General features: G+C 64.1%; 52 protein-coding genes and 3 pseudogenes (2 of these 55 running past the window's edge). 24 read left to right on the top strand and 31 right to left on the bottom strand.

The genetic code is table 11. The features are described from left to right. Positions 1-187: the start of a sensor histidine kinase KdpD gene (locus tag THIX_RS01000; RefSeq protein ID WP_112484477.1), read on the bottom strand. The gene continues 389 nt to the left of window position 1, outside the view; the window shows 187 of its 576 coding nt (coding positions 1-187); its start codon is at positions 185-187; its stop codon lies off the left edge, out of view. Positions 188-343: 156 nt separating this feature from the next. On the opposite strand from THIX_RS01000, the gene THIX_RS00995 reads away from it, so the two are divergent. The 15 genes from THIX_RS00995 to THIX_RS00925 all read left to right on the top strand — a co-directional run bounded on the left by THIX_RS00995 (position 344) and on the right by THIX_RS00925 (position 15107). Continuing rightward, on the top strand, positions 344-1864 hold the full coding sequence (locus tag THIX_RS00995) for an amidase (protein ID WP_112488035.1): 1521 nt from the start codon (positions 344-346) through the stop codon (positions 1862-1864). Between the two features lie 252 nt (positions 1865-2116). Further along, positions 2117-2971 carry a DMT family transporter gene (locus tag THIX_RS00990; RefSeq protein ID WP_112484476.1) on the top strand — a complete coding sequence of 285 codons (855 nt, stop codon included), beginning with the start codon at positions 2117-2119 and terminating at the stop codon, positions 2969-2971. Between the two features lie 403 nt (positions 2972-3374). Further along, positions 3375-3701: a flagellar biosynthetic protein FliO gene (gene fliO, locus THIX_RS00985; RefSeq protein ID WP_233224331.1), complete on the top strand. Its 327-nt coding sequence runs from the start codon at positions 3375-3377 to the stop codon at positions 3699-3701. Beyond that, positions 3698-4450, top strand: a complete 753-nt coding sequence (gene fliP / locus THIX_RS00980) for a flagellar type III secretion system pore protein FliP (RefSeq protein ID WP_112484474.1) — start codon at positions 3698-3700, stop codon at positions 4448-4450. The genes fliO and fliP overlap by 4 nt, the downstream gene beginning before the upstream one ends. A 10-nt stretch (positions 4451-4460) precedes the next feature. Further along, positions 4461-4733, top strand: coding sequence for a flagellar biosynthesis protein FliQ (fliQ, locus tag THIX_RS00975; protein ID WP_112484473.1), 273 nt, complete (start codon positions 4461-4463; stop codon positions 4731-4733). Further along, positions 4730-5527: a flagellar biosynthetic protein FliR gene (fliR, locus tag THIX_RS00970; protein WP_112484472.1), complete on the top strand. Its 798-nt coding sequence runs from the start codon at positions 4730-4732 to the stop codon at positions 5525-5527. Before fliQ ends, fliR begins: the two co-directional genes overlap by 4 nt. A gap of 3 nt (positions 5528-5530) precedes the next feature. Further along, positions 5531-6673: a flagellar biosynthesis protein FlhB gene (flhB, locus tag THIX_RS00965; RefSeq protein ID WP_112484471.1), complete on the top strand. Its 1143-nt coding sequence runs from the start codon at positions 5531-5533 to the stop codon at positions 6671-6673. A gap of 2 nt (positions 6674-6675) precedes the next feature. After that, a complete protein-coding gene (gene flhA / locus THIX_RS00960) occupies positions 6676-8775 on the top strand; it encodes a flagellar biosynthesis protein FlhA (RefSeq protein ID WP_112484470.1) in 2100 nt (699 codons plus the stop codon). A 3-nt stretch (positions 8776-8778) separates the two neighbouring features. After that, positions 8779-10185 (top strand): flagellar biosynthesis protein FlhF, encoded by a 1407-nt coding sequence (gene flhF, locus THIX_RS00955; protein WP_112484469.1) that lies wholly within the window; start codon positions 8779-8781, stop codon positions 10183-10185. A gap of 10 nt (positions 10186-10195) precedes the next feature. Then, the gene (locus THIX_RS00950; protein ID WP_112488034.1) at positions 10196-11053 is read left to right on the top strand and encodes a MinD/ParA family protein; all 858 of its coding nucleotides are present in this window, start codon (positions 10196-10198) and stop codon (positions 11051-11053) included. Positions 11054-11086: 33 nt separating this feature from the next. After that, entirely contained in the window at positions 11087-11818 is a 732-nt protein-coding gene (gene fliA / locus THIX_RS00945) for an RNA polymerase sigma factor FliA (protein ID WP_112484468.1), read from the top strand. A 45-nt stretch (positions 11819-11863) separates the two neighbouring features. Further along, positions 11864-12607, top strand: a complete 744-nt coding sequence (locus THIX_RS00940; RefSeq protein ID WP_112484467.1) for a flagellar motor protein — start codon at positions 11864-11866, stop codon at positions 12605-12607. Positions 12608-12943: 336 nt separating this feature from the next. After that, positions 12944-13462 (top strand): DUF2802 domain-containing protein, encoded by a 519-nt coding sequence (locus tag THIX_RS00935; RefSeq protein ID WP_112484466.1) that lies wholly within the window; start codon positions 12944-12946, stop codon positions 13460-13462. Then, on the top strand, positions 13459-14703 hold the full coding sequence (locus tag THIX_RS00930) for a flagellar hook-length control protein FliK (protein WP_112484465.1): 1245 nt from the start codon (positions 13459-13461) through the stop codon (positions 14701-14703). Before THIX_RS00935 ends, THIX_RS00930 begins: the two co-directional genes overlap by 4 nt. 92 nt (positions 14704-14795) lie before the next feature. Continuing rightward, on the top strand, positions 14796-15107 hold the full coding sequence (locus THIX_RS00925) for an EscU/YscU/HrcU family type III secretion system export apparatus switch protein (protein WP_112488033.1): 312 nt from the start codon (positions 14796-14798) through the stop codon (positions 15105-15107). Positions 15108-15406: 299 nt separating this feature from the next. Here THIX_RS00925 and THIX_RS00920 read toward each other — a convergent pair. Then, a pseudogene (locus THIX_RS00920) lies at positions 15407-16440 on the bottom strand (IS110 family transposase). A gap of 250 nt (positions 16441-16690) precedes the next feature. Between THIX_RS00920 and THIX_RS23900 the strand changes: the two are divergent. From THIX_RS23900 to THIX_RS00910, 3 genes are all read left to right on the top strand, one after another. After that, on the top strand, positions 16691-16903 hold the full coding sequence (locus THIX_RS23900; protein WP_233224330.1) for a hypothetical protein: 213 nt from the start codon (positions 16691-16693) through the stop codon (positions 16901-16903). A gap of 148 nt (positions 16904-17051) precedes the next feature. Continuing rightward, positions 17052-17399, top strand: a complete 348-nt coding sequence (locus THIX_RS23285; protein ID WP_158540765.1) for a GGDEF domain-containing protein — start codon at positions 17052-17054, stop codon at positions 17397-17399. Between the two features lie 73 nt (positions 17400-17472). After that, positions 17473-19374: a diguanylate cyclase gene (locus THIX_RS00910; RefSeq protein ID WP_112484463.1), complete on the top strand. Its 1902-nt coding sequence runs from the start codon at positions 17473-17475 to the stop codon at positions 19372-19374. A 7-nt stretch (positions 19375-19381) separates the two neighbouring features. Here the strand turns inward: THIX_RS00910 and THIX_RS00905 are convergent, their stop codons facing one another. The 25 genes and pseudogenes from THIX_RS00905 to THIX_RS00790 form a co-directional block, all read right to left on the bottom strand. Then, entirely contained in the window at positions 19382-19651 is a 270-nt protein-coding gene (locus THIX_RS00905; RefSeq protein ID WP_158540764.1) for a hypothetical protein, read from the bottom strand. Further along, positions 19648-20052 carry a hypothetical protein gene (locus THIX_RS00900; protein WP_112484461.1) on the bottom strand — a complete coding sequence of 135 codons (405 nt, stop codon included), beginning with the start codon at positions 20050-20052 and terminating at the stop codon, positions 19648-19650. The genes THIX_RS00905 and THIX_RS00900 overlap by 4 nt, the downstream gene beginning before the upstream one ends. Then, positions 20049-24563, bottom strand: coding sequence for an EAL domain-containing protein (locus tag THIX_RS00895; protein WP_112484460.1), 4515 nt, complete (start codon positions 24561-24563; stop codon positions 20049-20051). The genes THIX_RS00900 and THIX_RS00895 overlap by 4 nt, the downstream gene beginning before the upstream one ends. A 146-nt stretch (positions 24564-24709) precedes the next feature. Continuing rightward, positions 24710-25483, bottom strand: a complete 774-nt coding sequence (locus tag THIX_RS00890; RefSeq protein WP_112484459.1) for a hypothetical protein — start codon at positions 25481-25483, stop codon at positions 24710-24712. 17 nt (positions 25484-25500) lie between these two features. Then, entirely contained in the window at positions 25501-26994 is a 1494-nt protein-coding gene (locus THIX_RS00885) for a methyl-accepting chemotaxis protein (protein ID WP_158540763.1), read from the bottom strand. A gap of 28 nt (positions 26995-27022) precedes the next feature. Continuing rightward, positions 27023-28543: a methyl-accepting chemotaxis protein gene (locus tag THIX_RS00880; RefSeq protein WP_112484457.1), complete on the bottom strand. Its 1521-nt coding sequence runs from the start codon at positions 28541-28543 to the stop codon at positions 27023-27025. 84 nt (positions 28544-28627) lie between these two features. After that, positions 28628-29701, bottom strand: coding sequence for a chemotaxis response regulator protein-glutamate methylesterase (locus THIX_RS00875; protein ID WP_112484456.1), 1074 nt, complete (start codon positions 29699-29701; stop codon positions 28628-28630). Between the two features lie 19 nt (positions 29702-29720). Further along, on the bottom strand, positions 29721-30269 hold the full coding sequence (locus THIX_RS00870; protein WP_233224329.1) for a chemotaxis protein CheD: 549 nt from the start codon (positions 30267-30269) through the stop codon (positions 29721-29723). A 73-nt stretch (positions 30270-30342) separates the two neighbouring features. Beyond that, positions 30343-31155, bottom strand: coding sequence for a protein-glutamate O-methyltransferase CheR (locus THIX_RS00865; RefSeq protein ID WP_112484454.1), 813 nt, complete (start codon positions 31153-31155; stop codon positions 30343-30345). 319 nt (positions 31156-31474) lie between these two features. Beyond that, entirely contained in the window at positions 31475-32062 is a 588-nt protein-coding gene (locus THIX_RS00860) for a chemotaxis protein CheW (protein WP_112484453.1), read from the bottom strand. A gap of 27 nt (positions 32063-32089) precedes the next feature. Continuing rightward, the gene (locus THIX_RS00855; RefSeq protein WP_112484452.1) at positions 32090-33703 is read right to left on the bottom strand and encodes a methyl-accepting chemotaxis protein; all 1614 of its coding nucleotides are present in this window, start codon (positions 33701-33703) and stop codon (positions 32090-32092) included. Positions 33704-33731: 28 nt separating this feature from the next. Further along, complete coding sequence (locus tag THIX_RS00850) at positions 33732-35951, bottom strand: chemotaxis protein CheA (RefSeq protein ID WP_112484451.1); 2220 nt, start codon at positions 35949-35951, stop codon at positions 33732-33734. Continuing rightward, positions 35948-36289: a lipid asymmetry maintenance protein MlaB gene (locus THIX_RS00845; protein ID WP_112484450.1), complete on the bottom strand. Its 342-nt coding sequence runs from the start codon at positions 36287-36289 to the stop codon at positions 35948-35950. Before THIX_RS00845 ends, THIX_RS00850 begins: the two co-directional genes overlap by 4 nt. A gap of 10 nt (positions 36290-36299) precedes the next feature. Further along, positions 36300-36668, bottom strand: a complete 369-nt coding sequence (locus tag THIX_RS00840) for a response regulator (RefSeq protein ID WP_112484449.1) — start codon at positions 36666-36668, stop codon at positions 36300-36302. Positions 36669-36705: 37 nt separating this feature from the next. Next, on the bottom strand, positions 36706-37686 hold the full coding sequence (locus tag THIX_RS00835; RefSeq protein ID WP_233224328.1) for a methyl-accepting chemotaxis protein: 981 nt from the start codon (positions 37684-37686) through the stop codon (positions 36706-36708). Between the two features lie 53 nt (positions 37687-37739). Then, on the bottom strand, positions 37740-38705 hold the full coding sequence (locus tag THIX_RS00830) for a chemotaxis protein (RefSeq protein ID WP_112484447.1): 966 nt from the start codon (positions 38703-38705) through the stop codon (positions 37740-37742). Positions 38706-38752: 47 nt separating this feature from the next. Further along, positions 38753-39067, bottom strand: a complete 315-nt coding sequence (locus THIX_RS24730) for a CZB domain-containing protein (RefSeq protein WP_371412986.1) — start codon at positions 39065-39067, stop codon at positions 38753-38755. Between the two features lie 228 nt (positions 39068-39295). Next, positions 39296-39766, bottom strand: a pseudogene (locus THIX_RS24725) (methyl-accepting chemotaxis protein); the annotation flags it as partial. Positions 39767-40184: 418 nt separating this feature from the next. After that, positions 40185-40367 carry a hypothetical protein gene (locus THIX_RS00820; protein WP_112484445.1) on the bottom strand — a complete coding sequence of 61 codons (183 nt, stop codon included), beginning with the start codon at positions 40365-40367 and terminating at the stop codon, positions 40185-40187. Between the two features lie 34 nt (positions 40368-40401). Further along, positions 40402-41424 (bottom strand): annotated as a pseudogene (locus THIX_RS00815) (methyl-accepting chemotaxis protein); the annotation flags it as partial. Between the two features lie 524 nt (positions 41425-41948). After that, entirely contained in the window at positions 41949-42701 is a 753-nt protein-coding gene (locus THIX_RS00810; protein WP_112484443.1) for an MBL fold metallo-hydrolase, read from the bottom strand. Beyond that, positions 42698-43312 (bottom strand): chemotaxis protein, encoded by a 615-nt coding sequence (locus tag THIX_RS00805; RefSeq protein WP_112484442.1) that lies wholly within the window; start codon positions 43310-43312, stop codon positions 42698-42700. Before THIX_RS00805 ends, THIX_RS00810 begins: the two co-directional genes overlap by 4 nt. 11 nt (positions 43313-43323) lie before the next feature. Further along, positions 43324-45204 (bottom strand): chemotaxis protein CheA, encoded by a 1881-nt coding sequence (locus THIX_RS00800; protein ID WP_112488032.1) that lies wholly within the window; start codon positions 45202-45204, stop codon positions 43324-43326. A 14-nt stretch (positions 45205-45218) separates the two neighbouring features. Continuing rightward, positions 45219-45713, bottom strand: coding sequence for a chemotaxis protein CheZ (locus tag THIX_RS00795; RefSeq protein WP_112484441.1), 495 nt, complete (start codon positions 45711-45713; stop codon positions 45219-45221). Next, positions 45710-46138 (bottom strand): response regulator, encoded by a 429-nt coding sequence (locus THIX_RS00790; protein ID WP_199195211.1) that lies wholly within the window; start codon positions 46136-46138, stop codon positions 45710-45712. The genes THIX_RS00795 and THIX_RS00790 overlap by 4 nt, the downstream gene beginning before the upstream one ends. A 270-nt stretch (positions 46139-46408) precedes the next feature. Between THIX_RS00790 and motA the strand changes: the two genes are divergently transcribed. The 6 genes from motA to fliW all read left to right on the top strand — a co-directional run bounded on the left by motA (position 46409) and on the right by fliW (position 50065). Continuing rightward, positions 46409-47269: a flagellar motor stator protein MotA gene (motA, locus tag THIX_RS00785; RefSeq protein WP_112484440.1), complete on the top strand. Its 861-nt coding sequence runs from the start codon at positions 46409-46411 to the stop codon at positions 47267-47269. Between the two features lie 3 nt (positions 47270-47272). Next, on the top strand, positions 47273-48256 hold the full coding sequence (gene motB / locus THIX_RS00780; RefSeq protein ID WP_112484439.1) for a flagellar motor protein MotB: 984 nt from the start codon (positions 47273-47275) through the stop codon (positions 48254-48256). 136 nt (positions 48257-48392) lie between these two features. Further along, complete coding sequence (gene flgM, locus THIX_RS23280) at positions 48393-48719, top strand: flagellar biosynthesis anti-sigma factor FlgM (RefSeq protein WP_158540761.1); 327 nt, start codon at positions 48393-48395, stop codon at positions 48717-48719. 67 nt (positions 48720-48786) lie between these two features. Continuing rightward, the gene (locus THIX_RS00770; protein WP_112484437.1) at positions 48787-49251 is read left to right on the top strand and encodes a flagella synthesis protein FlgN; all 465 of its coding nucleotides are present in this window, start codon (positions 48787-48789) and stop codon (positions 49249-49251) included. A gap of 15 nt (positions 49252-49266) precedes the next feature. Beyond that, positions 49267-49500, top strand: a complete 234-nt coding sequence (csrA, locus tag THIX_RS00765; protein WP_112484436.1) for a carbon storage regulator CsrA — start codon at positions 49267-49269, stop codon at positions 49498-49500. Between the two features lie 34 nt (positions 49501-49534). Further along, positions 49535-50065, top strand: coding sequence for a flagellar assembly protein FliW (fliW, locus tag THIX_RS00760; protein ID WP_158540760.1), 531 nt, complete (start codon positions 49535-49537; stop codon positions 50063-50065). On the opposite strand, the gene THIX_RS00755 is transcribed toward fliW, so the two are convergent. The 4 genes from THIX_RS00755 to flgL all read right to left on the bottom strand — a co-directional run. Then, positions 50045-50785: a flagellar brake protein gene (locus THIX_RS00755; protein WP_112484434.1), complete on the bottom strand. Its 741-nt coding sequence runs from the start codon at positions 50783-50785 to the stop codon at positions 50045-50047. The genes fliW and THIX_RS00755 overlap by 21 nt on opposite strands. Positions 50786-50938: 153 nt before the next feature. Next, positions 50939-52243 (bottom strand): EAL and HDOD domain-containing protein, encoded by a 1305-nt coding sequence (locus THIX_RS00750; protein ID WP_112484433.1) that lies wholly within the window; start codon positions 52241-52243, stop codon positions 50939-50941. Between the two features lie 110 nt (positions 52244-52353). Next, the gene (locus tag THIX_RS00745) at positions 52354-56670 is read right to left on the bottom strand and encodes a rhamnan synthesis F family protein (protein ID WP_112484432.1); all 4317 of its coding nucleotides are present in this window, start codon (positions 56668-56670) and stop codon (positions 52354-52356) included. A gap of 3 nt (positions 56671-56673) precedes the next feature. Beyond that, positions 56674-56951, bottom strand: partial view of a flagellar hook-associated protein FlgL gene (gene flgL, locus THIX_RS00740; protein WP_112484431.1) — the end only. The gene runs 988 nt beyond the window's last position; only the last 278 of its 1266 coding nucleotides appear in the window; the start codon falls outside the window, past its right edge; it ends in the stop codon at positions 56674-56676.

Here is a 56951-nt window from a genome sequence, read left to right as displayed (position 1 = left end):
TTGTCCGCGCTGCGCGGCACGCCTGCTGCAGCCGATGCGCCGTCAGGCATGCGGCCTGGGCATCGCTGGCCTCGACCGCGGCACCACCCTCGGCCATGCGGCGCAGACCGTGGCGCAGTCGCAATTTGCCGGCGTGATGCGGCGCCACGGCGTCGTAGCAACTCACCGCCGCAGGCGCGTAAGCCACTAGGCTTGGGTTGGGCTGCGCAGCAATAGCGTGAACAGGCCCCAGGAACGCAGCCGCGTTCGGCGCGAGCAATGTCAGCAGCTTTTTACCGCCCGCCAACGGCGGTCAACGAGGGCATGCGGACAAGGCCCTGCCACTGGCTCTATGCTTGACGCCATGCCCGACATCGACCCCACCCTCGACGCCACCGCCCTGGCCGCGCTCATCGCACGCGGCGAGGTGAGCGCGACCGAAGTGCTCGATGCCGCACTGGCGCGGCTGGATGCGCTCAACCCGCGCATCAACGCCGTGGTGATGGACTGGCGTGAGCAGGCCCGCGCGCAACTTGGCACGCAACTCGCCCAGGGCCAGCACGGCCCCTTTGCCGGCGTGCCCTTCCTGCTCAAGGACCTGGGACAAGACGTCGCGGGCATGCCGTCCACCTGGGCTTCGCGCGCCCGCCGCGAGGTCCTGGCCAGCGCCACCAGCAGCGTGGCGCAGCGCTGGCAGGACGCCGGCTTGGTGGTGCTGGGCAAGACCAACTTGCCCGAGTTCGCGCTCAAGGCCGTGACCGAGCCGCTGCTGTTCGGCCCCTGCCGCAACCCCTGGAACCTGGATCACACGCCCGGCGGTTCGTCCGGCGGCGCGGCGGCGGCCGTGGCCGCGGGCATCGTGCCGGTGGCAGGTGCGTCCGATGGCGGCGGCTCCATCCGCATTCCCGCCGCCTATTGCGGCCTGTTCGGGCTCAAGCCCTCGCGCGGCCGGGTGAGCCATGCCCCGGCGGCCGACGAGGTTTGGGAAGGCGCCAGTTGCACCCATGTGCTCACCCGCAGCGTGCGCGACAGCGCCGCGCTGCTCGACGTGGTTGCCGGCGCCGAGCCGGGCGACCCTTACGCCGTGGCCGCGCCGCAACGGCTCTATGCGCTCGAAGTGGGCGCCGCACCGGGGCGTTTGCGCATCGGCTTCAGCGTGGCTTCGCCGCTGGGCGGCGCGGTGCACCCCGAGTGTGTCGCCGCGGTGGAACGCACCGCACATCTGCTGGAGTCGCTCGGCCACCGGGTCGAGCCCGCCGCACCGGCGATTGACGGCCTGGCGCTGGCGCAAAGCTATCTCGGCATCTACTTCGGCCATGTCGCCGCCGAGGTGCGGCGCTGCATCCGCGCGCATGGCGCGCGGCCGGCGGATTTCGAGCTCGACACCCGCGCCATCGCCGCCATCGGCGCCAGCCTGCCGGCCGCCGAATACGTCGCCCTGCACGCGCGCTGGAACGGTTTCGCCCGCGCCCTGGCCGCGTTCCATGCCAGCTACGACATGCTGCTCACCCCCACCACGGCGCAGCCGCCCGCGCGCATCGGCGAACTCGACACTCCCGCCAGCCAGCAGGCCGCGCTGCGCCTGGTGCTGGCCCTGGGCCTGGGCGGGCTGCTGCGCAAGACCGGCATCGTCGACGATCTGGCGCGGCAAAGCCTGGCGCGCACCCCCTTCACGCAACTGGCCAACCTCACCGGCGCACCGGCCATGTCGCTGCCGCTGCAGGTCGATGCGCAGGGCATGCCGGTCGGTGTGCAGTTCATCGCCCCCTGGGGGCGCGAAGACCTGCTGTTGCGCCTCGCCGCCCAGCTCGAAGCCGCCCAGCCCTGGGCGCAGCGCCGGCCTGATCTGACGGCTGTCCACACCGCCCCAGCCTCCCCGCCCTGATGGACGCCGCCTCCGCCAGATCAGCCAGATCGGCCGGGTCGGCCGGGTCGGCCTGAGCCGCATGGATGAGCAGGCGCTGCCACCGCCACCGCCACCGCCGACTCGGCTGCGCAGCCACTGCCTGCCGGAGGAGTAAGCCCCGCTCCGCAGAGTGAGCCCCGCGCTGCAGTGGTTGTGCCTGTCGCGCAGCACCAAGCCGGTGTTGGGCAACAATCCCTGGCCGCGCGCGCCACTTACACTCACAGTGTGCCCATGCATTCCACCCACGCTCGCGCCAACCTCTACGCCATCGGCGCCATCACCCTCTGGGCCCTGCTGGCCACGCTCGGCGTGCAACTCGCGCGTGTGCCGCCCTTCCTGCTCACCGGGCTGGCGCTCATCGTGGGCAGCGTGCCGGCCTGGCCTTTTTTCCGTCAATGGCGCCGGGTGCGGCCAGTGGCTCTGGCGCTCGGCGTCTACGGCCTGTTCGGCTTTCACTTCCTGCTGTTCATCGCGTTGCGGCATGCGCCCCCGGTGCAGGCCAATCTGGTGAATTACCTCTGGCCCCTGCTCATCGTCGTGTTGGCGCCGCTGCTGCTTCCGGGAACGAGGCTGCGGCCGGTGCACATCGGCGCGGCGGTCGTGGGTTTTGCCGGGGCTGCCGTTGCCATCGTCGGCGGGCGCGGGCTGCATGGCGGTTTCGCCTGGGGCTATGTGCCGGCCCTGGGCTCGGCCTGCATCTGGGCGACGTTTTCCCTGGGTAGCCGACGCCTGGCGCAGCAAGGGCGCGGTTTTCCCACGGCCGCCATCGGCCTGTTCGCGCTGCTGTCGGGTCTGCTGGCGCTGGCCTGCCACGCGGCGCTGGAGCCGGCCGTGAACCTCACGGTGCCGGAGCTGATGCGTATCGCCGTGCTCGGCCTGGGGCCGCTCGGCGCCGCGTTCTACCTGTGGGACCGCGCCCTCAAACTGGGTGACCCGCGCACCCTCGGCGTGCTCGGTTACCTCACCCCGCTGGCGTCCACCACGCTGCTGGTGTGGACCACCGGCCGACCGTTCACCTGGCCGCTCGGCCTGGCGGCGCTGCTCATCGTTGGCTCGGCCCTGGTGGCGGTGCGGGCGAAGACCTGAGAGTTCCCCCAGGCCGCTGCCTTGCAGCGACCGCGCCCGAAGGGGGCCAAACTTCGGGCTGCCGCGCGTTGTTTCAGGCCTGCCGCAATGGCAGGCGATGCCTGGGCTCGCGGGTATCGCGATGGCTTCATCCAGTTTTTAAATTCCACTTCACACGACTTGCTGGCTGCACGCGCTCATTGCACAAGCTCGAGCCTGATGCGATGCCGCCACGAATTGAACGCTCCGCGAACCAGGGGCGTCCATGGGGTGACGCTTCAAATTCGAGCCCGCCCAAGATTCGTACGGTCTATTCTCGCTCCCGTTGCTGCGTCAAGCTGTTGACAAGGCGCCACTGCATTTGTCAAAAATCCGTCTTTGATCAGGAGAATCGAATTTGTCTGATCCCATATCTTGGACAGCTTTGCTGCGTATCCTGGGCGGGCTGGCGCTTGTGCTGGTCTTTTTTTTCCTTGTTTTGCGAGGACTTAGGCGAGTGCAACCGGGATTTTCCGGAGCGAATGCCGAATTTCGCGTGATCGCGACCCTGGCACTTTCGCCGCGGGAACGACTTTTGCTGATACAGGTCGGCGAACAGCAATTGTTGGTGGGTTCGAGTCCACAGGGCCTGCGCTGTCTGCATGTGTTGCCGCAAGCGCTCAATGTACGAAAAACCGACGCCACCGTGGTTTTTTCGGACTGGTTGCGCAAAGCCACGGCAAGAGGCGAGCCCCAAGATCGAAGTCCATGAACCTGTCCATCCGCAAACTTTGCAACACCATCGTTCTGTTCGCCCTGTTGCTCCCGGCGTGGGCGCAGGCGCAGGGTTTGCCCGCGTTCACCAGCACACCCGCGGCGGGCGGTGGTACCGAGTACACCTTGAGCCTGCAGACCTTGTTGTTCATGACAGCGCTGGTGTTCCTGCCCGCCATGCTGCTGATGATGACCGCTTTCACCCGTATCGTCATCGTCATGTCGTTGCTCAAGCAGGCGCTTGGAACGACGACGGTTCCTCCCAGCCAGGTCATAGTCGGTTTGTCCTTGTTCCTCACCTTCTTCGTGATGAGCCCAGTGCTCAACAAGGTCAACGACGTGGCGATCAAGCCGCTGATGGACAACCAGATTTCCATGACCCAGGCGCTCGATGCCGGTTCGGCCCCGCTCAAGACTTTCATGCTGGGACAGACTCGCCAGGAGGATTTGGCCCTGTTCGTCAAGCTTTCCGGCCATAAGCCGCTGGCTTCTGCGGCCGAAACACCGATGGCGCTGTTGATTCCGGCCTTTGTCACCTCAGAGCTGAAAACGGCATTCCAGATCGGCTTCATCGTCTTCATTCCCTTTCTCATCATCGACATGGTGGTGGCGGCCGTGTTGATGTCGATGGGGATGATGATGCTGTCGCCCGTAACCGTGTCGTTTCCGCTCAAGCTCATGCTGTTCGTGCTGGTCAATGGCTGGGAGCTTGTGATCGGTTCACTGGTGCAGAGCTTCGTGCATTGAAGGAGCCAACATGACGCCGGAAGCCATCACCACCCTCGGTCAGCAGGCGCTTTGGATCATGTTTCTCATCTCTCTGCCCCTGCTCGGCGCAGCGTTGGTGGTGGGCCTGCTGGTGAGCCTGCTCCAAGCGGCGACCCAGCTCAACGAGATGACCCTGAGTTTCGTGCCGAAGATTTTGGCCATCGGGCTCGCCGCGGTGTTCGCTGGGCCGTGGATGTTGCATGTGCTGATGGACTTCACCATTCGCCTGTTCCAGAGTATTCCGCGCCTTCTGGGCTCATGATCGACTTCACCTCCATTCAGATCGAGACCTGGATCGGCGCCTTCTTCTGGCCCTTCCTGCGCGTGCTCGCCATGCTGTCGGTTGCCCCGGTATTCGGTGCCACGCAAATCCCCATTCAGGTCCGGGTCGGCCTCGCGGTGTTGATCGCCGTGGCGCTCGCCCCGGCGTTGCCAGCCATGCCGCCAGTGCAACTGGGAAGTGGTCTGGCTTGGATGCTGGTGGTCCAGCAATTGCTGGTGGGGGCAGTCATTGGCCTGGCCATGACTCTGATCCTCAGCGCCGTGCAACTGGCTGGCAGCATCATCGGGCTCCAGATGGGACTCGGTTTTTCGACGCTGTTCGATCCGGTCCAGGGTGTGCAGGTCACAACCCTGGCGAGTTTTCTCAATCTGCTGGCGATGTTGCTGTTCGTCTCGCTCAACGGCCATCTGCTGTTGCTGGCCGTGCTGGCGCGCAGCTTCGTCCTCATTCCAGTCGGGCCTGCGCTCGGCCTGGGGGCGGCCACCTGGCACGCGCTGGCGCTGGAGGGTTCTGCCCTGTTCAGTCTCGGCCTGGCGCTGGCGGCGCCAGTGCTGGGGGTGCTCATCATCGCCAACCTGGGGCTGGCCACCCTGAGCAAGCTGGCTCCGCAGCTCAATCTGTTCGCCATTGGTTTTCCGCTGTTCTTCGCACTGGGTTTCCTCGCTCTCTATCTGCTCATGCCGGTCATGCAAACGGTGGTTCGCCATCTGGTCGAAGTGGGCCTCGATCTGTCCACCCGCCTGCTGCTGCAGGCGGCTGCTCATCCTGTTTGAGCCATGGCTGACGAAAGCGCCCAAGACAAGGAATTACCTGCCTCACTCAAGCGCAAGCAACAGGCGCGGGACAAGGGGCAGGTGGCGCGCTCGCGCGACCTGACGTCGAGTCTCTTGTTGCTGGGCATCGCCGCAAGCGTGTTCTATGGTGGGAACTGGGTCTACCAGCAAGGCAGCACCATGCTGCAGACGGGGTTGACCATCCCCACCGTCGCCACCCGCGATCCTGCGCAGATGCTTCATTTTGTCGGCCATGTCGGCCTATCCGGGCTGGCGATACTCCTACCCATCGTGCTTCTGACCATGATGGCCAGTCTCGCAGGCAGCCTAGCTCTCGGGGGCTGGGTGTTCAGCGCGCAGGCCCTGGCGCCTGACTGGACGCGCCTTGACCCGGTGGCCGGCTTGCAACGCATGTTCTCAATCACTGGCCTGGGCGAATTGGGCAAGGCCGTGCTCAAGGTTCTGGTCATCGGCGTGCTGGCCAGCGTCGTGCTTTGGACCCAGCGAGGCCCGTTGTTGCAATTACTGCAGATAGAGCCGAGCCTGGCCCCGATGCAACTGGCGATTTTGTGTGGGCAAGCTTTCGTGTGGCTGGCGGCGGCCACGCTCGTCATCGCCGCGGTGGATGTTCCGTGGCAAATCCTGCAACTCAACCGCAAGCTCAAGATGTCACGTCAGGACATGCAGGATGAAATGCGAGAAAGTGAAGGCAACCCCCAGATCAAGCAGCGCATCCGCACCCTGCAGCGCGAGCGCGCCCGCAAACGCATGATGGCTGCAGTACCCAAAGCTGATGTGGTGGTGACCAACCCGAGCCACTATGCCGTCGCACTGGGCTACACCCAGGGGCGCAACCGGGCACCAGTGGTGCTGGCGCTGGGGGCTGGCCAGGTGGCCGCGCGCATCCGCGCACTGGCCGAAGAGCACGGCATTCCCGTCGTCGAGGCGCCCCCTCTGGCGCGTGCGCTGTATCGCTATGCGGATCTGGAACAGGAAATTCCGGTTGCGCTCTACAACGCCGTCGCGCTGCTGCTGGCCTACGTGTATCAATTGCGAGCGCTGCCGCAGCAGGCTGAACTGCCGCGCGATTGGGCCATTCCATCCGAACTCGATACCACCGCGGACACGGCCATGCCGGTGCATTGACCATGGCGACATCTTCCTCGTCTTCCTCGATGGCATCCTCGGCACTGCGCGCCCTGCGCCGGGCGGACTGGCGCGTGCTGGCCGCGCCGCTGTTGGTGGTGTTGATCCTGATGATGTTGGTGGTGCCGCTGCCCACCTTCCTGCTCGACCTGCTCTTCACCTTCAACATTGCGCTGTCGCTGGTGATCCTTCTGGTCACCCTGTACCTCACTCGGCCGCTGGACTTCGCCGCATTCCCGACAGCCATCTTGCTCACCACTTTGCTGCGCTTGTCGCTGAACGTGGCCGCGGCGCGGGTGATCCTGCTCCATGGACAAAACGGCACCGCAGCAGCGGGAGAGGTGATCGAGTCGTTCGGCCAGTTTGTCGTCGGCGGCAACTATGCGGTGGGCATCATCATCTTCGCCATCCTGGTGGTGATCAACTTCGTTGTGATCACCAAAGGTGCCGGACGCATCGCCGAGGTCAGCGCACGCTTCACCCTGGACGCCATGCCAGGCAAGCAGATGGCGATCGACGCTGATCTCAACGCCGGCCTGATCGACCAGGAAGAAGCGCGCAGGCGCCGCAGCGATGTCGCTCAGGAAGCCGATTTTTTCGGTGCGATGGACGGCGCCAGCAAATTCGTCCGCGGTGACGCGGTCGCCGCCATCCTCATTCTGTTCATCGATCTCATCGGCGGCCTGGTCATCGGCGTATTCATGCACAGTCTGAGCCTGAGCCAGGCGGCGCAGAACTACACCCTGCTGTCCATTGGCGACGCGTTGGTGGCGCAGATTCCCTCGCTGATCATCTCCATCGCCGCGGGCATCGTCATCAGCAATGTGTCGACCGGACAGGACGTTGGGCGCCAGCTCATTGCTCAACTGTTCAACCACCAGCATGTGCTGGCCATCGCCGCCGGCATGCTCGGCTTCATCGGCCTCGTTCCCGGCATGCCGCATCTGTCCTTTCTGCTCGCTTCCGCAGTGCTCGGCGGCATCTTGTGGCTGCGCGGGAAGCGGGAACGCCAGGCGGCCGCCACTGCCGCTGCGGCGCCGCCGCCGGCCGCTGCAGCCGAACCCGAGGACGTGAGCTGGGCACAGATCGAGCCTGTGGACTTGCTCGCGCTGGATGTGGGCTATCGCCTCATCGCCCTGGTCGACCGTAACCAGGGCGGTGAATTGCTCGGCCGCATACGTGGCGTGCGCAAAAAATTCGCACAGGAACTCGGCTTTCTCGTTTCGCCCGTGCACATCCGCGACAACCTCGAGCTGCGTCCCGGCGGCTACCGCATTGCGCTGAAAGGCGTTGAAGTAGGGGCGGGCGAAGTGTTTCCCGACATGCTCATGGCGATCAATCCGGGCCAGGCCATGGGTACGCTGCAGGGACAGGCCGCGACCGACCCGGCCTTCGGCCTGCCCGCGGTGTGGATTGCCGCCGGCCAGCGTGACCAGGCCCAATCGCTGGGCTACACGGTGGTCGATCCGAGCACCGTGATCGCCACGCATCTGAATCACCTGCTGCAGACGCACGCGGCCGAACTGCTTGGGCGCGAAGAGGTGGAAGGGCTGCTGGCGCATTTGTCAACGCGCTCCCCCAAGCTGGTGGAAGATCTGGTGCCCAAGCTCATCTCCCCGGATCGCCTGCGCAAGGTGTTGCAGAACCTCCTGACCGAGGGTGTTCCCATTCGCGACATGCGCACCATCGCCGAAGTGCTGGCCGAGAACGCCGCACAGGTGCAGGATGCCGACGAACTCACCGCCCGTGTGCGCCAGGCGCTCGGCTCCTTCATTGTTCAAACCCTATCGGCGTCGCAAGCAGAGCTGTCGGCAGCCGTGCTCGATGGCCAGCTCGAGCAGATTCTGTTGTCCAGCCTGCGCGCCGACCCGGCCCAAGCCGCCATCGAACCCGGCCTGGCGCAGCGGCTGATGGAGCGGGCGCGCGAGTTGATGCAGCGCATGGAAGCCCAGGGCGCGAGCCCCGTGCTGCTGACGGTCGCCCCCCTGCGCCAGTTCCTCGCCCGTTTGCTGGCACGCACCGCACCGCGCCTGCGGGTGTTGTCGTATGCCGAAGTGCCGGACCGGAAACAGGTCAAGATCATCTCCACCCTCGGAGCCTAAGCCGTGAAAATCAAGCGATTCACCGGAACCAACACTCGCGAAGTGCTCGCACGGATCCGCAATGATCTCGGGCCTGACGCGGTCATCCTGTCGAACCGCGAGATCGTCGGCGGCGTGGAACTCATGGCAGCGGTGGATTTCGACGCCAACCAGATTCAGGCCGAGGCCGCCAGCGCCGACCCGGCCGCACCTGAGACCACGACCGCAGCGACGTCGCGCGGGCTACAGCCCGGCTCCGGGTCGCCCGCAGCAGCGCTGCGGCAAACGCAAGCCGGCTCGCCGCTCGCCAGCCCCCAGGCGGCTGCGGCACGTTCTGCAAACGCTGCGCCACCGCTGCAGCGCGCAGCAGCGCCAGTTCACCATCAAGTACCCACGGCCGCGGTTGCGCCACGCGTGACAACCGTGCCGCCGCCCATGTCGAAGGCCGCGCCCCAGGCGGCGACCCATCCGGCACCTCAGGCTTCAGCGACTTCTCCAGGATCGGCGTCAGATGCGCGAAGTGCTGCGCAGCCCGCCTGGTCGGGCGAGATTCGTGAATTGCGAGACGAAGTCCAGGAGCTGCGCCAATGGGTGCTGTCTTCCGTCGCCAAGGGTGGGCCGCAAGCCGGCGAACCTGCCATTTCGCCGCTGGTCGCGCGTTTGCAGGGGCTGGGTTTTTCGCTCTCCAGCGCGCGCGCCATGGCGGGTGGCGGCGCCGACCTTCCGGCCGCTCTCACGACTTACCTGCAAGGGCTGGACATGCCCTCTGAGCCGCTCGCTGAAGACGGCATCTACGCTCTTGTGGGCGCAACCGGCGTGGGCAAGACCACCACCATCGCCAAGCTGGCGGCGCGTCTGGTGCTGCGTCACGGTACGGCTGCGGTGGCGCTCATCACCACCGACACCTACCGCATTGGCGGCGTCGAGCAGCTCAAGATCTACGGCCGCATCCTCGGCGTGCCAGTCGCAGTGGCGCGCGATGCCGCCGAACTCGAGCAACATCTGCAGGAGTTCGCCGACCGGCGTTTCGTGCTCATCGACACCATCGGCCTGAGTCCGCGTGACGCACGCCTGGCCGAGCAGATGCAGTGGTTGCAGGCCTGCGGTGAACGCATCACCCGCTTGCTTCTGATCAACGCCGGCATGAGCCAGGGTTTTTATGCCGAACTCTGGAAGCTCTACCAGCACCTGCCCGTGGCGGCTTGCATCTTGACCAAGCTGGACGAAACGCCTGCGTTTGGCGCCGCGCTGCAATGGTTGGTTGAGCAGGGCCTGCCGCTCTGGTTCTACACCGACGGCCAGCGAGTGCCGGAAGATCTGCACGCACCCGCGCTCGCTAAGATTGCCGCTTTGCTGCAAAGCGATAGAGCCGAGCATCACACCCTGGCGCCAGCCGGCCAAGAGCCCGCACGCGCCGCTTCCAGCCGTTGAGGACATGACCATGGACCAAGCCGAAGGACTGCGCCGCCTGCACCGCCCGGCCACCAAGGTCATCACCGTGGCCAGTGGCAAGGGCGGCGTGGGAAAGACCAATGTCGTGGCCAATCTGGCCATCAGCCTGGCCAAGGCCGGCAGCCGCGTGATGGTGTTTGACGCCGACCTCGGTCTCGGCAATATCGACATCTTGCTGGGCCTGACGCCGCGCCACAACATTTCGCACGTGCTATCGGGGGAAAAAACACTGGAGCAGGTGCTGGTGCGCGGGCCGCACGACATTTGGGTGTTGCCGGCATCCAGCGGCGTCAGCAGCATGGCCGCCTTGGATGCACAAAGCCAGTCGCGCCTGATTGACGCCGTCAGCAGCCTGGAGCTGCCGCTGGACTATCTGTTGGTGGACTGCGCCGCCGGCATCTCGGGCGACGTGCTCACGTTCAGCCGCGCCGCGCAGGACCTCATCGTCGTGCTGTCCAACGAGCCAGCCTCCGTGGCCGATGCCTATGCCCTCATCAAGGTGCTGTCCAAGCAGTATGGGCAGCGTCGTTTCCACCTGCTGCCGAATATGGTGCGCGACGCGCGCGAAGGCCAGTCGCTGTTCGCCAAGATCGTCGGCGTGACCGACCGTTATCTCGACGTCTCGCTTGACCTGGTCGGCAGTATCCCGCTCGACCCTGCCTTGCGTGCCGCGGTGCGCGCGCAGCGCGCCGTGGTCGAGTCAGCGCCGCAGAGTCCCGCCGCCGCCGCCTTTGCCCTGCTGGCATCGCGGGTGCGCACATGGCCCGTGCCCAAGGGGTCGAGCGGGCAGCTTGAATTCTTCATGGCGCAGTGGCTGCAGGCCGAGCAACCCGCCGCGCCCGCCTGACGCCAGTCCATCTGCATCGCGCCCGCCCAGTCGATGACCCCCGTCTCGTATACCCCGGCCGAACCTCGCGAGGAGCGCCTCGCGCGCCATCTGCCGATGGTGCGGCGCATCGCCGGACAAATGGCGGCGCAACTGCCAGCCTCGGTGGACATCGCCGACCTGGAGCAGGCTGGCATGATCGGTCTGTGGGACGCGTTGGAAAGGGGGGACGAGCAATCGCCGGCCCAGTTCGGCGCCTACGCCGCCATCCGCATCCGCGGCGCCATTTACGACGAGTTGCGGCGCCAGGATTGGCTGCCGCGCCGCAGCCGCACGCAGGAGCGCTCCATCCAGAAAACCATTCAGGCGCTCACCCAGCGCCTGCGACGCCCCCCGGAGGACGTCGAAATCGCCGCCCACCTGGGTTGGACGCTGGCGGACTACCACGCTGTGCTGGCGCAGAGCAGCCTGCAACTCGTCTACCTTGAAGACATGGCGTCCGGCGAAGGCCTGGATTTCACGGAACGCCATGCCGACACTTCCATTGCCCAGCCCGATGTAGCCTTGCAGGACGAGCAGCTCGAACGCGATCTGCAGGGCGCCATCCAGGAACTGCCCGAGCGCGAGCGCCTCATCCTCTCGCTGTACTACCAGGAAGATTTGCAGCTCAAGGAAATCGGCCAGGTGCTGGAGGTGAGTGAGTCTCGCGTGAGCCAGCTCATGAAACAGGCCGTCATGCGCCTGCGCGCCAGTTTGCAAGCGCACGGCGCCGCCCCGGCGCGCTGATCGCTCAAACCCCATACGCACAGCAGGCCCAGCTTCTCACTGCCCATGGACATCCTGAGTCTCGTCGGTCTCGTCGTCGCGCTGGGTTCCATCTTGCTGGGGCAGTTGCTCGAAGGCGGCCATATCGCGTCCATCATTCAGCCCACGGCCTTTCTCATCGTCATTGGCGGGACCACGGGTGCGGTCATGCTGCAGTATCCGCTGGTCGTGTTCATGCGTTCGCTCAAAATGCTGCCTTGGGTCATCAAACCGCCCGCGCTCGATCCGCAAGCCGCCATCCGCATGATGCTGCAATGGAGCGACACGGCGCGCAAGAACGGCCTGCTCTCGCTCGAAGCCTTGGTCGACGATGTGCCTGATCCTTTCACGCGCAAAGGACTGCAGATGCTGGTGGACGGCACCGATCCGGTCAAGATCCGCACCACCCTGGAGCAGGAGATCGGCGCGGTGGAGCATCACGACAGCCAGGCCGCCAAGGTGCTCGAATCCGCCGGCGGCTACGCCCCCACCGTGGGCATTCTCGGGGCAGTCCTCGGGCTCATCCACGTGATGGAAAACCTGGCCGACCCCAGCAAGCTGGGCGAGGGCATCGCCGTGGCTTTCGTTGCCACCATCTATGGCGTGGGCTCGGCCAATTTGTTTTTTTTGCCGGTTGCCAACAAGATGAAAGGCATCGTGCATGCGCGCGCTAAATTGCAAGAGTTGATCGTCGACGGTCTGGTGTCGATCGCCGAGGGTGAGAATCCACGCATCATCGAGGGCCGCCTGCAAAGCTATTTCGCACACTGAAGGCGGCGAGCCGAAGCCGGCCGGTCAGGGAGATGAACCATGAGCCAGAGCGATGACGATTCCAATCCGATCGGGCCGGTCGAGCCTTACGCGCCGATCAAACCCGTGAGTGACCAGCCCGGAGGTCAACCCCGAAGCCAACCCGGTAGCCAGCGCCGACAGCCCAAGCCAAGCAAATCGCCAAGCGGCACCGACAAGCCCCCGGAGCCGGCGCCACCAACCAGCCCTGGCGGTTCGCGGGGAGGACAGATCGACGAATTGGCCTGACCCTGGTTAAGCTTCGATGGACCTCGATTGATCTGACCGACTCCCCCACGATCCCCGCCGACACGCATCATGGTCAATCTCCTGCTAGTGCTCGCCGCGCTCATCATCTTGCTGCAAATCGGCCTCATGTCCATGGTGCGCAAGCTCATCCAGCAACTCGACCACGAGCGCAGACGCATCACGATGCTGGAGGATCAAGTGGCCTCGGGCCCGGGAGGAGCAGAAGCTCCACGGGCTGATGCACAAGGAAACTCGAATTCATGGTTGCGCAATCCATCCGGCAGCTTCCAGCTTGTGCCCGAAGTTCCCCAGCCGGTCGCGTCGTCCACAGCGCCGGCACCCATGCGGCAAGCTGATCTCGCCCCACCACCCGAGGATTTCCTCGACACCGTGGGCGAAGCCCGGATTCCGGCAGCTCAGCCCCAAGCTCGAGCAGCACCAACCCAGGCTGAATTGCGTACGCAAATGCTCGATCTGATGCAGCAACTCGTGGGACAAGGCATGTCGGTGCGGGAGATCGCTGCGCGCTGCGGGCTCAGCGAGGCCGAGGCTGAGTTGATGCTCAGCCTGCAGGGAACCCAGCGGTGAGCAGCGCCTCGGTTCCGCCCGCCGGTCTGCCGCTTGCACAGGCGGACGGTACGGCTTTCAGTGCCCGCGCCGCGTCGCAGCCTGGCAGCCAGGCAGTGCCACTGGCCCTGCCCCCTGGCGCGCGCGTGGTGGCCGAGGTGGTGCGGACGCAGACCGGCGGCGAGGTCTTGCTCCGTTTGGGCCAGACCTTGCTGGCCGCGACGCTGCCCGGCGGCCACACCGTTGGACAACAACTCTCGCTGGTGGTGCTGAGCGAACCAGGGGCACAACCGCTGTTGTTGTTGGCTCCTCCGGGCAATCCGGTTTCTTCGCAGGCTCAGCTATCAGCCACGGCGCTGCTACTCGGGCGTTTGCAGCAGCCGCCACAAGGCGCTGTCTTGCAGCCGACCGCCCCCGTTTGGGCGCAGCCCAGCGCTGGCAGCACCGCGCAACTAGCCATGGCCCTGGGGCGGAGCATCAAGGCCAGTGGTCTGTTCTACGAAAGCCACCTCGCTGCCTGGGCACAGGGCCAGCTTCCCATGCCCGAGTTGCTGAGCGAGCCGCAGGGCCGGCTTTCGCCCGTACTCGATGGGTTGGCCCAGAAGCCCGCAGGCGCGACCGCCCGGCCCCCATCTGTTCCGGGCGCCACGCCGCCTGTTGCAGCCGAGACGGCCCAAGGGCCATTCGGGCGGACGGGACCATTCGCTCCACCGTTGACGCAAGCCGGGCGGAGCGTCGCGCCCGGGCTGACGCAAGCCACTTCGGGCCAGCCCCAAGTGGCAATGCCCACTGCTGATGGGGGTTCGCCACAGTCGGTCCGGCAGGCGCTGGACGCCTACGCCGGCATGCAGGCCCAGCCATTGCTGATGCAAACGGCGAGCGCCGATTTGCCGGCGCAGTTGCAAGGCCTGGTGCAGCAGCAACTGGCAACCCTGATGCATGGCTCGGTCATGTGGGCAGGGTCGATCTGGCCGGGGCAGGATCTGCAGTGGACGATCGAGCCGGACGACGCACATCGTCAGCCAGTGTCGGAGCCTGCGCAAAGTGGCTGGACTTCGGTGCTCAAGCTCGATCTTCCTCGCCTCGGCGCGCTACGCGCGACCCTGCATATTGGCGCCGATCGGCATCTGCGCGTAAGCGTGGAGCATGCCGAGCAAGCGGCAAGTCTGCTGGCGCCGCAGCGCGAAACCTTTCGCCAGGCCCTGCAGGACGCCGGCTTGCAACTCGACGCGTTGACTCTGCACACCCGGCCTGCGGCATGAAGTCGACACACCAGCCCAAGGGGGAGTCCCTGAGGGGTTCCCAAGACGAGCAGCGCGAAGGGCGCATGCTGAATCCGGCTTCGGTTCCATCCATGGCCACCACGCCGCTGCGCGAGGCCGTTGCCCTGCGTTACGAGTCGCATGAGGGCACCGCTCCGCAGGTGCTGGCCAAGGGGCGCGGGTTGATGGCCGAGGCCATCATCACCCGTGCACGCGAGGCCGGGGTCTACGTGCACGAATCGCCGCAACTCGTGCAATTGCTCATGGCCGTCGATCTGGACGCGCATATTCCACCCGCGCTCTACCTCGCGGTGGCCGAATTGCTCGCCTGGTTGTGGCGCATTGAGCATGAAACCGCTGCTGGTCCGGGGCAAGAAGACTCTGCCCCTGTCCGGCAAGCGTAACTGCTTATATGGATGCCTCCCGGCGGTCAAGCGCAATCGGCGTTGCGATGTGAAGCTGTCGGCTGCTGCCTTATATCCGGCCTCGATCGCGGGTCACCTGGTTGCCCAGTGTGGCTCGCCGGCCCCGATGCAATTCGCGGACAAGCGCCTCATCTCCACGACGGACTGTTGAAGTCCTGGCAGTTTGTCAGGCTTGGCTTGTCCCGGTCCGACCGGTTTCGCATCACATTGCTTCTTGCTGCCTCATCGCCTTCAACAACAAGTTCTTCCTCTCGACAGGTTGATCGACGAGCAGTCGGTCAGGCCGATTGCGGTCTCACGCCCTGGTAGCCCCTCTGATCCTCCTGCTGCCTGGCCGTAACGGCCCAGATCGTTCGCGCCGTCTTGGCCGCCTGCGCCACGACAACGACGTTAGCTGGCCGCCGTGCACGCAGAGCCTCAAGCCAGGGCCCCGGTTCTTTGGCGCGTGTAAGCACCGCTCTCGCTCCATGCACCAGCAACGTTCGCAGGTAGCTGTCGCCGCGCTTGGAAATCCCCTGCAGACGCACCTTGCCGCCGGAGCCCCACTGCCGCGGCACCAGCCCCAGCCAAGCGCAGAACTCGCGCGCTGACCTGAAGGCGCTGGCCTGGCCCATTGTGGCGATTGCTGCCGTGGCTGTCAGCAGGCCCACGCCCGGGATCTCGGCAATGCGCCGCATGTCCAGGTCGTCACGCAGTTGCAGGCTCAGCCGCTGCTCGATTGCGGCAATGTCCTCGCTCAGCGCCTTGATGCGCGCCACCTGCTCGCGCAGACTGTCGGCCACCATCTGCGGCAGCTTGTTCCTCAGTGCATCCAACGCCGACTCGACCTCGCCCAGCAACGCCTTCTTGCCTTTGGCGAAGACTGCGCCGAACTCATAGAGCAACCCGCGCAGCGCGTTGAGCTGCATGGTGCGCATCTTCACCAGCAGCTCACGCTGGCGGTGCAGCGTCAACGTGGCCTGCTGCGCCAGCGACTTCATGCCCACGAATTTCGTGCCCGGCTGCTGTACGGCCAGCCAGATTGCCCGCGCATCGGTGGCATCGGTCTTGTTGCCCGAGACGAACGGCCGCACGGCCTGCGCGTGCAGCAGGCGCACCTCGTGGCCAAGCACGCGCAGCTCGCGTGCCCAGTGATGCGCGCCGCCGCACGCTTCGATGCCGATCAGGCACGGGCGATGGTTGGCGAAGTGTTCCAGCACCTTGCCGCGCTTGATCTGGACGTTGCTCAGTTCTCCTGTGGCCATATGTCCACCGTATGCAACTGAAACACCCGCTTGGCGATGTCCAGGCCCACGACCCGCAGCCCATTCATCGTGCCGATGATTTGCCCCGCGCCGACTCCAGTCCTACGATTCATTTCGGGCCTCCGATGGTGTTGGTGAAGACCTGTGGTCTATCACGTTCTGGGCACATCGATGCCGTATCCACTCGGGGCCCACCCGCCGATGCAGCGGGCGATCCCCGACGCTGATCCGGTCAACTCCGTGCCCCTGCCTCGATCCCCGTGGGGAGGCATCCATCACATCTCCAATAACCTGCTCTCAGGGAGTGCTGACAACAAAATGTCCAATACGACATCACCCGTTCAGATCGCGGATCTGGCGCGGGCCACGCTCAAGCGTCTGACCGAATCGCGCCTGCCGCCAACGCCGGAGAACTATGGCCGCGTCTATGCAGAGATTGCGCACGGCGCGCCGCAGTCGGCGCCGGCACTCGACGCGGACTCGACGTTCGGGCGGTCTGCACGATTCCCTGCCGCAGCGGCCGGGCGCTGAAGCAATGGGCTGCACTACCCAGCCGGCAGGCAGCCAAGGGCAATGGCGGCGAGCCGACAATCCAGGAAGCCCCGGCAGACGCGCCGTGGCGTCAGCTTTGGGGCCAGAGCCTGAAATATGGCCTACTGTCTATTGTCTCGATGCTGACTTGCGCTCGCATGTGCAGGAACTCATCGCCCTGGCAGAGCGGACCGACGCCATCGCCCGCATGGGTGGCGAAGAGTTCATGCTGCTGCCCGATGCCGACGCCAACCGCGCCTGGGGCGTGGTCGAGCGTTTGCTGGAAGCGTTCTGCCATCAGCGCGTGACGCACCAAGGCAGTGGGCAGCGCGTTGCAGCCACATTCAGCGCTGGTATCGCGCAATGGTGTGTCGGCGAAGACTTCGCCAGCCTCTACCAGCGCGCCGATACTGCCCTGCTGGCTGCCAAACAAGCCGGGCGCCAGCGCCTGATGCACGCCGCGCCGTGCACGAAATCAGACAAGCCTCATGCTTGAAGCCGATCGACGCAGCGGTGCGGTTGCCCGCGACTTGGGCAGCCCCTACCATGGCTGAAAGACCTAGCCGCTCATGGAACTGACCGACCTGCAAGCCCGCAATCAGCAGATCCTCGCCTTGTTGCGTGAAACGGGCCGGCCCATGCCATCGCCAGGCTCAGTAGCGCTGGAGCTGATGCGCGCGGTGGAGCGGCGCGATGTGAGCGTGTTCGAGGTCTGCAACATCGCCCGCACAGCCCCGATGCTGGTGGCCAGAACCGTGCAGATGGCCAACTCGGCGCTCTACAGTGGGCTGCGGCCAACGGCCGCGATGGAAGACGCCGTCATGCGCATTGGCGTGGTCGCGCTGGCGCGTTTGGCCGTGGGCCTGAGTCTCGTGCATGCGGCCGGCGGCTGGGACGCCGATTTCGACCTCAATCAGCACTGGCGGCGTGCCCTTGCACGCGGCTTGGTGCTGCAACACCTGGCACGGCGCTTGCGCAACCTGCCGAGTTCGGAAGCCTTCACGCTGGGTTTGCTCGGCAACATCGGCCAGCTGGCCATGGTGTCTGCCTACGGCGCACGGGCTGCCACGGCCGACGAGGGTACCGAGGACGGCTTGCTGCGCCACCAGCGTCGTCTCTGGGGTTTCGACCAGAACCAGGCCAGCGCTGCGCTCCTCGATGGCTGGGGTTTTCCGATCAGCCTGTGGCTGGCGGCCTTGCCGATCGGCCAGGACACGGCGCATGCGGCAGGCCGCGGTGGCGAGCTTTCGCTGACGGTCGATGTCGCAAGATGCATGGCCGCAGCCTTGTGTGGGCCGGTCGACCCGGCTGAATTGCCGCGCCTGTACATGGGCGCCGCTCGCCTGGGGCTGGACGCGCAGGCCATGATTGCCATGCTCGACCAGCTGCGCGCCGACTTTCCCTCGATGGCACGAATCCTCGATATCAGCACGCCCGATGCACAGGCCGAGGCTGAATTCCAGCGCTTGCGCGCAGCCCTGTCCACAACCCCGCCGATCGACCGCCCCGGGCCGGGGGCTGCATTGGTGATCGCCGCTGACAAGGCGCGTGCGAGCGAAATCGACGACGCGCTGCAAGCCGATGCCGACCTGCGCGTGATTGTCGCGCCCGACCTCTGGCGCGGCCTCGAATGGCTGCGCGACCTCCAGCCCGATGTTCTGGTGCTGAGCGCGGAGCTTGCCGGCGTCGACGTCGTCGCTCTGTGCCGCGAGTTGCGCGCCGCGCGCGGACCACGCCTGTATATCCTGCTGGTGACGGACGATCCAGCGGCCGAGATGGTCTTGCAGGCCATGGACGCAGGCGCCAACGACGTGTTGGCCATGCCTGCCGACGCCCGCCTCCTGCTGGCCAAGGTGCGTCTCGGTGGGCGTACCGTGCGTCTGATCGACGCCCTCGAGCAGGAGCGCCACAATGCCTTCGACATGCAGCGTGAACTTGCCCGGCTGAACGCGAATTTGCGCGCCGCTGCCTACAGCGACGATCTCACCGGCCTGCCCAACCGCCGCGCACTCGACGATTTTCTACAGCGGGTCTGGGCCGAAACGGCGCGAGTCCGGCAGGCGCTGTCCGTCGTGATCGTCGATCTCGATGCCTTCAAGCAGATCAACGACAACCATGGTCACGAGGCCGGCGACCGGGTGCTCGTTGCCGTGGCCCAGGCCCTAAGGGCGCAGACGCGCGCTTCCGACATGCTTGCTCGCTGGGGCGGCGAGGAAATCGTGCTGGTCTGTCCCGGAACCGATGCCGCCGCTGCGGCCCTGCTGGCCGAGCGCATGCGTGGCGCAGTCGAGCGGCTGCGCGGAGATTTTCCCCAGATCACGCTCTCTGCGGGCGTAGCCCAGGCTAGCCCTGCAGACGAGGGTTTTGCAGACGTGATGCGTGCGGCCGATGCCGCTTTGCTGCAAGCCAAACGCGATGGCCGCAACCGCGTCGTGGTCGCCCGGGCTCCGCGCGTGCCTGCGGGCGACTAGGGCCCGTTCACGCTATTGCTGCGCCCGCGTTGCCACCAGACGGAGGTGGTTGCAAGGCGGAGGGCTTGGCAAGGGTGATTCCCCTTGCCAAGCCTGACAACGCCGCAGACGCACCGTCTTCGCCCATTTGCATGATGCTGGCGATGTGGCCGGGAACATGCGCCTCGGTCAGTCGGCACAGGATCGCGGCAAGGTCCTCGATAGCCGAGCCAGCGGCAAGATCGTTGAGGATTTTGGTGGGAAGGTCGAGCAGATCGAACGTTGCGGTGGCGGTCATCGCAGCCATCTCTGGTTTTTGTGGCTCAGCAAGGTGATGACGAACACACGGTGCCCGTCATCCTCGGGGCGGCTGCCGCGTCGGCAGTCCGTGACCTCGGCGAGGATGTGCTGGGGGTGCGCGGCGGCGGCGTTTTTGTCGATCATCACCGGGTCGCCGCGCTCGAGCGGAAAATCGGTGATCAGAGTGAGGCGCCCGTCGGCGTGTTCGGCGGCCAGCGTCGCAGTCTCCGCGGCTGCACCATCGTGCCAGCCACGGCGCAGCAGAATGCGCCGCGGCTGGAAGGTGCCGCGGTTGTCCAGGCGCAGGCCTTGGGTCTTTTTCAGCAATTCCTGTAGCCGCGGGTCGTCCCAGTCGACGTCGACCAGCTTGTTGGTGGGATCCTGGGGCTTGCCGCTCACGACCCGATCTCCTCGGATACGACGTCATTGGCGGCCGGGGCGCGATGGCCGTGTTCGACCACGGCGCTGCTGCCTTCGAGCACCCATTGCCGGGCCAGGCGCCCGAGCGGGGTACGTGGATGGCGTACGTCGATATCGGCGCGCAAGCCGGTGCCGAATCGGGTCATCCAGGCATGCAGGTCGGCCGCTGGCATGGGCTGCGCGAACGCAAACCCTTGACCCGCCTCTGCTCCGAGCACGGCGGCGACCTCCACCAGTTCCGGCGTTTCCAGCCCCTCGACCACCACGCTCAGGCCGAGGCTGTGCGCCATGCGGACCAGCGAGCCGATGAAGCGCACGACGCGCTCGGGGTCGCGCCCGGCTTCGCGCACCAGGCCCTGGTCGATTTTCACGACGTGGAAGGGCAAGGTGCGCAGGCGCAACAGGCTGGAGTAGCCCGAGCCGAGGTCGTCCATCACCAGATGCACGCCGAGCGCGGCCAGCGCGTGCACCGCGACGTCGCGCAGGCCGACGTCCTGGAACTCCGCGTCTTCGAGGATTTCGAGTTGCAGCCGCGCCGGCGAAATGGCAAAGCGCTCCAGGGTCTGCCGCACCCAGTGCGCGCAATCGGGCTGCAGCAAAACCTCGGGCGGCAGGTTGATCGAGGCGTCCAGGCGCAGGCCCATTGCATCCCAGGCCCGTAGGTGGCCCAGGGTCTGTTCCAGGCCGAGGGTGAACAGGCGGATGAGTTCGGCTGCACCGAACCAGGGAAGAAACTGCCCCGGCGTGATGATGCGCCCGTCTTCGAGGCGCAGGCGAGCCAGCGCCTCGACTTTCTCGGGCTTGCCGCTGCGCAGGTCGACGATGGGTTGCACGAACATGTCCAGGCCGCCGTTGAACAGCCGTGCGCGCCAGGCGCGGCGTTCCTCCGCCGGCAACGCTGTGGCGTCGCCGGCGTGGAGGCCGCGCGAGGCACGTTCGAACAGCAATTCCAGCGCCTGCATGAAGCGGCGCATGTCGGGCGCTTCGAACATGCCAGGCATGCCGCCGTACAACCCGAACACGCCGAGCATGCGGCCGCGCGCATCCTTCACCGGGACCGCGGCGGAACTGCGGATGCCGATGGAGTGCGCGGCGTCGCGCCAGGGGGTCATACGTGCGTCTGTGACGTAACTCGCGTTGGTCTCGATGTGCTCGCTGCGCCAGCAGCGCGGGTGCGGTGTGTTGCCGGAGCTGCCGTGTTCGTCGAGAACCGGCAGAGCGATGCCGCGATCGGCGATCGCCTGCAAGTAGGCGTCGAAACGACCGGCGGTGAATTCGGGCACGAAATGGCCATCGGCGTCGGGCTGGAATAGCACAGCGGCTTTCATGCCCGGCAGCTCAACCACGGTGTCCAACGCGGTGCGCACGATGTCGGCCCATTGTGTGGCGTCCTGCAGCATGTGCTCGAACGCCACGAGTGCGAGCTGGTAATGCTCGTTCACGTCTCGTGCAGCGCCTGTCTGGGCTTCGAGTTCGACCTGCATGCGGGCGGAAATGACGTGGGCGAGCTGCTGGCGGTCACGTGCGCGTCCGGGAAGATTGGCAGCGAGTTCCTGCAATTGCTGCAAATACCAGCCCAGGCTGCTGACCAGGGTGTCGACCGTAACCCCGGCCAAAGCATTCTGGCAGGCGATATGCGCCGCCGCCTGGCGGTGCTCGATCTCACGCAGACCCGGAGTCATGATGTGGCGCAGGTGGCTGGCTTGCCGGCGCCTGAGTCTCGCAAGCTCTTCGGCGCTCAGCCAATGCAGGATGCGGGCGAACTGCGGCTCGCTTTCCAGGCGGGCGTGGAACTGCGCGACGAAAGCGTCTGCGGTCTGCGCCACCGCGTCCTGCGCCAGCATGAACAGGCGGCGGACCTCGTAGCCGTAGGGGTCGAGGGTCCGCAGCGTGGCGATGGTGGCGCCGTCATCAACACCAGGTTCGCTCCAGCGCAACCACCAGGTTGAGCGATCGCCCTTGTGGGCCTTACTGGAATAGAGTGCGGCGTCGGCGTGGCGCAGCAGCAGATCGGATTCGGACTCGTCGGCCGGATACAGCGTCAATCCCATGCTCATGCCGACCTGCGCCTGTCTGTTCTCGCCGAGATCGAACGGCGTCTCGACGACGCCATGCAGGCGGTCGAGCAGCATGGGAAGATCGCTTTCGCGCGCCAGTCCCTCGAGCACGACGACGAATTCGTCCCCGCCAAGGCGTGCGACGAGGTCGGTTTCGCGCACGGCGGCTTTGAGGCGCTGGCCAAGCTGGCGCAGCAACTCGTCGCCGGCCGGATGCCCCCAGGTGTCGTTCACAGGCTTGAAGTCGTCCAAGTCCATCAGCCCGACGGCGAGCAGGCTACCGTGGCGCCGTGCGCGCGCCATGGCCAGTGGCAGATGGGTTTCCAGCGCCAGGCGATTGGGCAGGCTGGTGAGCGCGTCGTGCCGCGCGAGATAGGCCTGACGTGATTGCTCGGACTTGAGTTGAACCTTGAGGTCGAGCTCCGCCAACGCGCGGCCGAGCAGCTCGGGCACACGCCGCAGCATCGGAAGCAAGGCATCGTCGAAATCGTCGCGGTTTTGCGCAACCAGCACGAGCAGTGCCCATGGCTCGTCACCCCGGCGTATGGCCAGCACGGCAGCGCCCTGCGCCCACTCGGACACGCCATACGCCTGCCAGGGCGCGAGCAGGGGAGACGCGGCGGACGCTTCCAAAGCCAGCGTCTGAGTCTGCCACGCCTGTTGCAGCGCCGTGGCCGATTGCAGCGTCAGCGGTTCGGCGTCGGCCAGCACCTCGGCGCCGTTACCCGCCGCGGCGAGAAGCTTGATGCGGTTCTGCGCGTCGGGCTGTCCAACCCAGGCGGCGGCAAACATGCCTGTTTCAAGCAGCCGGGTACAGGCCGACACCAGCAACTCAGCCTCGCTGCGCGCCGCGATCAGGGTGTCGATCTCGGCCAGGATCGCACGCAGGATTTCCTGCTGGCGTTCACGGCTTTCGCGCTCGGTGCGCTCAGCGGCTTGGATCGCCAGGCGCTCAAGGCCGCGGCCGAGTTCGAGGGCCATCTGTCCGAGAAGTTGCCGCAAACTGTCTTCGAAACCGCCGTGAACAGAGTGATACACGCTGAACAATGCGCGGACCTGGCCTGATACCCGGATCGGCAATGAGGCAATACTCCTGATGCCGAAGCTCTGCGCCCGGTCGGCCCAGGGTTGAAGACGCGCATCGTCATATGTCCAGGCAAATTGGGGTTTGGCATCCCGCCACGCCGTCCCGGACGGCCCGCGGCCGGCAGGCGTCGTGGCATCGCAGGAAATCACCTGGCCGTCCAGATACTCCGCGACGCCGGCCACGGCTTGAGCCACGAACCTGTCTTCCGCGTCGGGGCACCCAACCCAGGCGAGCACCATGCCGGCCTGGTTCACGGCGATATCGCATGCAGCATCGAAAAGCTCTTGTTCCGACTTGGCCTGCGCAGCAATCTGGCTCAACGCCGCCAGCGCGGCGTTGAAGCGCATCAGGCGATGCTGGCGCCCATGCAGACGGCTGACCCAGCGCCAGCCCACGGCCTGCATGGCCAGCAGGATCAACCAGCCGAGGAGCATCGGCGCAGCCTGCAGGGCCCATTTTGTGACCACGACGCTGCGAGGCAGGCTGACGAAGGCCGTGACCTGGCGGCCAGCGAGCCGCTCCCAGGCGACGACGAAATGGGCGTTGGCCGATGGCACCCAGCCCGAGATGACCCCTTGCTTGGCCTGCGGGTGCGCGGCGAGTTCTCTGGCCAACACCCCGCGCGAGGGCTTGTTGGACGCCTCGCGTGCAGTGCTCAGTGCGGTAGGGGGCAGGCGGGCCAGCAGGAATCCGTCGTCGCGTATCAGGCCGACGGCAGGCACGGGCAGGTTTCCATTGGCCGCGCCCACGCCGGCGCGCAAGGATTGCAGCAAATCCTGGGTCTGAACGGCGAAGCTGAGTACACCGAACTCGTTTGACGCGGGCCCGGGAACGGCGCAGCGCACTGGGGTGACGAGATGGCCGCCGAATTCGGGGGCGAACACGGCGCGCCCGATCTCCAGCTTGCCACTCTTCGACAGTGCAGTCTGCAGTTCGCGCTTTGCGTCCATGGCATCCGCAACGTCCTTGCCTTGGGCGCCCGCCTTGGCGGACGCGGCAATGCGACCTTGCGCGGAGATGAGCTGAATGCTGCTGACGAAAGGCAATTGGGGCAGGAAGCCATCGATCCAAGGCTGGACTGCTTCGGGCTTGTTCCAAAGACTGGGGTGAGCACCGAGTTTCTCGCGTGTGACGTTGCAGACGGTCTGGATGCTGGCGTAGCGCTGGTTCATCGCATCGGACCAGAAGGCCGACTGCGCGCCGAGCACATTGCCGGTGGTGGTCTCGCTGTCGCCGAAGCGCCAGCCCAGGAATGCGGCCAGAGCAAGCGCGAGGATGACGTTGACCCACAGCACCAAGGTGCGAAGTCGGCGCAGTTCCTTGGGGCGTGGGACCGTGACGGGCATGAGGGGAGGACTCGGGCGCAGTGAGGGCATTTGTCGGCATTACAGCATCGCGCTTCACTGACGAGGCCAGCGGAGCGCTGGTTTCAGCGCGGATTCGTGCGATGCTTCACGTTTTTCCTGGCTTCCTGATGCTTGCCGACCACGGATCAGGCTTCCAGGTAGGCGATGAACACGCCTTCGTCCTGCAGCCCGCGTTGGCCGGGACGGCAGAGCTTGACGCGATAAGCGCGCTGGGGGGAGTCGGGCTTGGCGGCCTCGAGCACGGTCACCTGGTTTCCAGCAGATAGTCGTGTTTCCAGTGATACGGTCAGGCGTGCGCCTTGTTCGTGTTCCTGCAGCAGTGCAGCATCGATCCAGGCACCAGCATCGCCTTGCCGTTGCAGCTTGAGTGCAATGGGTGCCTTCTGCACCCACAGCGCATCGAGCAACAGGCTCACGCGCCTGCCGGCGTAGGCCCAGGAGCCACGGCCGGGCTTCAACGATTCCTCCACCAGCAGGCGCCGCCCCTCATTGGCCAGGTCGATGAGGCGGGCGAGTTCCTGGTGCCAGTGGTCATGCCACATGCGCACATCGTCGAGGGTTTCGGCCAGGCCGGGAAGGTCGACGAAGCGCAGCCAGATGCCCACCTCACAGGCGAAGGAACCGGCAGCATGGCCGGGGTCGCCAAAGTCGGTTGTGCCATCGAGGATTTCCTGCAGATGCTTTTTGGCGCGCAGGCGCTCACGCTGCCACATCTCGGCGACCTCGTAATAGCTTTTGCCCTGCTGGTCACCGATCATCGGCAGCATGATGGTGCGGCGATCCATCACGCCGGCTTGCGAAAACGCGGCGCGGTCAAGCTGCTGGAACCGGCGCGGCAGCAGGCGCGAGAGGAGCTTGCGCAGGGGCTGGGGCATGAGGCCGGTCGAGGTGGTGTTCATGATGGGTCGAGGCTGGATCAAACGAAGGCGAACCGCACCGCGCCCCAGTGTTGACCGGCAAGCATCACCGGGCTCGAGAGTTCGCGCATGATTTCCCCGGTGTCGCGGGCATAAACCTGGAGCAGGAAGTCTCGTCGGTTGCGTGCCGCCGCCAGGCCCACTGGATCGTTGAAGAGGCGCATGGAGCGGTTGCCTGCAAGGTCTTTCTTCGGGTCACCTGTGAGCGCCTGGTCGTAGATGGAGTTGTGCGCCGCGGCATAGCCGTTGCGATCGACGAGCAGCACGTACTTGTACTGGTCAGACAAGGCGAGGTAGCGGTCTTCGATCGGTTGGATCTCGCGCTTGACCCAGGCGGTGAAGCGGGTCGTGTATTTCTGCGGATCGGTTCCAGAGACTGGCTGGTAGCTCTCGTCGAACAGGTCGCTTTCCGAGATTTCGCCACGTTCCATCGCCTGATGCAGGCGGGAGCCGATTTCGCCGACCACCTGATCGAGATGGCCGAGCACGCGGCTGGCCTGCGAATCGGTGCGGAACAGCGTGGCCGACTCGAACAGGCGCTGACTCTTGTTCAGAGCCAGTTCCAGTGCTTCGGCGATGCGGGTGGAGGTCTGCACGGTTTCGCTCGCATGGTTGCGAACCTGCGCGGCCATGGTGTTGAAGTCGGCATCCAGCCCGCGCAATTGCTGCGCCTGCCCAGTGATGGCCGTCGACGTGGCGGCGGCTTCCTTGGCCACGGTGTTGACGCCGCCGGCGATGTCGCCGAAATGCGCGGCAATGGCCTGCACCTGAGCCTGGTTGGCCTGCATGCGAGCCGAAAATTGCTCGGTGGCCTGGCCCACCGTCTGAAGCGATTTGTCGATCACGCCGACCGCTTGGCCGATGTTGCCAACGGATTTTTCGGCCGTCTGCGCGAGCTTGCGGATTTCCTCGGCCACCACGGCGAAGCCACGCCCGGCCTCGCCCACGCGCGCCGCCTCGATGTTGGCGTTGAGTGCGAGCAGATTGGTTTTTTGCGCGATGTCGCGAATCATGCCCATCTGCTGCACCACACCAACGAACTGCTGCTGCAGCGTCTGGATTTCGGCGCGGTTGCGCGCGTTGTGCTCCACCAGTTCGGCGAACATCGCGCGCATGCCCACGCTCTGGCTCGAACCTTGGGCGGCGAGTTGGTCGATGCGCGCCGCCTCGGCATCGACCTTCTGGACCTGGACCAGAATGCCTTCGATACCCTGCAGCACGGATCCCAGTTCCTGGCCGACACTCGCGATGCGCTCGGTCTGCTGCTGCGCATGCGCCTGGCTCTGCGCCTGCGCAGTCTTGGAGTCGAAACGGATGCGGGCGATGGTGTAGGCCACGTCGGTGGCGCTGTCGGTCACATGGTCGACAAAATCGCGAACCACGCCGTGGAACCATTGCGCGGCCTCTGGCCGCTGTGCAATGCAAGCTTGGCGCAGATCGATGGGTACCGCATTCGCTGCGGGCGGTTCCACTTTGGGGGCGGCGCTTGACATCGTGAGTTCCTCCTTGTCCATGTGCATATCAATTTCCCGCGGCGAAGGTGAACACTGAGACGGCGTTCTGGAGTTGTTGCGCCTGGGCGTTCATTTCTTCGGCGGTGGCGGCGAGTTCTTCGGAGGCCGAGGCGTTTTGCTGCGTGACGGCGTTGAGCTGAGAGACGGCCTGATTGATCTGCTGCATGCCGGTGGCCTGTTCTTCGGAGGCGGCATTGATCTCCTGCACCAGATCCGAGGTCTTGGTGATGGCCGGGACCATCTGCGCCAGCAGCGAGCCCGCACTCTGCGCCTGCTTGACCGTCCCCGAGGCCAGATCGCCAATCTCCTTGGCGGCGACCTGGCTGCGCTCGGCGAGTTTTCTCACCTCGGCGGCCACCACGGCAAAGCCCTTGCCATGCTCGCCGGCGCGGGCCGCCTCGATGGCCGCGTTCAGCGCCAGCATATTGGTCTGGTAGGCGATGTCGTCGATGATGGAGATGCGCTCGGCAATGGACTGCATGGCAGAGACCGTCTGCTGCACCGCCGCGCCCCCGTCCCGGGCCTGGGAGGCGGCCTGCTGGGCCATGGTGTCGGTGAGGCGGGCGTTGTCGGCGTTCTGGCGAATGCTGGCGGTGGCCTGCTCCAGGGTGGCCGAGGTCTCCTCCACCGAGGCGGCCTGCTCGGAGGCGGCCTGCGACAGGCTCTGCGAGGTGGAGGACACCTGGGTCGAGGCGCTGGAGAGATTGTCGGCAGCCGAACGTACGGTGGACAAGGTGGCGGTGAGCTTGGCCACCATCGCCCCCAGGGCCTGGAGCAAAGCCCCGGTCTCGTCGCGTGCGCTGCTGTGCACTTGCACCGACAGATCGCCTGCAGCCACCTTCTGCGCCACCCCGACAGCTTCGCCCAGCGGGCGGGTGATGGAACGTGTGATCCAGATGCCGCCAAAAATGGCAGCGAGCGCGAACCCGATGGTGATGAACAGAGTGTTGCGTGCGCTGCGCGCATAGTCGCCCTGACTCTGAGCATAGGCTTGTCGCATCTGTGCCTTTTGCCCTTCAATCAGTGCGTCGATCTTCGCTCGCATCGACGCCACGACTGGGGCGGCAAGCAGGGTATAGATGGTGCTGGCCTGCGGATACAGGCCCTGATGCATCAGACTGACGACCTGCTGTTGCACGGAGCGGTTCTTCTCGATCAAGCGCTTGATCTGCGCCATGTCCGCAGCCACCTGCGCATCTGGAGGCAGTGCGTCCAGAGCCTTGAAAATCCCGGCAGTGCTGCTGCGGTTGTGGGCAAGCTCTTGACCGAGAAGGGCTTGCTGGGCGTCGTCATGCGCCGGATTGAGCAAGGCCTGATAAATCGCCGTTGTCGTGCCTTGGAAATTGCCAAAAAAGGCGTTGAGAAGTTCGATGCGTTGGCTTTGCACCTGGACGATGGCCCCCAGCCTTGCATTCGATTGCGCCAACTGTTGTTGTGCCAGTAAGGCATTGAGCGCGATCACGGCGACCATGCCAGCCAGCCCCAAGGTCATCCGGGTGCGAATACGGAATTTGCTCAAAAAATGCATGGAAAGGCGCTCCAAAAAGGGTTGTTATCCCAGGCAACGACACATTTTGGCCGCTCTGGATAGGGGATGCTCCGGATGGCGCCGTCAAGTTCGACCGTAATCCGCCATCGCTGGACCGATGTCGTTGAGCGGCAGATTGCGGTCAACAGCACCAAGCTTGACCGCCTCCTTGGGCATGCCATAGACCACGCTGCTGGCCTCGTCCTGCGCCACGGTGCGCGCGCCGGCGTCGTGCATGTCCTTGAGGCCGCGCGCACCGTCGTCGCCCATGCCGGTCAGGATGATGCCCAGAGCATTGCGTCCGGCGCATTGCGCCACCGATCGAAAGAGCACATCCACGGAAGGACGGTGGCGGTTGACCGGCGGACCATCGCGTACTTCGACGTGGTATTGCGCGCCGCTGCGTCGCACTTGCATATGCCGGCCGCCCGGTGCGATCAGCACCAGACCGGGGATGAGTCGATCGCCGTCGTGCGCCTCGCGTACCTCCAGGGCGCAGACCGAGTTCAGGCGCTCGGCGAAAGTGGCGGTAAATTTTTCCGGCATGTGCTGCACCACGGCAATGCCGGGCAAGGTTCGTGGCAGCGTGGTCAACACCCTTTCCAGAGCCACGGTGCCACCGGTGGACATGCCCATGGCAATGATCTTTTCGGTGGTCTCATGCAGAACATGGGAACTCGGTATGGGCGATTGCGTCCCAGGCATGGCCACAGCCGGACGCGGCGCGCTGTGCAGATTGCTCGTGTTGGCGCGCGCCGCGGCCTTGATGGTCTGGGTCAGTTCGATGGTCTGCTCGATCAGGAAATCTTTCAGGCCCACGCGCGGTTTTGTCACCACGCTGACCGCTCCTGCCGCTAGTGCATCCAGGGTGATCTGCGCGCCCTTCTCGGTCAGGGTCGAGCAGATGACCACGGGGAGCGGATGCTCGATCATGAGTTTTTTCAGAAAGGTGATGCCGTCCATGCGCGGCATTTCCACATCCAGCACGAGCACGTCTGGCCAGCCCCCTTGCTGCATGCGCTGCAGCGCGAACAGCGGATCGGGCGCGGCTCCCAGCACCTCAATGCCGGGATCGCGCAGCAGCACGGCTTGCAGCACCTGCCGCACGACCGCCGAATCATCGACGATGAAGACCCTCACCTTTCTGGGCAGCGCCATGTCGTCGTCCTCGTTGTGTTCAGTCCGCTACGGGCCGTGTTTGCTCGGCGTTCTGGCCCCAGAACTTGAGATAGGCGTCGCCGCTCCAGATATCGAATATCAGGTTGCGGTGTCCCTGGCCGCCGAGATGCTCGGCCTTCAGTTTCAAGCCATGCTGACGCACCAGCGCGCGGCCGGCGAGCACGTTTTTGCTGGGCACATCGAGACAACCCGCCTGCAGCGACTGCGACTGGCCTTCGAACATGTGCCCGCCACCGAACAGCTTGGCTCCGAACTCCTCCGGTCGGGTTTGACTCGCTCGCATGTCGCGCAGGAACAGCAACATGGCCTCGTCGCCATAGCGGCCGTCGAGTCGCTTGTCATGGCCATGGTGGCCGCTCCGCGCGCGGCTGGGGAGCATGTAATGGCAGAGCCCGCCAAGCTTCAACCGCGGGTGCCAGACGGCAATCGCCACGCAGGAGCCCAGCAAGGTTCGCACACGCGTGTGCCCCTGGCCGAAATACAACTCGCCAGGCTGGAGAAAAATTTCCAGGGGTTCCGGCTCAGGTGCCATCACGGTGCGTGGCATGCATGGAGCATTCATCTCTGGACATCCTCGCGCCGTGCGCTTCGGCATTCACTCTTGGCATCGCCCGGCATGCTCATGCCCTGACACCTTCATCGTCCTTGCGGTACACCGCCGGCTGCACCATGCGCAGTGAGCTGTCGAGTCCGTTGAGACTCTCGGAATGGCCGATGCAGAGATGTCCTCCGGGACGCAGCGCCTGAACCAGGCGCATGCAGACCTGTCGCTTGGTTTCGGTGTTGAAATAGATCATCACATTGCGCAGGAAGATCAGGTCGAATTGACCGATCTCGGGCAGAGGCGCGTTCAAGTTGATCGATCGGAAGGTCACCCGGCCTCGCAGAGCTTCCTGGATGGCAAATCGCCCTTCTTGGGCACCCGTGCCTTTGAGACAGAAGGACTTGAGGTGGGGCAGGGGAATTTTCTCCGCGCGTTCGATTGGGTAGACGCCAAGCCGCGCCTGTTCCAGGACGCGCGTGCTGATGTCCGACGCCAAAATTTCCCATGGGCGCTGCCCGAGGCGCTCGGCCAGAACCATCGCCACGCTATAAGGTTCCTCGCCACTGGAACAGGCAGCACTCCACACGCGAAAGGTCCGGCCCGGTTCGACCTTGGGAATGATCTGCTCGGCGAGAAAACCGAAATGACGCGGCTCGCGGAAGAAATAGGTCTCGTTGGTCGTCAACAGATCAATCGCCTGCTGGCGCTCGTGGGCATTGCGCTGAAGATGGCCGAGGTATTCGGTGAAACTCGCGCATCCAAGCAATTGCAGCCGGCGCCCGAGGCGACCGCTGACCAGGGCCTTTTTCGACGCCGCCAGCGTGATGCCTGCCGCGCCGAACATCAGTTTGCTGAAGCCCGCCAATTCTGTATCGGTCAATGTGTTCATCTTGCGACGGGTGATCGGGTGACTGCACAAGCGTTCGTGAATGTCGCGCCGGGTAGGTCAGAGACGCTTTGTCCGCAGGTGTCGCGCAAAGCGCTCGGCAGGAACCGGCGGACTGAAAACATAGCCCTGGAAAGAATCGAGGCCATGCGTTCGAAGAAAGTTCTCCTGGGTTTGGGTTTCGATGCTTCGGCCACGACTTCACACCCAATTGCTGGCGTACGGCGCCATCCTTCGATCATCGCTGCGTGCTGGGTTCTCAAGTTGGTCTTTGGCGATGCCGCGAATAGGGGAAAATCCATCGATGGGCGGTTCACAACATTCAAGATTGAGCGGGCATTGCCAGCGCTTCTCCATGGCTCATGCCAGCCAGGTTAGACATTTCCTGCACCGACAATACCCGCGCAACGTCGAGCAGGATGATGAAGCCACTTTCGCTGCGTGCCATGCCCCTGATGAAGTCTTGCCGCAAGCCAGTGCCGAAACTGGGTGGAGGCTCGATTTGTGCGGCGTCCATGTCGAGCACCGCGTTCACCGCATCAACCAGTATGCCGATGGCCTGAGGACCATCCTCGCCTTCGACCTCGGCGATCACGATGCAGGTGCGCGCGCGCAGTTCGGTGGCGGCGCGACCGAAGCGCTGCGCCAGATCGATGACGGGCACCACATTGCCGCGCAGGTTGATGACGCCATGCACGAAGGCCGGCATCATCGGGATGGTGGTGGGGCGGGTGTATTCGAGGATTTCACGCACTCGCAAAATGTCCAGGCCATACACCTCGCCGTGCAGGCTGAAAGTCAGGAACTGGCCGTTTGCAGCGTGTGCCGCAAAGTCGTTTGTCTGCACGGTTGCTGGCAGATTGGCGGCGTCTTTCACGGCAATTGCGGTGCTGGCGGGGATGGTTTGCATGGATCGGCTCCGTGTTGTTAGACAGGATCAGAATTTGACGAATGTGCCTTCTGCGGCCAGCGCCGGCAGTGCCTCGGGGCGAGGCCTTGCTGTTTTGCGAGCCACGGAGTCGGCCGCCGGACCAGCCTGACGCGGCGTGTCATGCTCCTGGCCGGTCTTGAACTGGCGAACGAGCTGCAGCAAGCCATCGGCCTGGGCGTTCATTTCTTCGGCGGTGGCGGCGAGTTCTTCGGAGGCCGAGGCGTTTTGCTGCGTGACGGCGTTGAGCTGAGAGACGGCCTGATTGATCTGCTGCATGCCGGTGGCCTGTTCTTCGGAGGCGGCATTGATCTCCTGCACCAGATCCGAGGTCTTGGTGATGGCCGGGACCATCTGCGCCAGCAGCGAGCCCGCACTCTGCGCCTGCTTGACCGTCCCCGAGGCCAGATCGCCAATCTCCTTGGCGGCGACCTGGCTGCGCTCGGCGAGTTTTCTCACCTCGGCGGCCACCACGGCAAAGCCCTTGCCATGCTCGCCGGCGCGGGCCGCCTCGATGGCCGCGTTCAGCGCCAGCATATTGGTCTGGTAGGCGATGTCGTCGATGATGGAGATGCGCTCGGCAATGGACTGCATGGCAGAGACCGTCTGCTGCACCGCCGCGCCCCCGTCCCGGGCCTGGGAGGCGGCCTGCTGGGCCATGGTGTCGGTGAGGCGGGCGTTGTCGGCGTTCTGGCGAATGCTGGCGGTGGCCTGCTCCAGGGTGGCCGAGGTCTCCTCCACCGAGGCGGCCTGCTCGGAGGCGGCCTGCGACAGGCTCTGCGAGGTGGAGGACACCTGGGTCGAGGCGCTGGAGAGATTGTCGGCAGCCGAACGTACGGTGGACAAGGTGGCGGTGAGCTTGGCCACCATCGCCCCCAGGGCCTGGAGCAAAGCCCCGGTCTCGTCGCGTGCGCTGCTGTGCACTTGCACCGACAGATCGCCTGCAGCCACCTTCTGCGCCACCCCGACAGCTTCGCCCAGCGGGCGGGTGATGGAACGTGTGATCCAGATGCCGCCAAAAATGGCGAGCAGGATGGCGACGCCGCCAGAAACCAGGCTCAGCCACAATCCGCGCGCGAAATCGGCCTGGCTGGCGGCGTACAAGGCATTGGTCTCGCTTTCCTGAATCTTCCCCAGGTCCTGCATCGTGATGCGCATCTGGCGAAGCAATGGCATCGATTTCTGCAGATATTCGCTGCTGGCATAACCGTAGTTGCCCTGCTGGATCTGCTCGGAGACCTTGGCCAGGATGGGCCGGTTGCGCGCGATGAGGTTCAGCATCTGGCCGACTTTTGCCTGAATCTCGCTTGAAATGGGCAGGCCCTTGAGTTCCTTCAAGGCCGCGTTGGTGTTGCTCTGGTTGGCTTTGACGGCCGCCGCGTCCTCGCCCGTGAGATTTTGCTGCAGCAGGATGCGCAAGGTGATGCGGGACGTGCCTTGAAAATTGTCGTACGCGGTGTTCAGGAGCCGTTCCGCGCGAAGTTGGTGATCAACCAGATCATGCGAACGGTCGTTGATGCTTTTCATCTGCACCAGCCCGAACCCGACGGTGAGCAGGAGCAGCACGACCAGGAGGCCGAAACCCAGGCCTAGTCGAACGCTGATTTTGAGGTGTTTGAACATGGGGGTTTCCTTCGATTGTGGTCAGGCCTTAAGCAGCGACGGCAGCGGATGGCGCCATGCTGGTCTGCCGCGTCACGCGGGACAGGAGCGCGGTGACATCGAGAATCAGCGCGACCTCGCCGTTGCCGAGGATGGTCGAGCCGCTGATGCCTTGCAGATGGGCGAACAGGGCGCCCAGGGGTTTGATCACGGTCTGGTATTCGCCGAGCAGGGCGTCGACCACCAGGCCCGCGCGCTGGCCTGCCGCCTGCACCACGACGACGTTGCGCCGCAGGGGAGACGCATGCGCCGCCTCGTCGCCGCCGAGCATGTCGCGCAGGTGCAGCAGCGGCAGAACCTCGCCGCGCAGGTTGATGTAGCCGAGTTGGCGGGGGCCGGGGTGGTACTCCATGCACTCGACCACCGTGTCGAGCGGCAGCACATAGGCACGCCCGGCGCTGTCCACCATGAAGCCGTCGATGATCGCCAGGGTCAGCGGCAGGCGCAGGCGCATGGTGGTGCCCCGGCCTGCGTCGCTTTGAATGTCGATGGTGCCGCGGATGGCTTCGATATTGCGCCTCACGACATCCATGCCCACGCCGCGGCCGGAAAGGTCGGTGAGCTTTTCGGCCGTGGAGAAGCCGGGTTCGAAAATCAGGCTCCACACATCGGCGTCGGGCAGCGTGGCGGCCGCTTCGGCCGCCAGCAGGCCGCGCTCCACTGCCTTGGCGAGGATGCGCTCGCGGTTGAGCCCGCCGCCATCGTCGGCCACCTCGATGAGGATGCTGCCCGAATCGTGGCAGGCCGACAGGCGCAGCGTGCCCTGGGCCGGTTTGCCGCGGGCCGCGCGCACATCGGGCGCCTCGACGCCGTGGTCCATCGCGTTGCGCACCAGGTGCATCAGCGGATCGGCGATGCGCTCGACCAGGGTCTTGTCCATCTCGGTGTCCGCCCCCTGGATGACCAGCGCGATGTCCTTGCCCAGTTCGCGCGAGGTGTCGCGCACCACGCGCTGGAAGCGGGCGAAGGTTTCGCCGATCTCGACCATGCGCAGCTTCAGGGCGAGTTCGCGAATTTCTTCCACGAGACGGGACACTTGTGCCGCTGCTTCGAGTTGCGCTGGATTTTGCGACTGCTGCGCATGCAGGGCATTGCCGGCGCTGGCGATGACGAGTTCGCCAACCAGATTGATGAGCAGGTCGAGCTTGTCGGCGGCGACGCGCAGCATCTGGCTGTCGCGCAGCCGCTTGTCCTTGGTCTGCTTTTGCTTGTCCAGCGCGGCTTGCACGATAGGCTCGCGCGTGGCGCCTTCGCGAATCAGGATTTCCCCCAGCGGGGCATGCTTGCCGGCCTGGGTTTGTTCCTGTTGCTGCGCGTTCAGGGCTTCGGTCAATTCCTTGGGTGTCAGGGTGCCAACCTGTACCAGGATGTCGCCCACACGCATGTCATCCTCGGGTAACGAACGGATGAGTTCGATGTAGTCGGCGACGCGGCTATGCGCTGGCAAGATGCTGATCGCGCTGACCTCACGCACGAATTCAAAAGCGGATTCGATCTCCGCCTTGGTGGCGTCACTGCGGAAATTGATTTCGAAGCCTAGATAACTTGTTTCCGGGTCCATCGCGTCGAGCGCCGGCAGCGCGTCAGTCAGCGTTGCCAGACCGACGATCTCTCCCAGGCCGCGTAGATAGCGAATGAAAGCCAGCGGATCCATGCCGTTGCGCAGGCAGTCTGGCCCGAAGCGCAGCGAGATGTGCCAGGTGGCCGTCATTGCCGCGCCTTGCGGCAACACCTTGACGGCGGGTGCGTCGTCATGGTCCATGGGAATTTGCCGCATGGCCTGAGACGCGGCAACCGTAACCGCCAACGAAGCGGGTTGCTGCAAGGACTGCAGCCGCACGACCAAGGCTTGCTCTGCGGCTGTGCCGCCGATGCAGGACCCGGTTTGGGCAATCTGCTCAATCAGACCTGCCAAGTGATCGCGACCATCCAGCAGCGTGTTGACCACGCCCTCGTTGGTCTCGGCTTTGCCTGCGCGCATCTGGTCGAGCAGACTCTCCAGGTGATGGGTGAAGCGGACGACGCCGTCCAGGCCGAACAAGCCCGCCGATCCTTTGATGGTGTGTGCGGCGCGAAACAGCGCGTTGACGGCTTCCGGGTCGGCGCCGGCGTCGAGCCCGAGCAGACCCTGCTCCATGCTGACCAGCAACTCCTGGGCCTCGACGATGAAGGACTGCAGGGCTTGCTGCATCTGTTGTTCGAAGTTCATGCCTTGTCCTTGGGCGCTTTGGCCGCGCCGTGTTCAACCACGGGGTCACCGAAATAGGGCAGCAGGTTGCAGAGTTGCAGGGCGTCGAGCACGGCGGCGCTATGCGAACTGAGTTTGAGAGCGTGCCCCAGATGGCTCGCCATCTGCTTGGCGGCCAGCAGCAACTGCAGGCCGGCGACATCGATCTCGTCGACCTCGGATAGTTGCAGTTCCAACACCGGGTGTTGCTGCACCAGGGCGACGAGACGCTCGCGCACAGTGGATGCAGCGTAGATGTCAAGCGCGCCGCGCATGTGCACGCTGCCAGTGGTTCCTGAGGGCTGCTCAAGCGTGGTCATCGTGGGAACCTCATGGAGCAATCAGTTTGGATACGGCCGCCAGCATTTGCGCGGGCTGGAAGGGCTTGACCACCCAAGCGCGTGCCCCAGCGGCCTGACCTTGCGCCTTCTTGTCTTCCTGGCTCTCGGTGGTGAGCATGATGATGGGGGTGAACTTGTAGTCGGGCTTTTGCTTGACCTCCTTGACCAACGCGATGCCGTCCATATTGGGCATGTTCACGTCGCTGATGATGAGGTGAATCTTGCGGCCGTCGAGCTTGGTCAGAGCATCGACGCCGTCACAGGCTTCGATAACCTCATAGCCCGCGCTGGCGAGTGCAATATTGACCACTTGGCGCAGCGAGGCCGAGTCGTCGACGATGAGAATGGTTTTGGCCATGGCAGGTTTCGGGAGTTGAGGGAAACAATGCGAGTGCTTAGAAAAAGGTGATGTCGCCGCCATCCAGCACTTCTGTGATGGCTTGCCCATCATGGTTCAGACGCTGTTCCTGGGTCGTGTAGCCATTGGCGATGCCTTGCATATAGGCCGCAACATCCAGGCTGGCCTCATCGTGCGCAGCTGCGAGAAAACCACGGACTCGCTCGTTCAATGCATCCAGGCTCTGTCGGGCGTGGACCAGGATCTGGCTGACGCGATCCTGGAATTGCAGGGAAACCAGCACCTGTGCGATTTCCTGGCGCATCTGGTTGCTTTCCTTTTGCAGGATGTCGGTGGACGAAGTCAGGCCACTTGTGACCTGCCGCAATCTCTCCAGCACCTGTTGGACTGATCGCTCTGATTCCGCCAGTGACTGCTTTTCTTCAGCGTTCGACTGAGCCGCCGTCTGGGTCAGCGTTCGCATCGCACCGCTGATGACTCTGACCATCTCGGACATTTCTTGCCCAGTGTCACGTGACTGCACCGAAAGCCGGCGCACTTCATCGGCAACCACGGCGAAGCCGCGCCCGTTTTCACCAGCACGGGCCGCTTCGATCGCAGCGTTGAGAGCTAGAAGATTGGTTCTGGAGGCCAGCGCGGAAACTTGGTCTGCCATTTTCTGGAGAGCATTCGCATGTCCGGTGACCTGCATGACGTCACCCATCGCGGCATCACGTTTGGCGAACGCGACCTTGAGCCGCTCCATCACCGCCCCAAGAGCGCTCTGGCTTTGCGCAAAGACGGCAACAGTCCCATCCTCACCTTCTGTGCCCATGGCCGTTTGTGAAGCCCTGACGGCGTTCTCCAGACTTCCATAGAGACTGGAGAAGCGCTGGCTCAGTTGCAGAATGGCCGTCTCCATCTGGACGCGGCCGGCGTCGATCTGTTGCCCAAGAATGGGAAGCGCTTCGCCGCAGAGGGATGCAATCTGCTCGGATCGCGGTTTCTGTAGGTCTTGGCTTTTTGCAGGGTCTGACATGGGCATCAATATTCCGTCGTGATGGCTGGCTGACAACCGAATGAGGATGACGCCTAGGCGCGCTGCGTGGCGGTATCGATCGCCTTCCGCAGCGCAGTGCCAAGCTCTTCGGCGACGAACTTGGCCACGTAGCCTTCGGCACCGACATTTCGCGCGTGGTCCTCGTTGGCCTGACCGGTGAGCGAGGAGTGAATCACAACCGGAATGCGCTTCAAGCGTTCGTCATCCTTGATCTTGCGGGTCAGGGTGAAGCCATCCATCTCGGGCATTTCCAGGTCAGTCAGTACGGCCGCCACCTTGTCGCCTACGCTCTTGCCTTCGGCTTTCGCATCATTCGCCAGCGCCTGCAGCTTGTCCCAGGCTTCCTTGCCGGTCTTGGTCATGACGTAGGGCGCATGTAGGGCCTGCAACACCTTTTCGATCTGGCTGCGGGCGACGAAGGAGTCGTCGGCGGCAAGGATCACGGACCCGGGCGGCAATTCCAGCTTCTGGCCGACCTGCGCGGCATTGACCTCCTGCACGCGCGAGGGCAGCACATCGCGCAGCACCTTCTCCACGTCCAAGACGAGGGCCAGGCGGGTCTTGTCGCTGTCCGCATCAAGCCGCGCAATGCTGGTCACCATGCCGCCGACCGCATTGGCTTCGGCCGAGAGCACTCGGCTCCATTCCAAGCGCATGATTTCCTCCACCTCCTCCACCGCAAAGCCTTGCACCGAGCGTTCGTACTCGGTCACGATGAGGATGTTCAGCGCCTTGGGCTTGCAACCGACCAGTGCGGGCAGGTCGATCACGGGCACGATCTGCCCGCGGATATTGGCCACGCCAAGGACATGCTGCGGTGCGCCCGGCATCGCCGTGATCGATGGCATCACCAGCGCCTCGCGCACCTTGAACACGTTGATGCCGAAGATCTCGCGCCGTCTTCCGTTGTCTTCGCCGAGGCGGAAGAGCAACAGCTCAAATTTATTGGTGCCCGCAAGGCGCGAGCGTTCGTCGACTTCCTGGAGAACGGTGGACATGAGAGGCTCCGTGTGCTGGATGGATTGGATGGGTTGGAATGTCGGGATCAGGGCACGAGCGCCATCAGCGCTTCAACACGTTCGGTGATGGCGTTGCTTGCGAGTTCGAGTTCGGCGGCGAGTTTTTCGATGCGCGGCAGGTCGCCGGCGCGAAGCGCCTCGACCAGCGCCTGGCCGGTGGTGTGCACGTTTTTGTGCGCGCCCTCGGCTGCGCCGAAACCTGCGTTAGAGCCGAAGTAGCTTTGGGCCGGACCGTAGTACCACTTGCCGAAGTAGCAGGCGCGGTCGTTGGACAGGTCCAAGTCGACGGTCTTGCCGGTTTGCGCCGCGGCGAGCAGGTCGCCGATCCAGGCGTCGTGCATCGCCAGAGAGATGCGAAGAGCCACTCCTGGGCTGCTGAATTTGCCCATTTCGGCTGCGCCCTGTTTGAGTTGGATGCGTGCCTGACCTACGGCTTCGAACATCGCTTCGAACTGGCCGGCCAGGGTCTGCAGTGTCTGGCTGGCGAGTTCGCCGCTTTGCTGCTGGTCGTGGGCATCGGCGACGAGTTTTTCCATCTGTGCACGCTGCGCGGCCGCGACCTGCAGCACGCTGTCCATGGTGCGGCGCACGCCGGTGGTGGCTGCCTGCACATTGCCCACGAGGTTGCCCACCTGTTCGATGCGCTGCACGGCGCCATCCATGTCCCGTCCGAGGTCGGCGGAGTGGTCGCGGATGGCCAGGGTCAGATCGTCGATCCGGCGGGTGATCTCTGCGGTTTTGCGCGCAAGATTCCGCACTTCGCCGGCGACGACTGCGAACCCCCGGCCCGCCTCGCCTGCACGCGCAGCTTCGATCGCGGCGTTGAGCGCGAGCAGATTGGTCTGGTTGGCCACATCCTGGATGCCGGCGGTGAGCTGCTCGACGGTCTGTACCGACTCGACGAAGCTGGCGAGCTTGCCCTGGGTGGAGGCGACGAAGCGGCTGACGTCATGGACCTCTTCCTGAACCGCGTCGAGCGCCTTCTGGCTGCGTGCAACGTTCTGCGAGGTGACATGGGTCTTGTCCTGCAAGTCCTGCATGCCCGCGGACGCGGTCTGCGTGCGGGTGGCTGCGAGTTGAAGGCGCTGCGCTGTGCCGAGCACCTGGGAGGAAAGCTCGGCCAACTCGGTCTGAAAGCCTGAGACCTTTGCCTCGGCGAATGCCAGGCTGCGCGTGGTGTGGCGCACGGTGTCCGTCCCGGCGAGGAGGGCTGAGCGCACGGCGGCGAATTGCCGCACCCAGTGGTCGGCGTCGATCAGGTCGATGGCCCGCAGTGCGCCGTCGCCCTTGCCGGTGAACAGCGCCAGCGCAGCCTGCAACACGGTTTCGCGGTCGTTTTTCAATCGAGCGAGCAGGCCGTCGGCCTGGGTGCCGAAGGCCCCACTGGCTGCGGGTTGCGCAGCCGAGTCCGCCGGCGCCGGAAGTTCCAGAAGGCTTTCCATGATGCTTTCCTCGGGTTCAGCGCGACGTGCCGCCCGCATGGATCGACTGGTGGAAGCTGGCCATGGTGTCGACTGCCGTGCGATTCAGATTCATATAGAAGACCTTGTTCTCCATCGCTTCGTCGGCCTCAGCAAGCATTTCAGGCGCGTCCAGCGGGACAAGACGCGGTTCCGCGTAGTGCAATAGCGTGGAGTACATGTTGGTTCACTCTCGTGGAGTATTGACGCTTGGCTCACTGGAAACCCAGGCGCAAATTGCCCCAATGGCGGCTCCCGATCCGGATGGGAACGTCGAGCTCGCGCAGAACTTCGCCCGTGTCACGGGCGTAGATCATCAGGTGGCTGGGTTTGGTGTTGTGGGCCGCTTCCAACCCGAACGCGTCGTTGAAAATGCGCATGGCGCGGTTGCCGATCAAGTCTTTCTGTGGGTCGCCGGTCAGCGGCTTGTCGTAAATGCTGTTGTGTGTGGCGGTGTAGCCATTGCGGTCGACGGCGAAGGCAAACCGGAAGTTCGCGCTCTGTGCCAGGATGTCGTCAAGCACGGATTGCACACGCTGCTTGAACAGATTGGTGAAACGGGTTTGGTATTTCTGCGGCTGGGTGCTGGGCACCGGGACGTATGCCTCGTCGAACAGATCGGCCTCGGCAATGCTGCCGTCCGAGATGGCTTGTTGCAAGACGCGGGTGATGTTTGCTGCGCCTTGCAGGGCCGAGCGCGACGCCATGCTTAACTCCGAGCCGGTGTCGAAATCCAGGTTCATTTCGAGCAGGGTCTTGTTCTCGTTCAGGGTTTCGAGCAGATTGGCTGAAACCTCCTCCGATCCCTTGATGCCATCTTCCGTAGCTTGACGAATGCCGGCAGTCATCTGGCCAAAGCTGGCACTGAGTTCGGCGATCGTGTCCTGTGAGGTACGGCTCAGGCGCGCAACCTCGGAGAACACCATCTGGTTATCGACGATGCCCTGTCTGATTTCGGCAAACCCCTTGAGCACGTCAGCCATCTGCACCGCGCTGCGGCTGACGGCAACGCCCAGACTTTCGGAAGAGCTGTGCGCAACGGAGACGGAATCACGGATGGTCTCGATCGAATCGCCGGCGGTCACCGCGGTTGCGGCGGCCTTGCTGGCCAGGCGCCGCACCTCGTCGGCGACCACGGCGAAGCCTCGGCCCGCCTCGCCAGCGCGCGCGGCTTCGATGGCTGCATTGAGCGCGAGTAGGTTGGTCTGGCCGGCGATGTCCTTGATGACCTGTAAAACCCGTGTGATGTCCTGCGCGTGCGCTTGGATGCGCTCGAGGTGTTCGCGGTTGCGCGTGGTTTCGACCACCAAATTTTCGAACTGCTCGCGCGCGGCGCTGACGTCCTGTTGCCGGGTCTCGGTGACGCCGGCAATGGTCTGGGCGCGGATTGCGGCTCGTTGGATGTGCGCTTCCATCGCATGCGTGGCCTGCACCACCTGCTCGACACTGGCGCCGACATTGGCGATGAGTTTGTCCTGCTCAGCCTGCCGAGTTTTGATCGTTTGTACCGAGCCTCGCGGCGAGAAATAGCCGCGTGCCGCAGCCAGCCCAACCCTGGTGGAGCCGCGCTCCCAGGCCTGCGCCTTATCGCGCAGGAATCCCAGGATGCTGCGATAGGGTTCTGGCAGGGCAGCGATGCGCTCGGCACGCGCGTCCAGAGGCCGCAGCGCAAGGGCGTCGATCAGGTCGTCAGCCGCGTTGGGGGGTAAGGTGGCGTTCAGCATGGCATGCGTCATGTGCAGGTGGATGGTCCGGCAAGCAGTCAGGCCACGGCACTGCCAACGTCCAGCGCATCGAACCACTGGATGAAGCGCTGGACGTTCTCGCCGGTATAGATCGCGCCGTGTTGCGGGCACAGGAACTCGATGTCGAGCTTGGACACGCGTTCGCACCAGTTACGCTTGGCCGCGTTGCTGGGCATCCAGCGCTTGTGGAAAAACGTGGCATGCTTGATGTGCGCATCGAACGCGGATGCGCTTTCGAGGTCGCGTCGGTCGACGAATGCTGAGTGGCCGGTGGGCAGCATTGCTGCGCCCACGTCGCCAGAGAACAGCACCTTGGCTTGTGGGTCGTAGAGGTGGAAGTTGGCCGAGGAATGCAGGTAGTGCGCCGGGATGATCTGAAGCTTGGCGCTGCCCACGGCCAGTTCGCCGCCTTCATCCGCAATGCCCTGAATGCTGGCCTCCAATGCCCCGTAGTGACGGATGAAGCTCACCCACAATTGCGGGGTGTGCCAGGTGATGTCGGGGTTGCAGGCATTCCACAGCGGCAGGCTCGACGCGATGTCCGGGTCCTGGTGGCTGACGAAGGCCTGTTCGATGGAGGAGGGCGGCAGCACATCGACCAAGGCCGAGAACACTTGGGAAAAGACCTCGAAGCCGCCGGGATCGCACAGCAGTGTGTGGCCATCGACCTGCAAGGCGTAGACGTTCGAGTCGATGACGCGCGGTTCGTCCTGGTCGTAGACGGTGAACCATTGGTGTTGACCTTCGGAATAGAACTTTTCGGCTTTCATGGAAGAACCTTTTCGATGTGCTCGGCATAGGTGCGCAGCAGATCGCGCACCTGCACCACGGCGTTGTCCATATCGGAGGAAACCTGGGCCAGCGCAGCGCGCCCATCGCCCTTGAGCGCAGCTTCGATGCGGCCGTTGACGACCACGTATTCGAGTTCCGCAACGACGCTCTCGAAGCGGGCGAGCGCTTGGCTCAGGCGTGCACCGGCACGTCTGCTTTGTTCGTTGCGCGCGAGCAGTTGTTGCTGGCGCTGCTTGACGGCGCGCTCCAGTCCGGGAGCCTTTTGCCGAACGGCGTCCGGCAGGACGCTGAGTTTTTCGATCAGATGGGTGTAACGCAGGGTTTGCATGAAACCCTGCATCAGAGGCAGGACGGCGTGCTGCACATCGGCTGCCGCGCCCTGGAGTTGCTGTGCGCCTTCGCGAAACGACTGCGCAACCACGCCGTAGCCGGCTAGGACCTTGCCATGGCGTTTGACCAGAACCTGGGCGTTCAAGGCCTTTCGATCAATTTCGCGCAGCCGGCGCTGTAACTGGCCCTGAAAGGCGAAGGTGGCATCGGCGACGCCGACGAAGCTGTGACGCATTTGCGCGATGGTGGGGGATGTCATGGCTTGTTCCTTCAAGCGGCCTGCGCCGTACGCATGGCTCGGGTGAGCGCCTGCATGTCGAGGATGAGCACGACGTCACCGCTGCCGGAGATGGTGGCGCCCTGGTACCACGTCGACTGGGCGGAGATATCGAGCGGCTTGACCACTGAGTCCTCGGTACCCACTGCCTCGGAGACGATCAGCAATCCTTGTTCGGTGAGAATGCCTTCGCAGGGATCACGCCCCAGATGCAGCGGCACACCCTGCAACTGCAGACCGAGGTCGATATAAGGGACGATGCGGTCTTGCCCCACCTGGGCCATCAACCTTCCCGAGATGCTGTGGACTTGTTCGGGGTTGATCTCCATCAGGTTGTCGACCACCGACACCGGCAAGGCATAGGTTTCGCGGCGCAACTTGAAATACAGCACCGGCAGCACGGCTAACGTCAAGGGCAATTCCAGCGTCAGGGTGGTGCCTTGGTTGGGGCGTGTCGCGATGTCCACACGGCCACGTAACTGCTGCACGGCCGAACGCACCACATCCATGCCGACACCGCGCCCGGAGAGTTCGCTCACCTGTTCCTTGGTGGAAAACCCCGGGAGGAAGATCAGGTCGAGCATCTCGCGCTCGGACAGGCGCGCGGCGTCAGCCTCGGAGATGACGCCCTTGCCGAGGGCCGACTGCATGATCTTGTGAGGGTTCATGCCGCGTCCATCGTCCACCACCAGAATTTGAACCTTGTCACCCAGGTGGATGGCGGCAACTTTGAGTTTGCCTTCCTCGGATTTGCCGGCGGTCTGCCGATCTTGCGGGGTTTCCAGGCCGTGGTCCAGCGCATTGCGCACCAGATGGATGAGTGGGCCCGATAGAGCGTCAATCACGGTCTTGTCGATTTCCACATCTTCGCCTTCGAGTTCCAGGCGCACCTTCTTGGAGAGATTGCGGCTGGCGTCACGCACCACGCGCGGCAGGCTTTGGAACAGGCGTTTGCAGGGTTGCATGCGCAAGCGCATGACGGTGCTTTGAAGGTCGTTGACCGCCAAGTCGGTCTCGCGCACTATGCGCACCAGAGCCTCGTCCCCCTGGTTCAGGCGCGCTACGGCGGCCGACAGGCGGTTGCGCAGCAGCACGAGTTCGCCAACTTGGTTCATCGCCTGATCCAGTCGCGCAGAATCGACGCGGATGGTCGTGTCTTCACGGCTCTGTGGTTCGGCGCTCGGGGTGGCGGGCGCAGGTGGCGTCGAGCTGGCGGCAGCGGCCGCGTGCTGTGCCGTGGCTGGGGCCGTTGGTGTGGTGGCGATCCCCGGTGCGCCGCCCTTGCCGTAAAGCGAGTCGAGCGTCTGGTCGAACAGTGCTTCCAGATCGTCCTCGTGTTTGACCTCTGCGACCGGGGCGGTACTTGCCGGTTTTTTCTCAACGTACAGGCCAATCTGGCCCGTGACATCGGCGCGGGGTTCCAACCAACTGTGCCCAGCTTCGGCATGTCGGGGTACCTCGCGTTCAGCGGGCTTTGGCTGAGCTGAAGCAGTTTGCTCGCCGCGGGCGTAGGCCTGCACCAAGGCTCCGAGCTCGGCAGGTCCGGGTTGGGGATTGTCCCCTTGGGCCATTTCATCAAGCATGCGCTCGATCACGTCGGTGGAGCGCAGGATGGCATCGATCATGCCGCTGTCGGCGGTCAGCTTGTGTGCGCGCAGCTTGTCGAGCAGATCCTCGAGGTGGTGGCACCAGTCCACCATATGTTGCGCCTCGAGAAAACCGGCGCCGCCCTTGAGGGTGTGGAACGCGCGGAAGATGGCACCGAGCACGCCAGCGTCGGCGGGAGCGGCCTCCAGGCGCAGCAACTGGCCCTGAGCGTCAGCCAGAAGCTCGCGCGATTCGGCAATAAATTCCTGCAGGATGTCACTGTCCATGGCCATCTTGGTCCTCAGATTCCGAGTTCGGCGAGCAGGTCATCGACGTTGCTCTGGTCCATGCGTTGGCCGCTGAAGGTGTCGTCGGCAGCAGCGGCCTCGCCTTGCACGTAACCGAGGTGCAGCAACGCGTCCTGGATGCGCTGCTCCACGGCTTGCAGCAGGGAGATGGTTTTTTTCAGTCTCTGGCCGGCCAAGTCCTGGCCCTGCTGACTGGTGAGGATGGCTTGCAGATGCGCGTCCAGAAGGTCCAGTCGGGTGTCGATGAAGTCGCCGTTGGTGGCTCGAATTGCGGCCACTTCCAACTGTGCGGCCTCCACCGCTTCCAGCGTCGCCATGGCTTGCTGCTCGCTCAAGGCCAAAGCTTCCTGCAGTGGATGGCTGGCGCCGGGAAGATCGTGGGAAGCGTGCATGATGCGTTGCACGCCTTCCGTCAGCAGCGCGTCGGCCTCGCGCAGGTTATGAACGGCGGCAGAGGGCAGCGCTTGTTGGGCCACTGGGTCATTCATGACGTCTGCACTCCATTGAGCCGCTGAAGGATGGCGTCAATCTTGGTTTTCAGTGTGTCGGCCGGGAAGGGTTTGACGATATAGCCGTTCACCCCCGCCTGCGCTGCGACCAGAATGTTCTCTTTCTTCGCCTCAGCCGTCACCATGAGCACGGGTAAGGCGCGGATGGTCGCATCGTCCGAGGCGCGAATATGGCGCAGCAGATCGATACCCTGCATATTGGGCATGTTCCAGTCGGTCACGACAAACTCAATGCCTCCGGCCTGGATGCGCTTCAAGGCCTGTACGCCGTCCTCGGCCTCGTCGATGGTGCCGGTGACATGTCCGGTCTGCATCAGCAGACCCCGAACGATGCGCCGCATCGTGGGGAAATCGTCAACAACAAGAAATTTCAAGGACGCACTCCAAGACAAGTCGCGAAACATGGGCTTGCAAGTGATGACGGCACAACTCGGGCGGACTTGATGGCGGGTGCGACAGGAATGGTGTTGGTGTTGCGCAGCAAGGGGGCTAAGGCGACGCTCTGCACCAAGCGCGGCTTGCTCACTGGGAAAAGCTGGGCTTAGGATGCCATGAGTGCGCTCAAGCCACGGTGTTTCGTGTCGTTACTTGCCGCGAAGGCCGAGCAAGGCTGAAACAGCCTGCGCCACCGGCCGCCAGACCCGTCAATCACAACTTTTCCAGCTGCTGCCGCCATGTATTTATTGATCGGTTATGTCCTGTCCCTCGGCGCGATTTTTGGCGGTTATGTGCTGGAAGGCGGGCATGTCGGGGCGTTGCTGCAGCCTTTCGAATTACTCATGATCGGGGGGGGAGCCTTCGGCGCATTTTTCGCGTCCACGTTCCCGAAATCATTCAAGGCCACACTCAAGGCCCTGCCCATGGCGATGAAGGGCACGACCTATTCCAAGGCCGCTTATCTGGAGTTGCTGTCGCTGCTCAATGAGTTGTTCACCCGCATGCGGCAGAACGGCTTGATGGCGATTGAAGGCGATGTGGAAGATCCGAAGAACAGCGAGATTTTCAAAAAATACCCACTGCTCTCGGCCGACCACCATGTGCTGGAATTCATCACCGATTACCTGCGCTTGATGATCGGTGGCAACCTGGGCGTGATGGAAATGGAAAACCTGATGGACGTCAACATCGAAACGCATCACCGCGAGATGGAAATTCCCATCCACGCCATGACGCGTACCGCGGACAGCATGCCGGCCTTCGGTATCGTCGCGGCGGTGATGGGCGTGGTGCATACCATGGCCTCGGTTGACAAGCCGCCAGCGGTTCTGGGCGAGTTGGTGGGCGCTGCGCTGGTAGGAACCTTCCTGGGCATCTTGATCGGTTATGCCATCCTTGCGCCAGTCGCTTCGCGCATGGAGGATCGTGCCCATGAAGGCACCAAAATGCTGGAATGCATCAAGGTTGCCTTGCTGGCGACGATGAATGCTTACCCTCCCCAGGTGGCCGTGGAATTCAGCCGTAAGGTGCTGTTCTCGGGTGAGCGGCCGAGCTTCAGTGAACTCGAATCGCATCTGCGCGAAGCCAAGGGGAAATGAACCATGGCCGACGCGAAGCCACGGCCGATCGTCATCAAGAAGATCAAGAAGGTCAGCGGTGGCGGGCACGGCACCGCCTGGAAAATCGCCTATGCCGACTTCGTCACGGCGATGATGGCGTTTTTCTTGTTGATGTGGCTGCTGGGCTCGACCACCAAAGCGCAACTGCAGGGCATTGCCGAGTATTTCCAGAACCCGGAGAAGGTGTCGCTCGAAGGCGGTTCGGGCGCTGGTTCAGCAACCTCGGTGATCCAGGGTGGCGGTACCGATTTGACGCGCACCGCCGGCCAGATCCGCAATGGCGCAACGCCGGGAAAAACCGTGGCGCCGAATGCGACGACCATGCGCGAGGAACAGATCGACAAGCAGAACCTCGAAGCGTTGAAAAAGGCTTTGGAATCACAAATCGAAGCCAATCCCCAGCTCAACGCATTTCGTTCGCAACTCCTGATCGACATCACCCCTGAGGGCTTGCGCATCCAGGTGGTCGACAGCGACAAGCGGCCGATGTTCAGCCTGGGTGGGGCCGGGCTGGAAAGCTACGCCCAAACGATCTTCCAGGACATCGGGCCGACGCTGAACCGGTTGCCCAACCACATCAGCATCACCGGGCATACCGATGCGCTCAGCTATCAGAACCAGGGCAAGGGCTACAGCAATTACAACCTGTCGGCGGATCGGGCGAATGCGGTACGGCAGGTGTTGGTGCAATCTGGCCTGGATGAGGCCAAAGTTCTGCGCGTTGTCGGCATGGGCTCGGCCGCACCCTACGAGCCGAAAAACCCGAATTCGCCGCTCAATCGGCGGGTGAGCATCGTGGTCTTGTCCAAGCAGGCTTACGCTCGTATCCTTGCGGACCAGGGTGCCGAGCAGACGGCGGGTACTTCGGCACAAGCGCAGGCACAAATCCAGCATGCAGGTCAAACAGCTGGAGTTGCGGCAGCCGCTCCGGCGACAGCTTCAGTTGCAGCAGGAGGGTTGGTGTGATTGCCGGCTTTGCAGGGCGCGATTGCCGCACCACCGCCCGCGGCGGCTGGAAGCCCGGTGCGCGGCCTGCCATGTACTTTATGTTCAAGTCCTGCCAGATTGTGTCGTCAGATCGGATACTAGGAGTATGTCAGCGATGAATCCCATCCAGAATTCCATCACGAGCCCGACGAGTGGAAGCACGCGGAAGGTCGAACTTGGCACCAAACATGGCAACGACGCCGCCAAGTCGTCGGGCGCCAGTGCGGCTGGGGTCTCGGCCGGAGGCGATATGGTTTCGATCTCGAACTCTGCCCGCTTGCTCAATACCGCCTCTTCGGCCCCGGTCGCAGGCGCTTCAGACCAGCGCATCTCCGAACTGAAAGCGGCCGTTGCCTCGGGCCAGTACACGGTCAATACCCAGAAAATTGCCCAGGGACTGTTGCGCGATAGTCAGGCGCTGCAAAAGGCCACGGGCCAATAAATCATCCAATCGCCTCCCCACTGTGAGCAGGTATGCTGCAGCCAGAAGTCCAGCCACAGGCACGGCCATGATGCAGCGTGAACAACTCGATTCCATCTTGCAATCGCAATATCGGTTGCTTGAAAACATTGGTCAGGTTTTGCAAGCTGAGCTGGAGGCCATGCTCGCCGGAAATACGACCGAGCTTCCGGCTCTGGCCGCACGCAAGCTGGCCATTTGCGGCGAACTGGAACAGCTTGAACTGGCGAGAGCGCGATGCGCAGATGAAGCTGGGTCGGGGCTGTTACACGATCCCCCAGCACCCATGGCGTTGGACCATGCCGCCCGATCCCGCAAAATCCGGGAGCTGGCCCAGGCCGTGACGGCGGCTAACCAGCGTAATGGACTGGTCGTTTCCGCGCTTATCCGCAACACTCGGGGCGCGCTCGATATTTTGCGTGGCATTCCCGCCGCCGAGGCTGCGGGCGTGTATGGGCCATATGGTCAGGCGCTTGGCGGTCATCAGGCCAGCAAGACCTTGGCCAGCGCCTGACGGCTGCTAGCCAGCATGCTCATTCTCAGTCGTCATGCCGGCGAAGCGATCCGCATCGGGCAGGACGTCCGTATCGTCGTTGTCCATGTTGGCGGCGGCAAGGTGAGGTTGGGCATCGAAGGGCCGAAACAATTGCGCATCCTGCGCGAAGAGCTCTACACCTTGGTCAGCGATCTTAATCAGCAGGCGCAGGCTCCGGACCAGGGTACGCTCGATGCCTGGCTGGAAGGCACCAAGACGCCGCGTTGAGCAGCCCTACGGCGACCATTCCGAGACCATTGACGTGACGATTTGCTCCACCCGATTCGGCCCGCAGGACATTGCCCCCGAGCAACGCTGGGTTTGCGCCCAGCCCATGCCGGGTTTCGAGGCCTTGCGCGAGTTCGCGTTGTTACGGCAGGCGGGGCAGGGGCCATTCATCTGGCTGCAGTCGCTGGAAGCACTCGAACTGGCCTTCCTGATCGTGGATGCATCCTGCTTTGGCCTGAGTTTTCAACCCCCGACTGATGCCGATCTGGCCGGGTTCGATGCGCCGCCAAGCGTGCTCGTCATCCTGCCGCACAGACCGGGCGATGCACTGCGCGTGCATCGCTTGGCGCCACTTTTGTTCGACGTGGCGCATGCCAGGTTCGTGCAATATGTGTACGAGCCGGAACAAGTGCTAGGAGAGGGCCTGTGGACGGGGGCGTCCAGCGCATGGCCGGATGCCACCATGCAACCCCGTATCGTGCAGGTGCAGTGCCTGGCCGAGCCTGCTGCTGCCGGGGTTGGCACTGGGGAAGTCGGACGTGAATCAGGTTCTACCTTCCCGTAGCAGTTGGCGGTCGCGGTGCTGCACATAGTTCATGATGCGCTGTTCGAACGCTGGGGTCATGTTCAGGAACTGGATGCCGACGGGGCGCACCGGCTGTCTCACCTTGTTGCTGCGGATGGCGCCAACGAATCGGACTTGCGCCTCGCTGGCCAGCTCCACACCGTCCAGGTCGAAGCGCACCAGAGGAATGTATTCGCCTTGGGTCAGCGCGAAATCCGTGGGTGAGGTGAGCAGGATGCGCATGCCACTGCCACTGAGATCGTGACATTGCCCCCGGACGGGGCGGGCGCCGCGGCGTTGCAATTCAACCTGTCCGGCATCGCCAGCATTCACCAACACACGGTAGTGGCCGCGTCGCTGCAGGTAATAGGTGGTTTCGGGGTAGGCGATGCGTAGCGCACCATAGCCTTCCCAGTCGACGGCCTGAATCAAGTGACTCTGAAATCCGACGTAAACCCCATCCGAGCGTCCCAGGCAGAAAAAGGGCTGACCTTCAGCCACGCGCCTGCTGCCGTGCGCGGGGTTGAGCTCGTCAATGATGAGTTCTTCATTCTTCCGGTCGAGGTGCAGCAGCAGCGAGGTGAACTCCTCGGCGTGTTCGCTCGGAATCACGGCCAGTGCTTCGCGGGTTCGGGCAATCTTGCCCAGAACATGTTCGGCTTTCTGGTGCGTGGTCAGACGGAACTCGTCTTTGAACAGCTTGTTGGCAACTTCACGCATCTTCGTACTTGGGAATGGGTTTAGGGTCTGTTCACGCTATTTCTCCACCTGCGTTGCCCCCAGACGGGGGGCTGGGCAGCGCATTGCGGCTTGCGCCTTGCACTGCATCTGCCCAGTCCCCCGTCGCAGGTGGAGAAATAGCGTTAACAGGCCCTAGATTCCCAGGCTGTCAGACCAGGCCAGAGCTTCCAGGTGAGAAGAGGTGACGCGCTGGCGGCTCAGACCCAACAAGCTGATGTGAAGATCGACATCCATCCAGTTCTGTTGTTCGCAGGCTTCGACAATCTGCAGGTATGGCCCGAAAATGCCATGATGACGCTTCAGGGCCATGGTGATGGACTCGGACAGGGAAATTTCCTCGAGTGCCTTGTCCAACGGCACGCCGAGCATGACGTCGAGCATGGAGAACACGCCAACGACAAATGCGTTGTCGACATCTTCCGCCGAAAGGGAGCCTTGCACCAGAAGCTCCATCATGCGGCCGCGTGTGATGGCGTTGCCTGCGATGGCGGATGCGGCGCTGTTGCCCGGGGTTGTCGCCATCAACAGCACCAGCCAGCGGAACAGCTTCTTATAGCCCAGGATCATCACAGCATGGCGGAACGAGGTGATTTCCGACATCAGCCCAAATCCCGATGAGTTGATGTAGCGCAGCAGCTTGAACGACAGAGCCGGGTCGCGCTTGAGCACTTCTTCGATGCGCGGAATCTCGGCTTGCTTGTTGACCAGGTTGATGAGCTGCAGGACCGTGGAGTAGGCCGGGTTAAAGACCTTGGCGCTCACGGTCTGTGGTCGGGCGAAGTAATAGCCCTGGAACAAATGGAAGCCCGCGTCGAAGAATTCACGGAAAGCCTGAACCGTTTCCACTTTCTCGGCAATGAGCTTGAGGTTGCGCAGGTGCTCGACCTTGCGCATCAGTGCAGGAACGACGCCGACCGGCAGTGCTCGCACATCCACCTCCAGGAAGCTCAGCGTCGGTAGCCATGCCGCATAGGGGGCCGTTGCCGCAAAAGTTCCCGCTGCCAACCGAAAACCACGTTCGCGTAGCGCCAGCATACGGGGCAGCGCCTCGGCAATGAGCTGCGCATCATCACTCGTGGCGCGCGGCAACTCAAGCACGATGCGTTCAGGATGCACGATGTCGAAATGCTCACCGCTCAAGTCATCCAGCCGCACGTTGATGAAGGCCAGCTTGTCGCCAAACAGATTTTCCGAAGAGATGTTCGACAGCGCGTTGAACAGGAAAGCGGTGTCGGAAGCGCGCGTGTGGGTGGCGGGCGCCTCCGTACTGGTGGCCGTGGCGCGCGACAGTAACTCGTAACCTGTGATGTGCTGCTGCCGGTCGACGATCGGCTGGCGTGCGATATAGGTGTAACTATCGTCGTTACTGACAGCAGCCTGCTCGCTGACGAGGCTTGGCGATGTCGATTGGGCAGATGATTCGGCGGGGGTCTGCATGCTGAAATGGTGCTGGGATGCTGGCGATGTGAGGAAGTTTCAGTTCGGTTTCGATGCTATCAGCCCGCAGCACCGCCGCAGTGGCCAGACTCGAGCGGGTGTTCGTGGGCTCAGGCCGTCCAGGTTTTGAGCCAGGCATCGAGGTGGTCTTCCATCATCCAATGGGCCAGTACCTTGGCGCGCAATGCGTCGCCCTGGGCGCGCAATGCGGCGCGGTCGGCGATGGCGTCACGCAGGGCGCGACTCCAGTCGCGGAAGCGATTGGCCACGCGGGTCACCGGGAAATCCCCCTGATAAGGCGGCAGATCCGAGCAGATCACCGGATAGCCAAGGATGCCGTATTCAAGAAGACGCAAATGACTCTTGGCTGCGTTGAACGCGTTGTCTTCAAGGGGAGCGACAGCGAGGTCCAGATCCAGGCTGGAGAGCTTGGCCGCGTACTGGTCCAGCGGCACGCCCGGGTGAAATTCCTTCACCAGCGGCTTGAGTGCCTCCGGGCACAGGCCGAAGAACACCCAGTCCACCTCGGCGGCTGTTTCCCGCACGACATCGACGATGAGTTCCAAATCTCCGGTGTGCCCGATGCCGCCCGCCCAGCCCACACGCGGCCGGGCTCGCTCGGCGCGAACCGGCTGCAGGGCACCCCAGCGCGCGGCTTCCAGATAGTTGGGCATGACCACCACCTCGTCACTGAACCCGGCATAGGCCTTCGCCAGTGGCTCAGTGGCCACGACCAAGCGGTTGCACAGGCCGGCGGCCTTGCGGAAGCGCTTGGCGATGTCTTTATGGATGCTACTTTTGTGCACGCTCTTGAGCGGTAGATTGGTGATGAGATCGTCAATCTCGAACACGCGAAATGCCTTGCTGGTGCGCGCGTGTCGTTCCAGCGCCTCGATCTGCGGCCATTCCATCTGGCGTTGCACCACCAGGCTGTCGGGCTGCATGCGCTCCATTTCCGCGGGCTCGTACAGGCGCATGGTTTCCCAGCCCTGAGTGACGCCAGCGCGGTTGAGCGCACGCATCGGCGCGATGATTCGATATTCGCCGCAACCTTCGCGGTCAGCGGGGTGTACCAGGATGCGCGGACGCGGGTGCCAGGCCGGATCCCAGCTCAGGGGCGGCTGATCTTCCAGCAGAAAGTCGGTGCTGGCCAGGCTGAGGTGGCGGTTGTAGGCCGGGTCGAACGCCAGCTTCGGCAGCCATTTGGCGTACATCGCATCCTTCTCGGCAGCAAAGCGCCTGAGCTTGGCCTCGTCCGGCTTCTTGGCTTGGAGAAAACCGCCGGGCCGTCCCAAGGTTTTCTCACCCCCTCGTGGGGCGACCGCCGCTTGCGGCGGGCTGGGGGCCTCTTGTTCCACCTTGCCTTTCTGACTCGCCGAGCCTTCGTGCATCAGCAGGGCATAGGGTGTCCAGACGACGCGCAGGCCGGCTTCGCGCACCTTCAGGCACAGGTCGATGTCGTTGTACGACACCTTGAAGTCGTTTTCGTCCAGTCCGCCAACTTGCCCGTACACGCTCTTGCGCACGAGCAGGCATGCACCTGTGACGGCGGAATAGTTCTGCGTCAATTGGGCGCGACCGAAATAACCGCGGTCTTCGGGCGCGCGGGCGATGAAGGGATGTTCGGCCGGGCCCCGCATGCCGAGGATGACGCCGGCATGCTGGATCTTGCCGTCCGGGTACAGCAGCTTGGCGCCGACGATGCCCACGTCCGGGCGCAGGGCATGGCCCATCATCTCGTCGAGCCAGTCCTCGTGCAGCACCGCGGTGTCGTTGTTCAGCAGCAGCAGATAGTCGCCGCGCGCCGCACGCGCCGCGGTGTTGTTCATCGCCGAGAAATTGAACGGACCGGGCTGGCGGATCACGCGCAGACGGTCGCCGAGTTCGGCCTCCTTGGCCTCGATCGCGGCCAGGTATTTGCAAGCATCGTCAGCCTGGCTGTCGTTGTCGATGATGAGGATTTCATAGCGCGGCCAGCGCGTCTTCTCGATCAAGGACTCGATGCAGCGCTGCAGCATGGGCAACTGGTCGCGCGTCGGCACCAGAATGGACACCAGCGGCTTGACTTCGGGCAAGGGCCAGTGGACGCGGAACGCGGGCGGGAAAGGTCCGGGCTGGACCGTCGCGGCGATGCCCAGGCGCTGGAAATGCCGCTCCAGCGCAGCCTGGCCCGCAGCCAGAATCTCCGGGACCGATTTGCGCGTGTGCCCGGAACCCTGCAGCCGGTGGTACAGCACCTCGGGCACATGGCCAATCGCGGCATCCCCCGCCCCCGTGGCGTGCAGATGCTCCCAGGCGCGCAGCGCGAGGTCGTAGTCCTCGGCGCCTTCGTGCGCGGCGTCGAATCCCCCCAGGGCCGCGAACAGGTCGCGCCGCACCAGCATCAGTCCGCCGACGTAGGGCAGGCTGCGCAGATAGTCCAGATTGAAGTCCGGCTTGCAATGCGGGTTGACATGCTGGCCGTCGGGCGTGAGGTTGTCCTCGTCGGTGTAGACCAGTTGCCATTCCGGATGCTCGCGCACGGCATGGGCTATGCGGAACAGCGCGTCGGGCGCGAGTTGGTCGCCGGCGTCGACCAGGCCAAGCCAATCCGCGCCGTTGTCTTTCAGCGCTTGGTTGGCCGCATGCAGCAATGCAACAGCCGATTCCGCTTGCGGAAGGTTCAGAGCCTGTGCGCCGAGCCACTGCGCGTCGAGGCTGGCGGCCGTGGCCTGGGCAGGCTGGGTGGCATGCGGGAGCAAGGCGAGGGCGAATCGCGGCGGCGGCTTGGCGCTGGCCCAGCCGCCGATGGTCTGCAGCGCCCAGTCCTTTTCCCGGGGCAGCCAGCGGCCTTCGGGCAGCCAGGGATGGATGGGCCGCGGAGGTTCGGCCAGGATGTTGCCGGCGGTATCGGCAATCTGAAAGCCGGCTTTCTCGGCGCTCAGCGCGAACAAGCGCTCCACGGCATGCGCCAAGGTCGCATCGATCTGGCCTTCCTCCGCGTCGAAATCGGCTTCGCTCAGATTCAGCGCCAGCAAGGGATCCAGCGCCTGAGGACGGCACCAGAACATGGACCCGGCGAAATAGCCATGGCGCGAGACATCGGGGGCGATGCCCATGCGTTGGGTCAGCCCGGCCAGGCGTGGCAGATTGGGGTCGCCGCGCAGGCCGAGCCAGAAGCCCGAAGGCCCGATCAATCCAAGCCTGGGGTTACGCGCGAAAGCGGACTGGACCTGCAGCGGCGCTCCCAGCAACGCGGCCATCAGTTCCTGGCGCCAGCGATCACCATCCCGATGCTGGAGGAACGGGATCTGGATGTTCTGGACTTCGCGTAGATGGGGGGATTTTTTGCCGTGAAGAAACAGCAACTGGTCATAACGCTTCGTGCGTGCATGGCGCAACAAGGCCAGACGCGGCGCGATGTCGCGGCCCCGGTTAGGGTGGCTGAGAACAAAAGCCTGCGGGGCGTCGCGTGCGATGTCGTCCAGAACATCCTCACGCCCCGCGCTGAGCGAGATATACAGATCCTTGGGCTCGGGCAGCGCGGCCAGCATCCGGGCGAATTCGGGCCAGAGTTCGGGGTAGTAGAGGTGCAGCAGGACGGCCGTTCCCGTGCCTTGCTGCTGGCCGGCGCGCAACACGCGGGATTCGGCATGGCCGGCCGCGGACGCCGGCATGGCTGCGCGGGTGGGAATGAACACGCGGGATTCGGCGGGTTGCGAGCGGGCGCGATAAAAAATCTGCAGGCTGATGAGTTGCTGGTACTCGTCGGCATCGACGTTCTTGAGCACCAGATGCTCGGTTTCGAGGTTGGCGGGGAAGGCGGCTGGGCGCGGGGTCTGGAAAAAACGGCTGTCGGGTCCGTAGCTGACGGCCTCGACCGTGTACCCCGTCTGCTCCAGCATGCGCTGGCCCTCGTCGCGGGTGAAGAACCGCAGATGGGTGATGTCGAGAATGCCGGATGGCTCGTAGGTCAGGCGGCCCTCGGCCAGCTCGTTGAGCAGCCAGAGGTTGCGGGCGTTGGGAAGGCTGATCAGGACCTGCGCGTCACCGGACAGCCAGGGCCGCAGGGCGTGCAGCGCGCGCCATGGGTTGCGCATGTGTTCGAGGACATCGGCCAGAACCAGGGTGTCGAGGCTCGCGGCCTGCAGCCCCTGGGCCGCCAGATCGACGTCTTCCAGCAAGCCCGGCATGACACGGTGGTAGTGCGCCTGCGCCTGGCGGGCGACATGGGGGTTGGCCTCGATGCCCCAGAGTTCCACTTTGGGAAATTGGCGTTTGAGCCAAGCCCCCATCGCGCCGGATGCGCAGCCGACGTCGAGGACTCGGCGTGGTGGCTGCCGCAATAGACTCAGCAGATCAGCGCGTGGGTTGCTGTGATAAGCCCCGATCCCGGTCTCTTCAGCGCTGTCGATGGACTCCCAAAGATGGGTCTGGCTCGATGTCATGTGTCAGATGTATTGGAACAGGCTGAGCCCTTGCACCTGCACGAAAGCCTTTTGCGCCGCCTGCAGCGCGGTGAGGCTTTGCTGGTACTGGGAGATGACCTGAGGGTAGTTGATGTCGGCCAGTTGCGACTGCTGGGTTTGCAGTTGCAGGGTCAGGCTGGCGTTCTGGGTCTGCACCGCCTGCACCTGCTGCAGCCGGCTGCCGATGGCGGCCTGGGCACTGAGCAGATGGGTCTGGTTCTGGTCCAGACTGGCCAGGACGTTGCTGATGGCCTGGGCGC

This window comes from Thiomonas sp. X19 (genome assembly GCF_900089495.1).
Classification (GTDB): domain Bacteria; phylum Pseudomonadota; class Gammaproteobacteria; order Burkholderiales; family Burkholderiaceae_C; genus Thiomonas_A.
The sequence above is the reverse complement of the archived record's forward strand: the minus strand, read 5'-3'. Positions and strand labels throughout refer to the sequence as shown.

Excerpts from the sequence above, each read along its gene's own strand:
- THIX_RS00995 (WP_112488035.1), top strand. The coding sequence starts at position 344 with ATGCCCGACATCGACCCCACCCTCGACGCCACCGCCCTGGCCGCGCTC.
- THIX_RS00990 (WP_112484476.1), top strand. The coding sequence starts at position 2,117 with ATGCATTCCACCCACGCTCGCGCCAACCTCTACGCCATCGGCGCCATC.
- fliP (WP_112484474.1), top strand. The coding sequence starts at position 3,698 with ATGAACCTGTCCATCCGCAAACTTTGCAACACCATCGTTCTGTTCGCC.
- fliQ (WP_112484473.1), top strand. The coding sequence starts at position 4,461 with ATGACGCCGGAAGCCATCACCACCCTCGGTCAGCAGGCGCTTTGGATC.
- fliR (WP_112484472.1), top strand. The coding sequence starts at position 4,730 with ATGATCGACTTCACCTCCATTCAGATCGAGACCTGGATCGGCGCCTTC.
- flhB (WP_112484471.1), top strand. The coding sequence starts at position 5,531 with ATGGCTGACGAAAGCGCCCAAGACAAGGAATTACCTGCCTCACTCAAG.
- flhA (WP_112484470.1), top strand. The coding sequence starts at position 6,676 with ATGGCGACATCTTCCTCGTCTTCCTCGATGGCATCCTCGGCACTGCGC.
- THIX_RS00950 (WP_112488034.1), top strand. The coding sequence starts at position 10,196 with ATGGACCAAGCCGAAGGACTGCGCCGCCTGCACCGCCCGGCCACCAAG.
- fliA (WP_112484468.1), top strand. The coding sequence starts at position 11,087 with ATGACCCCCGTCTCGTATACCCCGGCCGAACCTCGCGAGGAGCGCCTC.
- THIX_RS00940 (WP_112484467.1), top strand. The coding sequence starts at position 11,864 with ATGGACATCCTGAGTCTCGTCGGTCTCGTCGTCGCGCTGGGTTCCATC.
- THIX_RS00935 (WP_112484466.1), top strand. The coding sequence starts at position 12,944 with ATGGTCAATCTCCTGCTAGTGCTCGCCGCGCTCATCATCTTGCTGCAA.
- THIX_RS00925 (WP_112488033.1), top strand. The coding sequence starts at position 14,796 with ATGGCCACCACGCCGCTGCGCGAGGCCGTTGCCCTGCGTTACGAGTCG.
- THIX_RS23900 (WP_233224330.1), top strand. The coding sequence starts at position 16,691 with ATGTCCAATACGACATCACCCGTTCAGATCGCGGATCTGGCGCGGGCC.
- THIX_RS00910 (WP_112484463.1), top strand. The coding sequence starts at position 17,473 with ATGGAACTGACCGACCTGCAAGCCCGCAATCAGCAGATCCTCGCCTTG.
- THIX_RS00905 (WP_158540764.1), bottom strand. The coding sequence starts at position 19,651 with ATGACCGCCACCGCAACGTTCGATCTGCTCGACCTTCCCACCAAAATC.
- THIX_RS00895 (WP_112484460.1), bottom strand. The coding sequence starts at position 24,563 with ATGCCCGTCACGGTCCCACGCCCCAAGGAACTGCGCCGACTTCGCACC.
- THIX_RS00890 (WP_112484459.1), bottom strand. The coding sequence starts at position 25,483 with ATGAACACCACCTCGACCGGCCTCATGCCCCAGCCCCTGCGCAAGCTC.
- THIX_RS00885 (WP_158540763.1), bottom strand. The coding sequence starts at position 26,994 with ATGTCAAGCGCCGCCCCCAAAGTGGAACCGCCCGCAGCGAATGCGGTA.
- THIX_RS00880 (WP_112484457.1), bottom strand. The coding sequence starts at position 28,543 with ATGCATTTTTTGAGCAAATTCCGTATTCGCACCCGGATGACCTTGGGG.
- THIX_RS00875 (WP_112484456.1), bottom strand. The coding sequence starts at position 29,701 with ATGGCGCTGCCCAGAAAGGTGAGGGTCTTCATCGTCGATGATTCGGCG.
- THIX_RS00870 (WP_233224329.1), bottom strand. The coding sequence starts at position 30,269 with ATGCCACGCACCGTGATGGCACCTGAGCCGGAACCCCTGGAAATTTTT.
- THIX_RS00865 (WP_112484454.1), bottom strand. The coding sequence starts at position 31,155 with ATGAACACATTGACCGATACAGAATTGGCGGGCTTCAGCAAACTGATG.
- THIX_RS00860 (WP_112484453.1), bottom strand. The coding sequence starts at position 32,062 with ATGCAAACCATCCCCGCCAGCACCGCAATTGCCGTGAAAGACGCCGCC.
- THIX_RS00855 (WP_112484452.1), bottom strand. The coding sequence starts at position 33,703 with ATGTTCAAACACCTCAAAATCAGCGTTCGACTAGGCCTGGGTTTCGGC.
- THIX_RS00850 (WP_112484451.1), bottom strand. The coding sequence starts at position 35,951 with ATGAACTTCGAACAACAGATGCAGCAAGCCCTGCAGTCCTTCATCGTC.
- THIX_RS00845 (WP_112484450.1), bottom strand. The coding sequence starts at position 36,289 with ATGACCACGCTTGAGCAGCCCTCAGGAACCACTGGCAGCGTGCACATG.
- THIX_RS00840 (WP_112484449.1), bottom strand. The coding sequence starts at position 36,668 with ATGGCCAAAACCATTCTCATCGTCGACGACTCGGCCTCGCTGCGCCAA.
- THIX_RS00835 (WP_233224328.1), bottom strand. The coding sequence starts at position 37,686 with ATGTCAGACCCTGCAAAAAGCCAAGACCTACAGAAACCGCGATCCGAG.
- THIX_RS00830 (WP_112484447.1), bottom strand. The coding sequence starts at position 38,705 with ATGTCCACCGTTCTCCAGGAAGTCGACGAACGCTCGCGCCTTGCGGGC.
- THIX_RS24730 (WP_371412986.1), bottom strand. The coding sequence starts at position 39,067 with ATGCACGACGCCTGGATCGGCGACCTGCTCGCCGCGGCGCAAACCGGC.
- THIX_RS00820 (WP_112484445.1), bottom strand. The coding sequence starts at position 40,367 with ATGTACTCCACGCTATTGCACTACGCGGAACCGCGTCTTGTCCCGCTG.
- THIX_RS00810 (WP_112484443.1), bottom strand. The coding sequence starts at position 42,701 with ATGAAAGCCGAAAAGTTCTATTCCGAAGGTCAACACCAATGGTTCACC.
- THIX_RS00805 (WP_112484442.1), bottom strand. The coding sequence starts at position 43,312 with ATGACATCCCCCACCATCGCGCAAATGCGTCACAGCTTCGTCGGCGTC.
- THIX_RS00800 (WP_112488032.1), bottom strand. The coding sequence starts at position 45,204 with ATGGACAGTGACATCCTGCAGGAATTTATTGCCGAATCGCGCGAGCTT.
- THIX_RS00795 (WP_112484441.1), bottom strand. The coding sequence starts at position 45,713 with ATGAATGACCCAGTGGCCCAACAAGCGCTGCCCTCTGCCGCCGTTCAT.
- THIX_RS00790 (WP_199195211.1), bottom strand. The coding sequence starts at position 46,138 with ATGTTTCGCGACTTGTCTTGGAGTGCGTCCTTGAAATTTCTTGTTGTT.
- motA (WP_112484440.1), top strand. The coding sequence starts at position 46,409 with ATGTATTTATTGATCGGTTATGTCCTGTCCCTCGGCGCGATTTTTGGC.
- motB (WP_112484439.1), top strand. The coding sequence starts at position 47,273 with ATGGCCGACGCGAAGCCACGGCCGATCGTCATCAAGAAGATCAAGAAG.
- flgM (WP_158540761.1), top strand. The coding sequence starts at position 48,393 with ATGAATCCCATCCAGAATTCCATCACGAGCCCGACGAGTGGAAGCACG.
- THIX_RS00770 (WP_112484437.1), top strand. The coding sequence starts at position 48,787 with ATGATGCAGCGTGAACAACTCGATTCCATCTTGCAATCGCAATATCGG.
- csrA (WP_112484436.1), top strand. The coding sequence starts at position 49,267 with ATGCTCATTCTCAGTCGTCATGCCGGCGAAGCGATCCGCATCGGGCAG.
- THIX_RS00755 (WP_112484434.1), bottom strand. The coding sequence starts at position 50,785 with ATGCGTGAAGTTGCCAACAAGCTGTTCAAAGACGAGTTCCGTCTGACC.
- THIX_RS00750 (WP_112484433.1), bottom strand. The coding sequence starts at position 52,243 with ATGCAGACCCCCGCCGAATCATCTGCCCAATCGACATCGCCAAGCCTC.
- THIX_RS00745 (WP_112484432.1), bottom strand. The coding sequence starts at position 56,670 with ATGACATCGAGCCAGACCCATCTTTGGGAGTCCATCGACAGCGCTGAA.